The sequence below is a fragment of the Isoalcanivorax indicus genome, assembly GCF_003259185.1.
GTDB lineage: Bacteria > Pseudomonadota > Gammaproteobacteria > Pseudomonadales > Alcanivoracaceae > Isoalcanivorax > Isoalcanivorax indicus.
In genome coordinates this window covers 109,217-162,822 of sequence record NZ_QGMP01000004.1, presented here as the reverse complement: position 1 = coordinate 162,822, position 53,606 = coordinate 109,217, and the positions used below count along the sequence as shown (strand labels likewise).

The window sequence follows — 53,606 nt, the reverse complement described above, 5'->3', positions numbered from 1 at the left end:
TTAAATTAAAGCGCCCTGTCAGGGAATCCTGGCAGGGCGTTTTGCTGTGGTGCGCTCTCGCATGGGGAGCCCCCTCTCTTTACCTGTGGGGCCCGCTACGCGGGTCCGGCCACCGGGCACAGCCCGGCGGCGCTCCGCCACACTCGCCGCAGTGCGGCGAAAGCCGTGTGGCTACGCCCCCATGCGAGACGCTTCTCTCCCACTACCTCGCGGCGCAAGCGCCGCCATGCGACACCGGCTACCGCCGGTGGACGCCGCAGGCGCCCCGAAGGGGTCAACGCACCGCGTTGATCAAGTAGGTCGACCCTCTGCCCGCTTACTCCCGCAACCGCCCAGGTACTCCGGAACGAATCACTCCAATACCCCACCAACCTGCACCCTCTCCCGCAAATACCCCGCGACCGTCATCCCGAACCGCAAACGAAACCATCGTGAAAACGCCTTGCCGTCGCTGAACGCCAGCATTCTGGCCAGTTGCTGGATATCCGCCGGGGTCTGCGACAACTGTTGCACAACGAGGGTCCCGCGGATCTCATCCAGTAGCGCCTGGTAAGTACTGCCGTGGACTTTCAGCAGCCGGTGAAGGTGTCGGCCGCTGACGCCTATGCGCTGGCAAACGTCCTCCCGCGATACGCGGCCGCTCGCCAGCAGTGCGTGGATTTCATGACGAACGCGGTCGAGCAGATGCTGTGGCGGGCCGTTGGCGGTGAGGGACATCTCCGCCTGCTGACACAGTGTGTCGAAGACAAGCGCATCGCCTGTTGTCGAGGGCGTGTTCAGGGTCTGGGGGTTAAGCAGCAATGCGGAGCAGGGTTGGTTGAAACGAACCGGTGCCGGGAAGACCTGTTGGTAGAGGGGATGCGGGGCGCCGTCGAGCGTGCGTGGCGGGTGGGCCAGATGGACTTCGCGCAGTGCCTGGCTGTTCATGCGCTGGATCATCAGGGCAAGGCTGGCGAGTAGCCATTCTTCATTGTCGCTGATCAATTGCGGGTCTTCGTAGGCCATCTGCACGCACCACAGGGTCGCCCCGGGCCGGTGTCTGAGGTGCAGCTCGAAGAGGTTCGTGGCCAGCTGGCCGAATCGGACAAGCGCGTCAAAAAAATGCCGGATGCTGGGGCTGCTGAGGCAAAGAAAGCCGAGCATGCCGACGTTGGCCCTGGACGGGTCAAATTGCGCAACGAGCTGCAGGCCCGGGATGGGGGCGGGCTGTAACGCAAGGCGATGTCTGAAGAGCCGCTCGACGATGGCCTGGCGTACCCAGCCATCTGTCGGGGCAATGTCCTGTTCGGACAGGCCGGTTTCCCTGAGCACCCGCTGCCGGGGGAGGCCATAGGCCGCACAGGCGCGGAGATAGAGTTGCACGACAGACGTATGCAGCCAGCCCCCGGCGGGAGGCGCGGGTCTGCCAGGTGAGGCATGGCCAGCAAGCGCAGCGGTGTTTCGTTTCATGAGCAAACCCTGCTCTCTCTTTTTCTGGACCAGTTCACAAATCGGGATGAGAGCGGCATCAATGTCCGAATTTGCGAGCGGTCGTGTCCTTTTAAGTGGTTCTCGTGTCAGCACGCCAGGTTCAGGCTACGGAGTCGCTTGAATGCTGACAAGGCTTATATACCAAGAAGAATCAGGGAGAGACATGTATGAAACGCAGCAGGATGTGGGCGCAATATGGCTTGATGACGCGTAGCGCCATGATGATCGTACTCAGCGCTGCCCTGACGGGCATCGCTCATGCGCAAACCACCACACTGGGCACGCGCGGTACGCAGAGCGAGGTCAATCCGGTCATCACGGAAGGCGCCGGTGCGCAATGGTCTTCCTATTCGCGCAACCGGGAGTATCCCCGCACGGCCACATTGCCCTTGCAGTTCATTGATACGCCGGAAGGCGGAAAACTGGCCGTGCTGGTGACGGTGCCGGCTGATGCGCAGGGGAACCCGGTGCCGGGTCCTTTCCCGGTGATCCTGACACAAACCGCCTACCGTATTGACCTCGGTGCGTTGCTGGGTTCGATCCTGCCGTCGCAAACCACGTTGCTGATTGGCGGCGAGGATCAGTACATGATTCGACGCGGCTATATATCCGTAGCCGTGGACGTGCGTGGCACCGGGATGTCCTCCGGTGTCACCGCATTGCTGGGCGAAGAGGAGCAGGCGGGTTACCGTGCTGCGGTGGAGTGGGTCAATCAGCAACCCTGGTTTGATGGCAATCTTGGACTCGCCGGTACCTCGTATCTGGGCATCGCGGCGTTGCAGACGGCTGCCCAGGGCCACCCGTCCGTGAAGGCCGTGTTCGCGCAGGTGCCGATGGGCGATCCATACCGCGACACGGTGGTCACCGGCGGATTGCTGAATGCCGAATTCGTCAATCTGTGGCTGTCGCTGACATACAGTCTGAGTGTCAGCAACGACCTGGCGGAACGCGCCTATCCGCAGCATGCTGAATACATTCGAGGGGTGACGGAGGAGCATGTCGCGGCACTGGATGCCTGGTATCTGCCCACCGTGAACAATGCACTGGATAACGTTCCCGGCTATGCCACCGATGACGGTGCTTTCTGGGCGGTGCGTTCGCCGTTGGAAAGCGCGCGACACATTGAGGTGCCCACCTTCCTGGTGGGCGCCAGCAACGATATCTTCCAGCGCGGTGTGCCGCTGTTGTACGAGCAGATCAAGCAGCAGGGCAACACGAAACTGCTGGTGCTCAAGGGCTCTCATGTATCGTCGATTCTTGATTCGGCCGTTGGCAATCAGTTGAACGGTGGCGCCCCGGGCTCCCAGCAGTTGCTGTTGCGCTGGTTCGATCACTATCTTAAGGGCATGGATACCGGCGTCGATGACATGCCCACTGTGACGCAGTATGTGGAGGGGTACGGGTTGCTCGGTACCCAGCGTTTCGCCACCGCGACCGACTGGCCTCATCCGGCAATCAGCCCGCAGCGCTATTATTTGCGCGCCAACAAACGCCTCACCCGCAACACGCCCTATTCATTCGAATGGCCACACCGGCTGTATGAGCCGGCAGCGCCGGACGTCTCCGTGGTCCGCAGCGCCGATGGGCGGCAGCTGGAAGGTTCGGTGACGGTCCGGGATCACAGTGCCTGCTCAAGCAGCGGGGTGCAGTGGTCGCTGGGCCTGAACGGATTGCTGCCGCTGCCGTGCCATGCCGACAACCGCTATGTGGAGGCACGCCAGGACGCACTGGTATACGAAACGGCGCCGTTGCTGCGGAGCATGTACATCAATGGTCCGATCCAGGCCGATCTCTGGGTGTCGGCGACGCGTCCCCATGCGGCCCTGGCGGTGCGGGTGTCTGTGGTCGATCCGCTGGGTCGGGCCACGCCGATCTCCACGGGGTTGATGTCGGCGGCGCACCGCAAGGTCGATGAGCAGCGCGCCCGCTATATCGACGGTGTGATGATGCAGCCGTGGCATTCGTTTGCCGAGCAGGACATGCAGCCGCTGCAGCCGAATGAGCCGGTCTTGGTGCCGGTCGAGATATTCCCGGCGGCGGCGCTGATCCGTCCGGGGCACCGGTTGCGTGTCTCCATCAGTGCCAGTAACCAGATTCAGGGTGTCTGGCCTCTGCCGTTGCAGGCGCTGGCTGAAGGTAACGCCATCACTCTCTATAACGACGCGCAGCGTCCTTCCAGTGTGGTGCTGCCGGTCGTGCCGGTCAGCGAACTCTAGGCTCAGGGTCGGCGCCCGCCTGTCCCCGTGCAATGTGGAATCGGATGGGCGAGGCGCCGCGCCTTCACGGTGCAACCCGATGGTGCAACCAGTGTGGTGCATCTGCACCACGGTGATGCGCCAATCCCCGGGAAAGCGATGCCGTCCGTCCTGTTCACGCCACACCCTCCCCGAAATTAATCAATAAAAATCATCACGTTAAATCTTTCTGTCACGACGCCTTCACGCGCTGGCACACCCCTTGCTTTTCAAGAACACAAACTTGTGTACAAGAAGGTGCTCAAAAGCATGTACGGGTGGATGATCAACGATTGGCTGGCCGCATACCGGGACGGACCCGCCACACCGCAGGTGCTGGTGGGGGAGCTGGTCGAGCAGTTGCGGCAGGGGGATCCGGCAATCTGGATAGCGGTCGCCACCGACAGCCAGCTGGCGCGCCAACTGGCGCAGCTTGCCGAACGCCTGGCGGCGGCGGGGGGCGCACAGGAGGCGTTGCCGCTTTACGGTGTTCCCTTCGCCATCAAGGACAACATTGATGTGGCCGGTTGGCAGACCACCGCCGCCTGCCCGGGGTTTGCGCGCGAGGCCGAGCAGACGGCTGCGGGCGTACAACGGCTGATGGAAGCCGGCGCCATTCTGGTGGGCAAGACCAATCTGGATCAGTTTGCTACCGGCCTGGTGGGCACGCGTTCGCCATATGGGGCAGTGCGCAATCCTTTCAATCCCGAGTTCATATCCGGCGGCTCCAGTTCCGGTTCGGCGGTGGCGGTGGCGCTGGGGCAGGTGCCCTTTGCGCTGGGTACGGACACGGCGGGTTCCGGGCGGGTGCCAGCGGGCTTCAATAATCTGGTGGGTCTCAAGCCGACACGCGGTGCCGCCAGTGTGCGGGGTGTTGTTCCCGCGTGCCGCTCCCTGGATTGCCTGTCGGTGTTCGCCCTGGATGTGGGCGATGCCGAGACGGTGGCCGGGCAACTTTATGGTTTTGATCCCGAGGACGAGTATGCGCGGCCCCGGCCGGATACTGCGCCGCGTGCGTTTGGCGCGGCGTTGCGTCTGGGCGTGCCGCAGTCGCCGGCATGGTTTGGTGATACAGAAGCCGCCGCCTGCTTCGAACAGGCCTGCGATGGGTGGCGTGCACTGGGCGCGACGCTGGTGCCGCTGGATTTCTCGGCGTTTCATGACGCAGCGGCGCTGCTCTACCACGGCCCCTGGCTGGCCGAACGCCATGTCGCGGTCGGTGATCTGGTGGCCGAGGGCGGGCTGGAGGGTGTTGATCCCATTGTCGCCAGCATTATCGCCTCGGGCGGTCAGTCGTCAGCCACGGATTATTTTCGCGCCGAGTATGCGCTGGCGGGGCTCAAGCGCAAAGCCGATGCGTTGATGGCGCAGGTGGATGCCTTGCTGGTGCCGACGACGCCCAGCCATTACCGGCTGCGGGACATCGAGGCTGAGCCGGTCGAGCTGAATACCCGCCTGGGCACCTACACCAACTTCGTCAACCTCCTGGATATGGCCGCGCTGGCCTTGCCCGGCCCCTTCCGCGCCAGTGGCCTGCCCACCGGCATTACCTTGATCGCCCCGGCCTGGTCGGATGCGGCGCTGCTTGAGTTGGGGCGTCGCTGGCAAACCGCACAACCCTGGCCGCGCGGTGCGACCGGGCAGGCGCTGCCGCCCCTGGTGTCCTCTGTTCCCGCTACGGTGCCGCAGGGGTGCGTGCGCCTGGCGGTGGTCGGTGCCCATCTCTCTGGCATGCCGCTCAACGGCCAACTGATTGAGCGCGGCGCCGCGTTCGTCGAGCGCACGACCACCGCACCGGAATACCGCTTCTATGCCCTGGCGGGCACGGTGCCGCCGAAGCCGGGGCTGCTTCGTGATGCGGAGGGTGCCGCTATCGAAGTGGAGCTGTGGGATGTGCCGGTGGGCGCGTTCGGCTCCTTTGTCGCCCTGATCCCGGCCCCGCTGGGCATCGGCACGCTGCGGCTGGCCGACGGGCGCGAAGTAAAAGGATTCATCTGTGAGGGCTGGGCGCGGGACGACGCCCTGGACATCACCTCATTCGGAGGCTGGCGCCGCTACATGGCGAGCGTCGCCAGCGCCACCGGACAGACAGCGGAGTAAGCAGCATGTTCAGCAAAGTATTGATCGCGAACCGGGGTGAGATTGCTGTACGCAGTATGCGTACCCTGCGCCGGTTGGGTATCGCCAGTGTGGCGGTGTATTCCGAGGCAGACCGCAACGCCATGCATGTGGAGCAGGCGGACGAAGCGGTGCACATCGGCAATGCGCCCGCTGCCGAAAGCTATCTGTGCGGGGATCGTATTATTCAGGCGGCACGGAATACCGGTGCTCAAGCCATCATTCCCGGCTACGGTTTCCTGTCCGAAAATGCCGGTTTCGCTGAAGCCTGTGCGGAAGCGGGGCTGGTCTTTCTCGGGCCAACGCCCACGCAAATGCGCCAGTTCGGGCTCAAGCATGAAGCGCGCGCCCTGGCCGAGGCGGCCGGTGTGCCGCTGGCGCCGGGCACCGGGCTGCTGCGCGATCTGGAGGAAGCGCTGGCTGCCGCCGGGCAGATAGGTTACCCGGTGATGCTCAAGAGTACCGCCGGTGGTGGCGGTATCGGCCTGTCCCGGTGTGACGACGACGCGGCGCTGCGCGATGCCTTCGAATCCGTACAGCGCATGGGCCAGAACTTCTTCAGCGACGGCGGTGTGTTTCTGGAGCGCTTTGTGGATCGCGCCCGGCATATCGAAGTGCAGATATTTGGCGACGGCGAGGGCCGGGTGCTGGCCCTGGGCGAACGGGACTGCTCCATCCAGCGCCGTAACCAGAAAGTGATTGAGGAAACCCCCGCGCCCGGGCTGCCCGCCGCCACGCGAGAAAAACTGATGGCGGCTGCTGTGCGCCTCGGTGAGTCGGTGAACTACCTGTCTGCGGGCACGGTGGAATTTATCTACGACGCGGGCCGCGATGAATTCTATTTTCTGGAGGTCAATACACGCCTTCAGGTTGAGCATGGCATCACCGAGACCGTCACCGGCATTGATCTGGTGGAATGGATGCTCTGCGTCGGCGCGGGCGAGTTGCCCGCGCTGGACACGGTCACCGTAGCGCCACAGGGCGCCGCCATCGAAGTGCGACTGTATGCGGAAGATCCGGTGCGGCAGTTTCAGCCGTCCCCGGGTGTGCTGACCGAGGTCGTGTTTCCGGACAATGTGCGCCTGGACGGTTGGGTCGCCACCGGTACGGAAGTGTCGCCCTACTATGACCCGATGATCGCCAAGCTGATTGTGCGGGGTGATAACCGTGAGGCCGCGATTGCCGCATTGCGCGCTGCGCTGGACGCGACCCGTTTGTGCGGCATCACCACCAATCTGGATTATCTGCGCGCCATCAGCGCCAGTGATGCGTTCATTGAGGGTGTGTTTTCCACCCGCTATCTCGACAGCTTTGTGTATGCGCCGCAGGCGCTGGAAGTCGTGGCGCCAGGCACCTATACCACGGTGCAGGATTATCCGGGGCGCACCGGCTACTGGCATATCGGCGTGCCGCCCTCCGGGCCGATGGATGATTACGCCTTCCGGTTGGCCAACCGTATCGTCGGCAATGAGGAGAGCGCCGCCGGGCTGGAAAGCACCTTGATAGGGCCGACCTTGCGCTGCCACAGCGATACGGTGATTGCGCTGACAGGCGCGCCCACGGACGCCACCCTGGATGACGCACCCGTACCCTTCTGGACGCCGGTGACGGTACGCGCCGGGCAGGTACTCCGCATGGGCCGGGCCAGCGCCGGGTGCCGCACCTATCTGGCCGTGCGCAACGGTATTGATGTGCCGGATTATCTGGGCAGCAAGGCCACCTTCGCGCTGGGTCAGTTCGGTGGTCACGGCGGTCGGCCGCTGCGTGGGGGCGATCTGCTGGACATTTGCGCGCCGAGCCGCCCGGGCTGCCCGACGCCAGCACCGGTTGCGGCACCCGAGCCGGCAGGTCAGGCGCTGGTACCCGTTTACGGCGATACCTGGGATATCGCGGTGCTGTATGGCCCGCATGGCGCACCGGATTTTTTCCAGCCGGAATCCATCGAGACGTTTCTCGCGTCCGAATGGACGGTGCACTACAACTCGAACCGGCTCGGCATTCGCCTGAGCGGCCCCAAGCCCACCTGGACGCGCAGTGACGGCGGCGAAGCCGGGCTGCATCCGTCGAACATTCACGATTGTGAATACGCCATCGGCAGCATCAACTTTACCGGCGACATGCCGGTGATCCTGACACGCGACGGCCCCAGCCTCGGCGGCTTTGTTTGCCCGGTCACGATCTGCAAAGCGGAACTGTGGAAAGTCGGCCAGGTGAAGCCCGGCGATCGCATTCGTTTTCGGCGCATCGACTTTGATGAAGCGCGGGCGCTGGAGCTGGCCCAGGATGCCGCGATCGCGGCCTTGCAAGAAACAGCGCCGACCGTGGCACCTGGCCTGGCCATGGTGCCCGCCGATACCGTCTCGGAAACCGTGCTGGCAGAGCTGCCCGCGCAGCCGGGTCGCCCTGTGGTCGCCTATCGCCAGGCCGGGGACCGCTACATCCTCATTGAATATGGCCCCAACGTGCTCGACCTGACGCTGCGCTTTCGCGTGCACGCGTTGATGCAGGCGCTTGAGGCGCAGCCGATCAAGGGCGTGCTGGAGCTGTCGCCGGGCGTGCGCTCCTTGCAGGTCAATTACGACAGCCGCGTGATCAGCCAGCGGGATCTGATGACCGCATTGCTGGCTATCGAACATGAACTGCCGCCGGTGGGTGACATGAAGGTGCGCACCCGGGTGATCCGGTTGCCGCTGGCGTTCGAGGATTCTGCCACGCTGGACGCGGTGGCCCGTTACCGCCAGTCGGTGCGCGACACGGCGCCGTGGTTGCCCAGCAACGCCGAGTTTATTCGTCGCATCAACGGCCTCGACAGTGTCGAGCAGGTGCGCGACATCATCCATCAGGCCAGCTATATGGTGCTGGGCCTGGGCGATGTCTACCTGGGCGCGCCCTGCGCCGTGCCGGTGGACCCACGCCATCGTCTGCTGACCTCGAAATACAATCCGGCCCGCACCTACACCGCCGAAGGCACCGTCGGCATCGGCGGCGTTTACATGTGCATTTACGGTATGGATTCCCCGGGTGGCTACCAGCTGGTGGGCCGCACGCTGCCGATCTGGAACAAGTTTCTCAAGAACAGCGCCTTCGCCGATGACAAGCCCTGGCTACTGCGCTTTTTCGATCAGGTGCGCTTCTACCCGGTGACGGAAGAAGAGCTCACCGCACAACGGGAGGCTTTCCGCGAAGGGCGTCTGACGCTGGATATTCACGAAGAAGATTTCGATCTTGGCGAGCATCACCGCTTCCTCGACAGCATCGCACCGGAACTGGCCGCGTTTCAGGCACGCCAGAAACAGGCCTTCGATGCGGAGGTGGCGCTGTGGCAGGAAGAGGAAGCACTGGACGCTATGCATCGCGACCAGGATGCACGTCAGGTCGATATCGATACGCCTGTGGGGGGCGAGCTGGTGTCCGCGGACATCAGCGGCAACATCTGGAAGTTGATGGTGGAAATCGGCAAACCGGTGAAAACGGGTGATCCGCTGCTGATCATCGAAGCCATGAAAATGGAGTTTGCCGTTCATGCGCCTGCGGATGGCGTGGTGCACGCGGTGCATTGCGCGGAAGGGCGCGTTATCCAGGCGGGCGATCCGCTGGTGGTCATCATGGAGCAGGCATCATGATCGAATTGTCGCGTATCGACTCGGGCAATGCATCACGCAGCGCCACCCGCGCCGCCAATCTGGCGGAGCGCATCTACGGCCAGCTCAAGCGGGACATCTTTGATTTCCGGCTGTTGCCCGGCGACCGCTTTACCGAAACGGAAGTGGCCGAACGTATGGGGGTCAGTCGCACGCCGGTGCGCGAGGCGCTGTTCCGCTTGCAGCGGGAGAGCTATGTCGAGGTGCTGTACCGCAATGGCTGGCGCGTTCGCCCCTTCAATTTTGAATACTTCGAAGATCTGTACGACGTGCGCACCATTCTGGAGTGCGCGGCGGTGCGGCGGCTGTGCGATCGCGAAACGATGCCACAGCAACTCGAGGATCTGAAACGCATCTGGCTGGTGCCGGAAAGCGCGCGCCTGGAAGACATGAACACGCTCTCGGCCCTGGACGAGCGCTTCCATGAAATGCTGGTGGAGGCTGCGGGCAACAGCGAGATGGCGCTGATCCACCACGATATCACCGAGAAGATCCGCATTATCCGGCGGCTGGATTTCACCAAGCCACCGCGGGTGGATGCCACCTATGTGGAACACGGCATGGTGCTCAAGGCGATTCTCGAACGCCGCCCCGAGCCTGCCCAGATGATGCTCAAGGCGCATATCGAAGAAAGTCGCCGCGAAGTACGCAAGATCACATTGCACATGCTGCACAGCGCCCGGCAGGACGCGCAGGGCAGGGAATAACAACAGTGTTCAGGACCAGGGAAAACACGACAGTCCATCCAACCACGGAATCGGGGGTTCAACCATGAAAACGTCTTACTCTGCATCACGTCAGACCTGTCGCTCCCTGCGGCGGGGGCTGGCTTCGGCACTGGCACTGGCGGTGGGCAGCTACGGCACCGCCCACGCGCTGGAACTGCCGGGCGTCACGGTCGGCGCGGGCATGCGTACCAGCTTTGTCAGCGAGGAATCGGCAGCGCCGGACGGTGGCTCATCCAATGACTTCAGCCTCGACAGCATCCGGCTGTATGTGAACGGCCAGGTCAACGAGAACATCGGTTTCACGTTCAATACCGAGTACTACACCGACGTCAATGATGAAGAAACCATCAGCGTGCTCGATGCCATCGCACGGTTTGAGTATTCCGATGTGTTCAATATCTGGGCGGGGCGCTTCTTGCCGCCGAGTGATCGCTCGAATCTGAGTGGTCCTTACTATCTCACCACCTGGAATTTCCCGCCGGTGCAAGCCTACCCCGCCATCTTTGCCGGGCGTGATGACGGTCTCGCTTACTGGGGGCAAGTCGGCGGTGGTCAGTTCAAGTGGCAACTGGGGGTCTTCGAGGGACCGGAAACCCCGGGGGATGATCTGCTGTATGCCGCGCGCCTGACAGCCAATTTCTGGGACCCCGAGCCTGGCTATTACAACAGCAGCACCTATTACGGCGACAAGGACATTCTGGCAGTCGGTCTGGTGGCGCAGAGTCAGGACGGCGAGAACAGCTACAGCGTGGATGTGCTGATGGAAAAAAACCTGGGTGACGCCGGCACGGTGACCCTGGAAGGCGCCTATTACGACTACGACATTCTGGGCGGCCTGGATGCGCTCGGCGCTGAACCCAGCAACGGCTATTTTCTGCTGGCGGGTTACCTGTTCCCGCAGGAAGTCGGCATCGGCCGCATCCAGCCTGTAGTGCGCTACAGCTACGGCGAAATTGATAACGGCGCCGACGGCAAGGTCACCGATTACAACATCAACTACATCATCAGCGGCCATGGCGCGCGCATCAGCCTCGCCTATCAGGACAAGAAAGACACGCTGTTTGGTGACGACAACGTCTTTGTGCTCGGCCTGCAATTGCAGATGTAACCCGCACGCGCAGACAAACCGGAATTCAAGGAGTCAGACAATGAAAACGACATCACTACTGAGCAAGATCGCTGGGGTCTGCATGGCCGCCAGCGCCGCCCTGGGCATGACCGCCGCCCAGGCCGACACCATCAAGGTGGGTGTGCTGCACTCACTCTCCGGCACCATGGCCATCAGTGAAACGACACTCAAGGACACCATCCTGATGCTGATCGAAGAGCAGAACCGCAAGGGCGGCCTGCTTGGCAAGCAGCTGGAAGCGGTGGTGGTGGACCCGGCGTCCAACTGGCCGCTGTTTGCCGAGCGTTCCCGCGAGCTGCTGCAACGTCACAATGTGGACGTGGTCTTCGGTTGCTGGACCTCGGTATCGCGCAAGGCCGTGTTGCCGGTGTTCGAAGAGCTGAACGGATTGCTGTTCTACCCGGTGCAGTACGAAGGCGAGGAGTCCTCCCGCAACGTGATCTATACCGGCGCGGCGCCGAACCAGCAGGCGATTCCGGCGGTGGATTACCTGATGAACGACATGGGGATCGAGCGCTGGGTGCTGGCGGGGACCGACTATGTCTACCCGCGTACCACCAATCGCATCCTGGAAGCCTATCTGAAGAGCAAGGGCGTCAAGGACGAAGACATCATGATCAACTACACGCCGTTCGGCCATTCCGACTGGCAGAGCATTGTGTCTGACATCAAACGCTTCGGCTCGGCGGGCAAGCCTACTGCGGTGGTGTCCACCATCAACGGTGATGCCAACGTACCCTTCTACAACGAGCTGTCCAACCAGCAGGTGTCTGCCGAGGACATTCCCGTCGTGGCCTTCTCGGTGGGTGAAGAAGAGTTGTCCGGGATCGACGCCCGCAATCTGGTCGGCCACCTGTCCGCCTGGAACTACTTCATGAGCATCGAGAGTGACCAGAACGCCGAGTTCATCAAGAACTGGCATGCGTTTATCGGCGATACCAATCGTGTCACCAATGACCCGATGGAGGCGCATTACATCGGCTTCAATCTGTGGGCCCAGGCGGTGGAAAAAGCCGGCACGACGGATGTCGACAAGGTGCGCAGCGCGCTCTACGGCCTGGAAGTGCCCAACCTGACGGGCGGCACTGCCACGCTGTTGCCGAACCACCACATCACCAAGCCGGTGTTTATCGGCGAGATCCGTGCCGATGGCCAGTACGACGTGGTCTGGCAAACCGACGGTGAAGTACCGGGTGATGCCTGGTCCAGCTACCTGCCGGGCAGCAAGGACATCAAGGCGGACTGGGTCGAGCTCGAGTGCGGCAACTACAACACCAAAACCAGAAAGTGCGCAGGTCAGAACTATTAATACCTGAACAGTTGAAGCCAGACCTGCCGGGCGGGCAGCCGCCCGCCCGGCGTTTCGCAGCAGTACAGGAGTAGCCGGGTGAACAGCATCGTGGCAAGGCTGCCGCAGACAGGCAGCATCATCGCATTACTCTGTTATCTGATGTGGCCCATGTCGGTTCACGCAGAGAGTGGGGCGCACGCGGATAACGGTGGCGTGGCCGAATCATTCGCCCAGGAAGAACGGGTTCAGGAAGCGAACCATGACGATTTTCCCGCCTTGCTGGCGGAGCTTGCCACGGCAAGCTTCCCACGCAAGGTGGCGCTGGTGAACGAGCTGCAGTTGCGCGGCTGGCCGGGCGTGCGCGATGCGTTGGCAGGCTTGCTGGAAGGCGATCTGTATTATCAGCAGGATGACGCCGATACGGTGCGTGTCTATGTGGTGAGCGCTCAGGGCGACGCAGTGACCCTGTTCGATCCGGTCACACAGCAGACCCTGGAGCGGGACGCTATGACAGGGCTGCGACGCATTACCACCAACAATCCGCTGCGCCGCAACCTGCGGGGTGCCGTGGCGCGCTTTGATCTGCAGGATGCATCACCGGCGGTACGCCGGGATGCGGTGGCTGAACTGCGACGGGGGCTGGATGACGCCACCATCGCATTGCTGCGCGCACAGCAGGCCCATGAAACCCATCGTGGTGTGGCGCGCGATATCGATGTCGCGCTGGCCTTGCATGATCTGGAGGACACTGACGTCGCGGTGCGACTGGCGGCGCTGGAAGTGCTCAGCGGCGAGCTGGGCAATGATGTCTATAACCGCGTCCAGCGATTGCTGGCGACGGACGCCAGCGGCGAGCCGCTGGAACCCGATGCCGCCGTGCGGCAGATGGCTGAACGGGCCATCGCACGTATCGAGCAGCGGCGCAGCTTTTTCGGCTTTCTGGAAACGCTTTTCTTCGGCCTGAGCTTTGGCTCCGTGCTGGTGCTGGCGGCTATCGGGCTGGCCATCACCTTCGGTGTCATGGGCGTGATTAACATGGCCCACGGCGAGCTGATCATGATCGGCGCTTACACGTCCTATGTCGTGCAGCTGCTGATGCCGAACCAGATCGGTGTCGCGATACTCGTGGCGGTGCCGGCGGCCTTCATGGTGTCCGGTCTGGTGGGGGTGCTGATCGAGCGCGGCGTTGTCCGGTTTCTGTATGGTCGCCCGCTGGAAACGCTGCTGGCCACCTTCGGTATCAGCCTGATCCTGCAACAACTGGTGCGCACGATTTTCTCGCCCCTCAATCGTCAGGTGCAGACCCCGGACTGGATGAGTGGCCTGCTGCGCTTCAATGATGTCTTCGCCATCACCTACAACCGGCTGTATGTCCTGATCTTCATGTTTATCGTGTTTGCCCTGTTATGGCTGGTGATGCACCGCACCTCCCTGGGGCTGAAGGTGCGCGCGGTATCGCAGAATCGTGCCATGGCCCGCGCCATGGGCGTGCGCTCTGATCGCATTGATGCCCTGACCTTCGGGCTCGGTTCCGGCATCGCCGGGGTGGCGGGGGTGGCCCTGAGTCTGCTGACCAATGTCGGCCCCAATATGGGCCAGGCCTACATCATCGATTCCTTCATGGTGGTGGTGTTCGGCGGCGTGGGAAATCTCTGGGGCACGCTGATCGGTGGCCTGAGCCTGGGGCTGGGCACCAAGCTGGTGGAGCCGCATGTCGGCGCGGTGATGGCCAAGATATTGATGCTGGTGTTCATCATTCTGTTTATTCAGAAACGTAAACAGGGGCTCTTTCCGCAGAAAGGCCGTTCGGCGGAGGGGCACTGATGAGTGATCGCAGTGTATTGTCCCGTTTGATGCAGCACGATCTCGGCAGCCGCATCTTCCTTGGCCTGCTGTTGCTGGTGGGCGCCGGTATGCCCCTGGCGCACCTGCTGTTGCCGGAATCGTCTTTCCTGCACCCCTCCACCTATACGCTGGGGCTGGTAGGCAAATACATGACCTATGCCTTGCTGGCGATCTCGATTGATCTGATCTGGGGTTACTGCGGCATTCTCAGCCTGGGCCACACCGCGTTCTTTGCGCTGGGTGGTTACGCCATGGGTATGTATTTGATGCGCCAGATCGGCACCCGTGGCGTCTATGGCGATCCGGTGCTGCCGGATTTCATGGTGTTCCTGAGCTGGGACAGCTTGCCCTGGTACTGGCTGGGCATGGACATGTTCTGGTTTGCCATGTTGATGGTGCTGCTGATCCCCGGCCTGCTGGCGCTGGTATTCGGGTGGCTGGCCTTCCGCTCCCGCGTTGCCGGGGTCTACTTCTCGATCATCACCCAGGCACTGACCTTTGCGCTGATGCTGGCCTTTTTTCGCAACGAAATGGGCTTTGGTGGCAACAACGGGCTGACCGATTTCAAGGACATTCTGGGGTATGACCTGCAGGCCACCAGTACCCGCATCGGTTTGTTCGTTGTCACCGCCGTGGCATTGGGGCTGGGGTATATCGCCTGCCACTGGATTGTCCGTTCACGCTTCGGGCGCGTCATCACGGCGATCCGTGACGGCGAAGGCCGCGCCCGTTTCATGGGCTACCGCGTGGAGCATTACAAGCTCTGGTTGTTTGTGTTTTCCGGCATGCTGGCGGGCGTGGCGGGTGCCCTCTATGTGCCCCAGGTGGGCATCATCAATCCCGGCGAGTTCGCCCCGCTCAACGCCATTGAAGCCGTGGTCTGGGTCGCCGTCGGCGGTCGCGGCACCTTGTATGGCGCCGTGATGGGGGCGGTGCTGGTCAACTATATGAAGACCTACTTCACCGTCGCCTGGCCGGAGGCCTGGCTGTATGCCCTCGGCACCTTGTTCGTGGTGGTGACGCTGTTCCTGCCGCGCGGCGTGGTCGGGTTGCTGGAGAAGCTGAGGAGGCAGAAAACATGAAGTTGCCAAGATCCCTGGAATCTTTCGCCGATCGAAGTCAGGTGTTTGATATCGTCAATCCGGCGGTGCGCTCGCCGAAGCTGGATGTCAGCCACGGTACGATTCTTTATCTGGAGGACATCACTGTCAGCTTTGACGGCTTTCGGGCCCTCAACGAGCTGACCCTCTATGTCGAGCCGGGCGAGCTGCGTTGCATCATCGGCGCCAATGGTGCGGGCAAGACCACCATGATGGACGTGATTACCGGCAAGACCCGGCCGGACAGCGGCACGGCGTTTTTTGGCCAGAGCATCGACCTGTTGCGTTTGAGTGAGCCGGAGATCGCCCAGGCCGGCATTGGCCGCAAGTTCCAGAAGCCCACGGTATTCCCCGAGCACACGGTGTTCGAGAATCTGGAGCTGGCCATGGCCGGTGACCGCCGGGCCTGGCACATGCTGTTCGCGCGCCTGACCTCAGAGCAGTGTGACCGCATTGACGAAACGCTGGCCCTGATCGGCCTGACCGCGCAACGGCAGGCCCGCGCGGGCAGCCTGTCCCATGGCCAGAAGCAATGGCTGGAGATCGGCATGCTACTGATGCAGCGCCCGGCGTTACTGCTGGTGGATGAGCCCGTGGCGGGCATGACGCCGCAGGAAACCGAACGCACTGCTGAACTGTTGGTGTCGCTGGCAGGCAAGCACACCGTCGTGGTGGTGGAGCACGACATGGATTTCGTCCGTTCCATTGCGCGCACCGTCACGGTGCTGCACGAAGGCAGCGTGCTGGCGGAAGGCAACATGGCTGACGTGCAGGCTGACCCGCGGGTTGTCGAAGTCTATCTGGGGGAGCCGGCATGAGTGGTGAGGGCGTGGAGAGAGAAGGTGTAGTGAGTGCCGAAAGTGTGGAGAGCGCCGCGCCGCTGCTGAGCGTGGAGGGCGTGAACCAGCTCTATGGCGGCAGCCACACCCTCTGGGATGTGGCCATGACGGTACCGCAAGGCGGCTGCACCTGCCTGATGGGCCGCAATGGCATGGGCAAGACCACCTTGCTGAAATGCATTATGGGGCTGCTGCCGATAGCGTCCGGCACGATGCGGTATGCGGGTCAGGACCTGGCGCCGCTGCGGGCGGAAGCTCGGGCCGCCCTGAAAATCGGTTACGTACCTCAGGGGCGGGAAATCTTTCCGCAACTGACCGTGGAGGAGAACCTGCGCCTGGCGGTCTATGCGCGCCCGGACAAGTCGTTCGCGATTCTGGATCAGATCCACACGCTGTTCCCGGTGCTGAAATCGATGGCCCGCCGCCGGGGCGGTGATCTGTCCGGCGGCCAGCAGCAACAACTGGCCATCGGCCGGGCGCTGGTCATCGAGCCGCAACTGCTGATCCTGGACGAGCCCACGGAGGGCATCCAGCCGAATATCGTCCAGGAAATCGGGGACATCATCTTGCGCTTGAATCGGGAGCAGGGCCTGACCGTTCTTCTGGTGGAGCAGAAGTTGCCGTTTGCCCGCCGCGTGGCCACCGATTTCCGCATTATCGACAAGGGGCGTCTGGTGGCCGACGGCCCCATGGCTTCTCTGGATGACGGGCTTATCCGGCGCCACCTTACAGTTTAAATCGTGGGCTGGTTTCTCGCAGCGTACCGCCGGCGCGTGCCGGGCCGGACTGCCGAGATGCCCGGCTTGTCGGATACAAGCCCTCCCCTGTTGCGAGGTATGTTTGGGGCCATCGAGAAACGGTGGTAAGAACTTGTTCTGACATGGATCGGAGCTCAATGCAGGGGCGTTGTTCTATGTGGGTAAGTGCTGGTGGAATTGGCGTTGTTAGATCGGGAAGGTTTAGTGAAAATATTCGGGGTTCTCTGCGTGGTGTTTATGGCTTGGAGGGGCGCTTGTTGACGAATGTTCGGTTGTAGTCACTGCAGCTCTAACTCCTAGCTGGCAGTGACTATCTGCTTTCATTTAGGGTTGCAATAGCTATCCAAGTTGATGATTTAAGTGGCGGGGCACTGGCTCTGTCTTGAGATTCTGGCTATGCCAGGGCGGGCAATTCCCATTACAGTATCAAAGCCTCCAACAATAATTATTTCTCCGCTTGTTTGCTGGGCGACGCTTTGAATTCCGAAATAGGTTTGTGATGCTCCGTATACGCTGGTAGTCACTCCCCCCTGCATGTTGAAATCCGGGTCAAGCGAGCCATCAGAGTTGAATTTCATAAGGGTGGATCCCCCTGCTCCCGGAAGGTTTGATATCGGTATGATCAGGGATGCATCGTCCTGGATAAGAATTACCGAGTGTCGGTTAGGCACATATTGACCTGCAGGCACAGCAATGTTGAAGTTTGAGGCAATGCTATTGTCGAAATTAAGTTTCCCTAGAGGGTGGAGGGTGTCGCCAGAGCTTATTCGAGGGATGAGCGCGCTGCCAGAAATAAATCCTGAGGGTGCATGTCCTGCGGATACATGACTGGTGAGGTCATTGCTAATGCTGATGCTTCTTAGTGCGTCGCCATTCGGCAGAAATTCCGCTATTCCCTTAACAGGAATATTGCCCTCACTGTCTTTGATCCAATGGGCAGAATGGGTGACGAGAATCCGACCATCTATTCGGGGGAGAATGCTGGTTGCCCATGGAGAGGTCCCATTTCTATAAAGTCTTAGTTCAAAGTCAGGATCACGCAAATCTGCGTTTGTCCATCGTTCAATGCCGCGAGGCCTGCTTACCAAAAGGCGGCCTTCATAATCTTGTGCAATGGCGCGTGCATTCTGATCGGATAGGTGTGCGCTGTATTGATTCGAGTCGTAAAGAAACTCAGTGTTACCGTTCTCGTCGAGTCTGACAATTCCATAGGCATCGTCCCCTCTGAAATTGTTAAATTCTCCGTATAGTATGATTTTGTCATTTCCAAGAATGAAAGGTTTCTCAACTCTCGCTCTGAACAGGGAAATATCTACTTCGTTGAAAGTTGTGTCGATAGAGCTGTCTTCGTTTAGTCGCATGACTTTGAAATGGTTGGACGCAAGTCGAGTTACCAAGATGGCCTTGTTGTTGCTTTGCATTGAAACGCTGAGAGGCATTCCGTGCGTGGTTGTGTCGAAGGTGGCGCCGTAGTCGTCCACTTGAAGAGCCATTGCGCTACTGGAAAAAAGCATAATCAAGGCAAGTCGTGTTATTGCTGCTCTCATTTTCGCTCCTTGCTAGTTGTTATAATTGTTCAGGTCTTTCTGGGCTTTTTAGCCAAGATACTATCCCATGGATATATTCTTGGGTACATCCCTGTTGGTAATTATGGCAGGGAAGGGCTTTGCTCGCAGTGCGTATCCTGCTCTATGCAGAGTTCCGCCCGGCGATCTGTGATCCAGCTCTTGAGACAGGTGAGAAGGGGACTCCAGCCTACTGTGTCAGTGAGTGATGCGTCTGTGAACCAGCCACATGATAAGGGCCGCGCCGATGCCCCAGGCGCCGTTGACGATCAGGCCGCCGATCACGGTCTGCGTGGAGACGGGCAGTGACTTGAGGGGGAAGACCACCAGCATGGCCACTGCCGTCGGCGCTGCGGCCCCGAACAGCAGTGCCCGCAACCAGTAGCGTTTGCCGTGGCAGGCGCGGATCAGCGCCCAGAGCGGCAGACCCCAGAGGCCACCCCAGAAGGCCAGCGACAGGACCTGGGGGACGCCCAGCGGCGGCACCGGTGTCATGTTGAACGGCGGGGCAGGGATCGCGCCCAGGGTATAGAACAGACCGATCACCGATTGGTGAAACAGCAAGGTGGCAAGAAAGCCCGCAACAAAGGCCTTGATCCAGAGCATAGATACCTCCCGGAGGCCCGAGGCTGGGCCGTGCCGCACCATTATGGCGCGTCGGGGAGGGTGGTGCATCCTGACGGGCCGCCGCAGTTTTTGCTCACCTCGCCAGTCTAAAATGGTATCGTTACAGGCTGCGTGCCGGACGACCGTTTGTGGTGCCCATGCACCCGGGGTCAGCCGGTGTCTGGACAAGCGCTGAATACATTTTTTGACGGTCTCGCTTGGGACCGCACCCCTGACATCAGAGAACAAACGGGAGAACGCAGCATGAATGCTACAGCCAATACTGATCTCAAGATGCCGCTGGAGGCCCTGCAGGAGCGGGTGCGTCAGCAGAAAGACACGGTTGCCATGGTGCAGCCCCTGGGCGGCGGCACGCTGCGCGAGTACACCTGGGGCGAGCTGGATGACGAGACCCGCCGTATGGCGGCCTATCTGAAAAGCCTGAATCTGCCCGCAGGCTCCAATATTGCGCTGATGTCCAAGAACTGTGCTGAGTGGATGATGGCGGATTGGGCGATCTGGATGGCCGGGCATGTGAGTGTGCCGCTGTACCCGACGCTGACCGCCGAGAGCGTGCGCCAGATTCTGGAGCACAGTGAATCGAAGCTGCTGTTCGTGGGCAAGCTGGACGTCTGGGACGAGGCCAAGGCAGGTGTGCCGGACGGCATGCCGATGCTGTCCTTCTCGCTGTCGCCGGACGATGCGAAACAGGCCTTCCCCTGTTGGCCGGATGTCATTCGCGAGCAGCAGCCGCTGGCGGAGATCAGCACGCCGCGTAGCGATGACCTGGCTACCATCATTTACACCTCCGGCACCACCGGGATGCCCAAGGGGGTGATGCATAATTTCGGCAACCTGGCGATGATGGGCAGCAAGATGCCGAGCATCTATTCGCTCTCGTCGAACGACCGGATGATTTCCTACCTGCCATTGTCGCACGTGGCGGAGCGTGCAGCGGTGGAGCTGGCCATGCTGTATGTGGGCATGAAGGTGTTCTTTGCCGAGTCGCTGGATACCTTTGCCGAGGATATCAAGCGCGCCCGTCCGACACTGTTCTTTGCCGTGCCGCGCATCTGGACCAAGTTCTACCAGAAGGCGAGCGATGCGGTGCCCCCGGCCAAACTGGCCAAACTGCTGAAAATTCCTCTGCTTAACCGGGTGATCAAGAAGAAAGTCCTCAGTGCCATGGGTTTGCAGGACTGCCGTCTGGCATTGTCCGGCGCCTCGGCGCTGTCCGAGGAAGTGATCGTCTGGTTCAAGGCGCTGGGCCTGGAGATCCTGGAAGTGTATGGCATGACCGAAAATATGGCCTGGTCGCACACCACGCGTCAGGGGGACCAGAAAATCGGTTGGGTCGGCAAGCCGAACGACGGCGTTGAGTGCCGTATCGCGGAGAATGGCGAAATTCTGGTGCGTAGCCCGGGTAACATGACCGGCTATTTCAAGCAGCCGGACAAGACGCGCGAAGACCTCACGGAAGACGGCTGGCTGCACACCGGCGATGTGGGGGAGATCGATTCGGAAGGCCGCCTGCGCATCACGGGCCGGGTGAAGGAGATTTTCAAGACCGAGAAGGGCAAGTATGTGGCGCCAGCACCGATCGAGGGTCGTCTGGTGTCGCATCCGGGCCTGGATCAGGCCTGTGTGATGGGGGTGGATCTGCCGCAGCCGGTGGCGCTGCTGTGCCTGTCGCCGGAGGAAGAGGCGCATCTGGGCAGTGACGCGGCCCGTGATGCCTATATCGACGGCCTGAAGGCGCTGCTGACGCGCGTCAACAGCGAAATTGATGCCCACGAGCGGCTCGATGCCCTGGTGGTGGTGCCGGAAACCTGGGGCGTGGAGAACAACCTGCTGACCCCGACCCTCAAGCTCAAGCGCAACGAACTGGAAAAACTGTACAAGGATCGTGTGCCGGGCTGGGCCAGACAGCGGGGTGTCATCTGGGCGCGATGAGCCGCGCTGCGGAGGGGCCAGATGGCGACCTGGTGCGCTGTCTGGCCGATGGCCGCTACCATTCTGGCGAGACGCTGGGCGCCTTGCTGGGCGTTTCCCGGGCGGCTGTCTGGAAGCGCTTGCAGAAGCTGGCTGTGTTCGGGCTGGATGTGGAGTCCGTGCGCGGCAAGGGGTACCGCCTGCCGGGTGGGCTGAACCTGCTGGACGCGGAGGGGCTGCGTGCCGCCATGGCGGCGGCGGGCGGCAACCCGCAGGCGCTCTCGTTACACCTGCTGGATGCCACGGATTCCACCAATGCTGACGCTCTGGCGCTGTCCCGGGAGGGGTTGCGTCAGCCATTGGCCGTGTTGGCGGAATACCAGCGAGCTGGCCGTGGCCGCCGTGGTCGTGCCTGGCAGTCTCCCTATGGCCGTAACCTTTATCTGTCCTATGCGGAGAGTTTTTCCGGTGGGGCGGCGGCGCTGGATGGCCTGAGTCTGGTGGTGGGTGTGGTGGTGGCCGATGTGCTGGCAGGGGCGGGTCTGGCTGAACGGGTTCAGCTCAAATGGCCCAACGACATCTGGGTGGGCGGGCGCAAGCTTGGCGGCATTCTGGTGGAGCTGGCCGGTGACATGGACGGTGTCTGTGTGCCGGTCATCGGCATCGGCATCAACGGCCACCTGTCCGCTGCAGCGGCCGGGGCCATTGACCAGCCCTGGACGGACCTTGCCCGGGAGCTGGGTGGGGCACCCGATCGCAGCGGGCTGGCCGGCGCCCTGCTGGCGGGCCTGCAGCGTGCCCTGGCCACCTTCCGGCAGCAGGGGTTTGCCCCTTTCCGCGCTGCCTGGCAGCAGTACGATTGCTGTGCCGGGGAGTATGTCACGGTGCAGCTGGGCGAGCGGCGCATCACCGGGCGCGCCTGCGGGGTGACGGCGCAAGGGGCGCTGCTGGTGGACGTGGAAGGCACATTGCAGCAGTTTCATGGCGGAGAGGTGAGCGTGCGCCCACTTCCGTCAGAGTGAACCGGCGAGGGGAATCGGCAGCCCATGAAGCTGTTCCTGGATATTGGTAACACCGCCATGAAATGGCGAGCGTACCTCGACAGTGATGCTGGCGCAGTGCGCCGGGAAGGCGGTCGAGCCCACCAGCGGGACTGGGAGAGGCTGGCGCGTGAGCTGGCCATCCAGTGCCAGCAACCGGTGACGGTGCTCGAGGTGGCCTCGGTGGCAGGTCGCGAGAGTGATGCGGTGCTGGCGCGAGCGCTGAGTGCAGAGCTGGGTTGTACGCCGCGCTTCTATTATTCCCCGGCCAGGGATTGCGGTGTAAGCAATGCCTATGCCGAGCCAGCGCGTCTGGGCGTGGATCGCTGGCTGGCGGTGGTGGAGGCCTGGCATCGGGATGGTGCCTCGATCATCATCGATTGCGGCAGTGCGCTGACGGTGGATGCGGTAACAGCCCGGGGAGAGCATCTGGGCGGCTACATTGTGCCGGGTCTGGGCATGCTGCGTGACAGCCTCTCCCGGGGTACGGCGCAGGTGCGGGTCACTGACAGCGTCGGCGTCAGCCTGGCGCCCGGGCGCAGCACCAGTGAAGGGGTGGAGAACGGCGTGCTGCGCATGTCGGTCGCTTTCATTGCGGATGTGGTGGTTGAACTGCGTCAGGTGCTTCATGATACTTGCAGTGTTTACCTGACGGGTGGCGACGCGCGGGTGTTGCAGCCGCTGCTGCCGTTCCCGGTGCCCTGCGATCCTGACCTGGTGCTCGACGGCCTTGAGCGGGTGACTGGCAATCTGTGATCCCGGACGCGCTGCCGGGCCAGCAAAGACGCTACAGTAGACTGCGCCGGCGTCTGATCCGGTGACAGCAACAAGAAATCCGGCCGGATGGCCAGCGGGGAGTAGGGGCGTTCATGCGCTGGGTCTTCTACAGTCTTCTGATTCTCAACGTCATTTATCTGGGCTGGCAACTGCTGGGCTATACCGCAGCGCCCGCGCCGCCGGTGGTCAGCCGTGCGGCGGCCCCCGCAAGCCTGCAATTGCTGGAGGAGGCCGGGCATCGTGCTGGCGCTGTCCGGCGGGCTGACAGTCCGGCGCGTGGGGCCATGTGCGTGGTAGCCGGCCCCTGGGGCCAGCGGGCCGACGCCGAGGCCCTGCGGGCACAGGCGGCGGAGATTTCCCCTCGCGGCAGGGTGCAGCCGGTGACGGTGCGCCGTGACCGCCTGAACTGGGTCTATTTGCCGCCTCAGGCGCGTCGCGAAGATGCGCTGGGTGCCCTGCGAGAGCTGCAATCCCGGGGGGTGGACAGCTTTATCGTCAGCGAAGGTGAGGACGCCAACGCCGTCTCGCTGGGTTATTTCAGCAGCGAGGAGTCGGCGCGCGGGCTGCAGGTGCGTATGCGGGATGCGGGCTATCCTGCGGAGGTCCGTGAAACCTGGCGCGAAACGGTCGAGTACTGGGTCTACTACCCCCTCCTGCCAGACGAGGCGGAAGCCCGTCTGGCAGCCCTCGTGGCCAGCGGCAGCGGCGATGCCGGTGTCGAGCGGGCCGCCTGCCGCTAGAGGTTCCCCGGAAAATCTGCCGGATTCAATTGCTTGCCGGGGCACCTTTCATTACAATGCGCCACCTTTGCAGGCTGGCGTAGCTCAGTAGGTAGAGCAGCTGATTTGTAATCAGCCGGTCGGGGGTTCGATTCCTCTCGCCAGCTCCAGATCATCACGGCGGGTCGCAGGAACCTGTTGACAAGCCGTTATTGCAAAAAGAGAATGTACGCCCTTTTTGGAGGGGTTCCCGAGTGGCCAAAGGGATCAGACTGTAAATCTGACGCGCAAGCTTCGCTGGTTCGAATCCAGCCCCCTCCACCACATTGTAAGGAGGCACTGAGCAGAAATGGCGCTCGGTGCAGTAAAAAGCCTCCGGTGCTCGGGCCGGGGGCTGGATTTGAACCAGACGGTTCGACGAGCCGCCAAAGGCGCGGCAAGTAAAGGTTTTCAAGGCACAGCACCAGGCTGGCGAATCCGGCCAGGATTGAAGGCAAGGTTCGCGGGTGTAGTTCAATGGTAGAACCTCAGCCTTCCAAGCTGATGACGCGGGTTCGATTCCCGCCACCCGCTCCATCAGTCGCTGTGCTGCAAAGTGTTCATCGCCGCAAGGTGATATGAAGTTAATGCTCATATAGCTCAGTAGGTAGAGCACTTCCTTGGTAAGGAAGAGGTCACCGGTTCAAATCCGGTTATGAGCTCCAATTTCCGACCCCGGAGCGTGCTCCGGGGTCGGCTTCATGTCTCGCGGGTGGCGCTGAAGGTGGTCACGATGTCCGGGTGGGCGCGTGTCCTTTTTGTGTTTTCCGGGCAATGCTTCGCTGTTCACAGGCAGGAACGCACAACCGAACTGAGAGGTAGAGAGTCGTGGCAAAGGCAAAGTTTGAACGTAGCAAACCGCATTTGAACGTAGGCACCATTGGTCACGTTGACCATGGCAAGACCACGCTGACGGCAGCCCTGACGAAGGTCTGTCACGAAGCGTTCGGTACTGGCGAAGCGCGTGCGTTCGACCAGATCGACAACGCTCCGGAAGAGCGTGCCCGCGGTATTACCATCGCTACCTCTCACGTTGAGTACGACTCCCCGACGCGCCACTACGCGCACGTTGACTGCCCGGGTCACGCTGATTACGTGAAGAACATGATCACCGGTGCGGCGCAGATGGACGGCGCGATTCTGGTGGTATCGGCTGCCGATGGCCCGATGCCGCAGACCCGCGAGCACATCCTGCTGTCCCGTCAGGTTGGCGTTCCCTACATTGTCGTGTTCCTGAACAAGGCCGACATGGTAGACGACGAAGAGCTGCTGGAACTGGTTGAGATGGAAGTGCGTGAGCTGCTGAGCGCCTACGACTTCCCGGGCGACGACACCCCGATCATCAAGGGTTCTGCCCTGAAGGCGCTGGAAGGTGACCAGTCCGAGATTGGCGCTCCGGCGGTCCAGAAGCTGGTAGAGACCCTGGACGAGTACATTCCTGAGCCGGAGCGTGCCATCGACGGCGCCTTCCTGATGCCGATCGAAGACGTGTTCTCGATCTCTGGTCGCGGTACCGTGGTGACCGGTCGTGTAGAGCGCGGCGTGGTGAAAGTGGGCGAGGAAGTGGAAATCGTCGGCATCAAGGACACCGTCAAGACGACCTGTACTGGCGTTGAGATGTTCCGCAAGCTGCTGGACGAAGGCCGTGCGGGCGAGAACGTGGGCGTGCTGCTGCGTGGCACCAAGCGTGACGACGTTGAGCGTGGCCAGGTGCTGTCCAAGCCGGGCACGATCAAGCCGCACACCGGTTTTGAAGCCGAAGTATACGTGCTGAGCAAGGAAGAAGGCGGTCGTCATACCCCGTTCTTCAACGGCTATCGCCCGCAGTTCTACTTCCGTACGACGGACGTGACGGGTGCGTGTGACCTGCCGGAAGGCGTAGAGATGGTCATGCCGGGCGACAACGTGAAGATGACGGTGAAGCTGATCGCGCCGATCGCCATGGAAGAAGGTCTGCGCTTCGCGATTCGCGAAGGTGGCCGTACCGTGGGTGCTGGCGTGGTGGCCAAGATCCTCGAGTAAGTCATACAGTATGGCGATTGGCTGATATTTCGGCTGATCGTGAGGCCGGGGCTGCGTGAGTGCGCACCTCGGCCTGCTGCGTTAAGCGGCAAAGTGTTGAAAGGTTACAGGCCAGTAGTTCAATTGGTAGAGCACCGGTCTCCAAAACCGGGGGTTGGGGGTTCGAGTCCCTCCTGGCCTGCCAAGTTTTCCCGACGCCATGATTTGATGGCAGGGTGTATCGGTCATGAGTGAAAAGACAGAAGCGCAGTCAGGCTCTTCCCCGGCACAGGTCATCAAGTGGGCTGTGGTGGCGGTGTTGCTTGGGCTGGGTATATGGGGCAATACCTACTACGGCGAAGATGTGTCGCCGCTGTATCGTGCCCTGGGCGTGGTGGTGCTTGCGCTGATGGCGGCGTTTGTCGCTTTGCAGACAGAGCAGGGTCGCGCCTTCAACCAGCTCCGCAAGGATGCCATGGTGGAAATGCGCAAGGTAGTCTGGCCGACGCGCCAGGAAACCGTGCAGACCACCCTTATTGTGCTGGCCTTTGTTGTGCTGGTGGCGATCATCCTTTTCTTTTTCGACTGGATTCTTAACGGGGTTATTTCCCGGGTCATCGGCTAAGAGGTAGACATGGCGAAGCGCTGGTATGTGGTTCATGCCTATTCCGGCTTTGAGAAGCATGTGAAGCGGGCACTTGAAGAACGCATCAAGCTGCGCGGGATGGAAGATGATTTCGGCGACATTCTGGTGCCGACGGAAGAAGTGGTCGAGATCAAGGGCGGCCAGAAGCGCAAGTCCGAGCGCAAGTTCTTTCCGGGCTATGTGCTGGTGCAGATGGAAATGAATGACGGCACCTGGCACTTGATCAAGGAAACGCCGAAGGTGCTGGGTTTCATTGGCGGCACCCCGGACAAGCCCTCACCGATCACGGATCGGGAGGCAGATGCCATCCTGCGTCGCATGGATGACAGCACGGACAAGCCGAAGCCGAAGACGTTGTTCGAGCCGGGTGAGGTGGTGCGTGTTACCGACGGCCCGTTTGCCGATTTCAACGGTGTGGTCGAAGAAGTGAATTATGAGAAGAGTCGCCTGCAGGTTGCAGTGCTGATCTTCGGCCGCTCTACCCCGGTAGAGCTGGAATTTGGTCAGGTCGAAAAGAGCTGATCACAGTAGCGGTCGTATACCTGGTAATGCAGGGGCGACTTAAGACAAACCTCAGGGGAGCCGCAGCCGGTACGTTCGGCAAGGCGTTTGAACCCAAGGGAGTTGAACATGGCTAAGAAAATCCAGGCCTACATCAAGCTGCAGGTTGCAGCGGGTGCGGCCAACCCCAGCCCGCCGGTCGGCCCAGCACTGGGTCAGCACGGTGTGAACATCATGGAGTTCTGCAAGGCGTTCAACGCCCAGACTCAGGAGATGGAAAAGGGCTCCCCTGTGCCGGTGATCATCACGGTGTACAGCGACCGTTCCTTTACCTTCGTCATGAAGACGCCGCCGGCCTCTTTCCTGCTCAAGAAAGCAGCAGGTATCAAGAGCGGCTCTGGCGTGCCGAACAAGAACAAGGTGGGCAAGGTGACCCGTGCCCAGCTTGAAGATATTGCGAAAGCCAAGGAACCGGACCTGACTGCGGCAGATCTTGACGCAGCGGTGCGGACAATTGCCGGCAGTGCCCGGTCCATGGGTCTGGACGTGGAGGAATAAGCGATGGCCAAGCTGTCCAAACGCGCCCGTGCGATCCGTGAAAAGATTGAACCGGGCAAGCAATACGCTATTGAAGATGCCGTGAACCTGCTTTCCGAACTGTCGAAAGTGAAGTTCAAGGAATCCATCGACGTGGCGGTCAACCTGGGTGTTGATCCGCGCAAATCCGATCAGAACGTGCGTGGCGCTTCCGTGCTGCCGCACGGCACCGGCAAGACCGTGCGTGTAGCGGTATTTGCTCAGGGCGCCAATGCTGAAGCGGCGAAAGAGGCTGGTGCCGATATCGTCGGTTTCGATGATCTGGCCGAGCAGGTGCAGGGCGGCGAAATCAACTTCGACGTGGTCATCGCTACCCCTGACGCCATGCGCGTCGTGGGCAAGCTGGGCACCATCCTGGGCCCGCGTGGTCTGATGCCGAACCCGAAAGTGGGCACCGTGACGGCGGATGTGGCCACGGCGGTCAAGAATGCCAAGGGCGGCCAGGTGCGTTACCGCACGGACAAGGGCGGTATCATTCACTGCATCGTTGGTCAGGTCGGTTTCGACGCCAACGCCGTGAAAGAAAACGTCGAGGCGCTGCTGGCTGATCTGAAAAAGATCAAGCCGTCTTCCGCCAAGGGTGTGTATGTCCGGAAGATCACCCTGTCGACCACCATGGGTCCGGGTCTGGCCATCGATCAGGCCACCCTGGCGCAGTAAGCAAGTTTTTACTTCTTTGATCTCGGCAGCGCCGCAAGGCAACGCCGGGGCGTCAAAGACCGCAGGTCGGGCAGCCTGGCTGCCCGGTAATGGTGCAAGCCGCCTGCGCAGGCGCGGTAGTTCAACCTGATCTGATCAGGGGCAGGCTTCCGCGATAACGACCGGGTAACCGGTCATGGCAATCCCTCCGGCATGCAGTCGGTGTCGAGGGGAGAGTTTGTGAATCCAGGAGGTTGTATGCCTTTGAATCTGGAGGACAAACGCGCGATTGTTGCTTCGGTCAACGCTGTTGCCGCTGAAGCACTTTCTGCAGTGATTGCCGACTATCGTGGTCTGACGGTTTCGGAAATGACCGAACTCCGTCAGAAAGCACGCGAAACCGGTGTGTACGTGCGTGTTGTGCGTAACACATTGGCCAAGCGTGCCGTCGAAGGCACTGAGTATGAGTGCCTGAACGACGCACTGGTCGGCCCGACGATCCTGGCCTTTTCCCAGGAAGATCCCGGTGCTGCGGCCCGGCTCTTCAAGGATTTCGCCAAGGATCACAAGCTGCTGGAAGTGAAGGCGCTGGCAGTGGGTGGTGTAGCTTACGGTGCACAGGATCTCGACATCCTTGCCAAGCTGCCGACCCGCGACCAGGCACTGTCTACGCTGCTGTCCGTCATGCAGGCGCCGATCGCCAAGTTCGTCCGCACCGCCAACGAGGTGCCGAGCAAGGCTGTTCGTGTGATTGCTGCAGTGAAGGATCAAAAACAGGAAGCAGCCTGAGACGACTCAGGACGCTGAACTACTTGAAACCCGGTTTCATCCTCACCGCAAGGTGAATGAGGAGATTGAAAATGGCTCTGTCCAAAGAAGATATTCTGAATGCAATTGCTGAAATGAGCGTCATGGATCTGGTCGAACTGATCAGCGCCATGGAAGAGAAATTCGGTGTTAGCGCTGCAGCCGCTGTTGCTGTTGCTGCGCCGGCTGCTGGTGGCGAAGCTGCTGCTGCAGCTGAAGAGAAGACCGAATTCGACGTGGTACTGACCGGCTTCGGCGACAAGAAAGTCGGCGTGATCAAGGCCGTTCGTGAAGCTACCGGCCTGGGCCTGAAAGAAGCCAAGGACCTGGTAGAAGGTGCTCCGGCTGCCGTCAAGGAAGGCGTGAACAAGGACGAAGCCGAATCGATCAAGAAGAAGATCGAAGAAGCGGGCGGTACTGCTGAGCTGAAGTAAGGGCGCATGCGCCAGTCTTTCCGGCAATCTGGGAAAGACACCGGCTGGCAGCCATGGGCTGCCAGCCTTTTGTCGTTTCTAAACGACACGTGAGACAGAAAGTCGCGTAATGACGTCGCCGGCGGGTGATGGGTCAACAGCCGAGGAACGCAGATGGCATACTCATTTACTGAGAAAAAGCGGATCCGCAAGAATTTCGGCAAGCTTCCCCAGGTGATGGAGGTTCCGTACCTCCTCGCCATTCAGCTTGATTCGTATCGGACCTTCCTGCAGCAGGACAAGGTTACCGATTCGCGTGAAGCTACGGGTCTGGAAGCTGCCTTCAAGTCCGTATTTCCGATTTCCAGCTACTCGGGCAATGCGGCGCTGGAGTATGCCGGTTACGAGCTTGGCAAGCCGGTGTTTGATGTCAAGGAGTGTATGCTTCGCGGCGCGACCTATGCCGCCCCGTTGCGGGTGCGCATCCGTCTGGTGATTTACGACAAGGAATCATCCGGCGCCATCAAGGATATTCGCGAGCAGCAGGTCTACATGGGCGAGATTCCGCTCATGACCGAGAACGGTACCTTCATCATCAATGGTACCGAGCGGGTGATCGTGTCCCAGCTGCATCGTTCGCCTGGCGTGTTCTTCGATCACGACAAAGGCAAGACCCACAGCTCGGGCAAGCTGCTCTATTCTGCCCGTGTGATTCCTTACCGTGGCTCCTGGCTGGACTTCGAGTTCGACCCGAAGGACATGGTATTCGTGCGTATCGACCGTCGCCGCAAGTTGCCGGCGACCGTGTTGCTGCGTGCGCTGGGGTATACCTCGGATGAGATTCTCGAGATGTTCTTCGAGACCAACGAGATCACCCTGAAAGACGGCGTGCTGAGCATGCGCCTGATCGCCGAGCGTCTGCGTGGCGAAACGGCCACCTTCGATATCATGGCTGACGGCAAGGTAGTGGTCGAGGCTGGCCGCCGCGTCACCGCGCGCCATATTCGCGAGCTGGAAAAAGCCAATATCGAATTCCTGGAAATTCCGGGTGACTATCTCTACGGCAAGGTGCTGGCCCGCTCCATCATTGATGAGAGCACCGGGGAAATCCTGGTCGAGTGTAACAGCGAGATCACGGCAGACGTGCTGGCCAAGCTGGAAGCGGCGGGTGTGTCTGCGTTCGAGACGCTGTACACCAATGATCTGGATCACGGCGCTTTCATTTCCGACACGCTGCGCAGCGATGCAACACGCAGTCAGCTCGAAGCGCTGGTGGAAATCTATCGCATGATGCGTCCCGGCGAGCCGCCGACCAAGGACGCTGCAGAAAACCTGTTCAAGAACCTGTTCTTCACTGAAGAGCGTTATGACCTGTCTGGCGTAGGCCGGATGAAGTTCAACCGCCGTCTGGGCCGCGATGAAATCGAAGGTCCGGGCATTCTCTATGACGGTCGCTACTTCAGCCTGCGTAATGACGAGGAAGGCAAGCGCTACTACGAGCAGTTGGGTGATGGTGTCTCCGATATCGTCGATGTCATTCGCACCCTGGTGGATATCCGTAACGGCAACGGCATCGTCGATGACATCGATAACCTCGGCAACCGCCGCGTGCGGTCCGTGGGTGAGATGGCAGAGAACCAGTTCCGCGTTGGTCTGGTGCGTGTCGAGCGTGCGGTGAAAGAGCGTCTGAGCCTGGCGGAATCCGAAGGCCTGATGCCGCAGGACCTGATCAATGCCAAGCCGGTGGCGGCGGCGGTGAAGGAATTCTTCGGTTCCTCGCAGTTGTCCCAGTTCATGGATCAGAACAACCCGCTGTCTGAAGTGACGCACAAGCGTCGTGTGTCGGCACTGGGCCCGGGCGGTCTGACCCGTGAGCGTGCTGGCTTCGAGGTGCGTGACGTGCATCCGACCCACTACGGTCGGGTGTGTCCGATTGAAACGCCGGAAGGCCCGAACATCGGTCTGATCAACTCGCTGGCCGCCTATGCGCGTACCAATGCCTACGGGTTCCTGGAGAGCCCGTACCGCAAGGTGGTCAACGGCCAGGTCACCGACGATATCGAGTTTCTGTCAGCGATCGAGGAAGCGGAATGCGTGATCGCGCAGGCCGATTCGAAGACCGAGAACGGCCGTTTCGTGGAAGAATTCGTGGCAGTACGTCACCGCAACGAATTCACCGTGATGCAGCCGGATCAGATTACCCATATGGACGTGTCGCCGCGTCAGGTGGTGTCGGTGGCGGCTGCCCTGATTCCGTTCCTGGAGCACGATGACGCCAACCGCGCCCTGATGGGCTCGAACATGCAGCGTCAGGCTGTGCCGACCCTGCGTGCCGACAAGCCGCTGGTGGGGACCGGTATCGAGCGTCACGTGGCCCGGGATTCCGGCGTCTGTGTGGTGGCGCGTCGTGGCGGGGTGATCGACAAGGTGGATGCCAGCCGGATCATCGTCAAGGTCAACGACGACGAGATTGCGGAAGGCGAAGCCGGTGTCGATATCTACAACCTGACCAAGTACACCCGCTCCAACCAGAACACCTGTATCAACCAGCGTCCGCTGGTGAAGGTCGGTGATGTGGTGTCGCCGAAGGACATCCTCGCGGATGGCCCCTCCACCGACATGGGTGAGCTGGCGCTGGGTCAGAACATGCGCGTCGCCTTCATGCCGTGGAATGGCTACAACTTCGAGGATTCGATCCTGATCTCGGAGAAGGTGGTGCGCGAAGATCGCTTTACCACCATCCATATCCAGGAACTGACCTGTGTGGCCCGTGACACCAAGCTGGGGCCGGAGGAAATCACCTCTGATATTCCCAACGTGGGCGAGGCAGCGCTGTCCAAGCTGGACGAGTCCGGCATCGTGTATATCGGTGCGGAAGTCGGTGCAGGCGACATTCTGGTGGGCAAGGTGACGCCGAAAGGTGAAACCCAGCTGACGCCGGAAGAAAAACTGCTGCGTGCCATCTTTGGTGAGAAAGCCTCTGACGTGAAAGACACCTCCCTGCGTGTGTCCTCGGGCATCAAGGGTACGGTGATTGACGTTCAGGTCTTCACCCGCGATGGCGTCGACAAGGACGAGCGCGCCAAGCAGATCGAGCAGATGCAGCTGGATCAGTTCCGCAAGGACCTGAAGGACGAGTACCGCATCCTCGAACAGGACATGCTGGAGCGTCTGCGTCGTGAGCTGCTGGGCAAGAAAGTTAACGGCGGTGCCGGCTTCAAGCGTGGCACTGAGCTGACGGAAGAGCTGCTGGACGGCCTCAAGGCCGAGCACTGGTTCGAACTGCGCCCGGCAGACGACGATGTGGCCGAGCAACTGGAGCGTGCCCAGCAGTACCTTGAAGCGCACAAGAAAGAGCAGGAAGAGCGTTACAAGGACAAGCAGGGCAAGATCTCTGGCGGCGACGACCTGGCACACGGCGTGCTGAAGATCGTCAAGGTCTATCTGGCTATCAAGCGTCGCATCCAGCCGGGCGACAAGATGGCTGGCCGTCACGGTAACAAGGGTGTGATCTCCGTGATCATGCCGGAAGAAGACATGCCGCATGATGAGCATGGCGTTCCGGTGGACGTGGTGCTCAACCCGCTGGGTGTACCGTCGCGGATGAACATCGGTCAGATCCTCGAAACCCACCTGGGCTGGGCAGCCAAGGGCCTGGGCGAGAAGATCGGCCGCATGCTCGATGAGCAGAAGAAGATCGCGGAAGTGCGCGGTTTCCTGGAAAAGCTGTACAACGAAACCGGTGATGTTCGTAACCGGGAAGACATTGCCAGCTTCTCCGACGCCGAGATCATCGAACTGGCGCAGAACCTGCGTGCCGGTGTACCGATGGCGACGCCGGTATTCGACGGTGCCAAAGAGCCGGAGCTCAAGGCGCTGCTGGAACTGGCGGATGTCGATCCGTCTGGTCAGTCGATCCTGTGGGATGGCCGGACCGGTGAGAAGTTCGACCGCCCGGTAACGGTGGGCTACATGTACATGCTGAAGCTGAACCACCTGGTAGACGACAAGATGCATGCGCGTTCTACCGGTTCCTACAGCCTGGTTACCCAGCAACCGCTGGGCGGCAAGGCGCAGTTCGGTGGTCAGCGTTTCGGTGAGATGGAGGTGTGGGCGCTCGAGGCATATGGTGCGGCCTACACCTTGCAGGAAATGCTCACGGTGAAATCCGACGACGTAAATGGCCGTACCCGCATTTACAAGAACATTGTCGATGGCGATCACCGTATGGATCCGGGTATGCCGGAGTCCTTCAACGTACTGTTGAAGGAAATCCGTTCCCTCGGTATCAACATCGAGCTGGAAAACGATTGATCCGGTTTTCCTGAATAAGGGAAACCGGATCATCCAGCACCCGGATTAACGCGTAGCGAGCAAATGCTCCTATTGGAGGACTGGCCTTGAAAGACTTGCTGAATCTTCTGAAAAGTCAGGGACAAGTCACTGAGTTTGACAAACTCAAGATTGGTCTGGCGCCGCCCGACCTGATTCGTTCCTGGTCCTTTGGCGAGGTCAAGAAGCCCGAGACCATCAACTACCGGACGTTCAAGCCGGAGCGTGATGGGCTGTTCTGTGCCCGCATCTTTGGTCCGATCAAGGACTATGAGTGCCTGTGCGGCAAATACAAGCGCCTCAAGCATCGTGGCGTGATCTGTGAGAAGTGTGGCGTGGAAGTCACTCTCTCCAAGGTGCGCCGTGAGCGCATGGGTCACATCGAGCTGGCGAGCCCGGTGGCACACATCTGGTTCCTGAAGTCGCTGCCGTCCCGTATCGGTCTGATGCTGGACATGACCCTGCGTGATATCGAGCGGGTCCTGTACTTCGAATCCTTCGTCGTGGTCGAGCCTGGCATGACCAGCCTGGAAAAAGGTCAGCTGCTGACCGACGAAGAATACTTCGAGGCGCTGGAGCAGTTCGGTGACGAGTTCGACGCCCGCATGGGTGCTGAAGCCGTACAGCAGCTGCTGGCCGATCTGGATCTGGAACAGGACATTGCCGATCTGCGCCAGGAAGTGGAATCCACCGGTTCTGACACCAAGCTGAAGAAGCTGTCCAAGCGTCTGAAGCTGATGGAAGCCTTCCAGGCCTCCGGTAACCGTCCCGAGTGGATGATCATGACGGTGCTGCCCGTGCTGCCGCCGGACCTGCGTCCGCTGGTGCCGCTGGACGGTGGCCGCTTCGCGACCTCGGATCTGAACGATCTGTATCGCCGCGTGATCAACCGCAACAACCGCCTCAAGCGTCTGCTGGACCTGTCTGCGCCGGATATCATCGTGCGCAACGAAAAGCGCATGCTGCAGGAATCCGTGGACGCACTGCTGGACAACGGCCGTCGTGGCCGCGCCATTACCGGCTCCAACAAGCGCCCGCTGAAGTCCCTGGCCGACATGATCAAGGGCAAGCAGGGTCGTTTCCGTCAGAACCTGCTCGGCAAGCGGGTCGATTACTCCGGTCGTTCCGTGATCGTGGTAGGTCCGACCCTGAAGCTGCACGAGTGCGGTCTGCCGAAGAAAATGGCGCTGGAGCTGTTCAAGCCGTTCATCTTCGCCAAGCTGGAAGGGCGTGGCCTGGCCACCACCATCAAGGCGGCCAAGAAGATGGTCGAGCGCGAAACCGCTGAGGTGTGGGATATCCTCGCCGAGGTGATTCGCGAGCACCCGGTACTGCTGAACCGCGCCCCGACCCTGCACCGTCTGGGTATCCAGGCGTTCGAGCCGGTACTGATCGAAGGCAAGGCGATCCAGCTGCACCCGCTGGTGTGTGCGGCCTTCAACGCCGACTTTGACGGTGACCAGATGGCGGTACACGTACCGCTGACCCTGGAAGCCCAGCTCGAAGCCCGTGCGCTGATGATGTCCACCAACAACATCCTGTCGCCCGCCAGCGGTGAACCGATCATCGTGCCGACGCAGGACGTGGTGCTGGGCCTGTACTACATCAGCCGCGAGCGCGTGAACGCGCAGGGCGAGGGCATGTTCTTCACTGATACCCGTGAAGTCAGCCGCGCACTGGGCAACAAGGCTGTGCACCTGCACGCGCGCATCAAGGTGCGTGTCAGCGAGAAGGTCCGCGACCAGTACGGCAACGAGACCGCGCGCACCTACGTGGCGGAAACCACACCGGGTCGTTGCAAGCTGTGGGATATCGTGCCGGAAGGGCTGTCCTTCGAGTCCGTCAACCAGGCGATGACCAAGAAAGCGATCTCGCGTCTGCTGAACCAGTGCTACCGTATCCTGGGCACCAAGCAGACCTGTATTTTCGCTGACCAGCTGATGTATCTCGGCTTCCGTGAGGCGACCTATTCGGGTTCCTCTGTCGGTATCGAGGATATGGTCATCCCGGACGAGAAGGTCACCATCCTGGCCGCAGCCGAGGAAGAGGTGCACGAGATCGAGGAGCAGTTCGCTTCCGGTCTGGTGACGCGCGGCGAGCGTTACAACAAGGTGGTGGATATCTGGTCGCGTACCAATGACCAGATCGCCAAGGCGATGATGGACAACCTCAAGAGCGAGACCGTCATCAACCGCGATGGTGAGGAAGAGCAGCAGAGCTCCTTCAACTCGATCTGGATGATGGCTGACTCCGGTGCCCGGGGCTCCCCGGCACAGATTCGCCAGCTGGCGGGTATGCGTGGCCTGATGGCCAAGCCGGACGGCTCCATCATCGAAACGCCGATCACGTCCAACTTCCGTGAAGGTCTGAACGTACTCCAGTACTTCATCTCGACCCACGGGGCGCGGAAAGGTCTGGCGGATACCGCACTGAAGACTGCGAACTCCGGTTACCTGACCCGTCGTCTGGTAGACGTGGCTCAGGATCTGGTGGTGACCGAGGAAGATTGCGGTACCGAGAATGGTGTACTGATGACGCCGCTGATCGAAGGCGGTGACGTGGTCGAGCCGTTGCGCGAGCGGGTGCTGGGCCGTGTTGTTGCCCGTGATGTCATCAAGCCCGGCACCGATGAGGTGCTGGCGCCGGCGGGTACCCTGCTGGATGAAAACTGGGTGGATATCCTGGAAAACAACGCCGTCGACGAAGTGCTGGTGCGCTCGCCGATCAGTTGTGACACCCGCTTCGGCGTCTGTGCCAAGTGCTATGGCCGTGACCTGGCGCGTGGCCACCAGATCAATATTGGTGAGGCCGTGGGCGTTATTGCTGCCCAGTCCATCGGTGAGCCGGGTACCCAGCTGACCATGCGGACGTTCCACATTGGTGGTGCGGCGAGCCGGGCCTCTGCGGTGTCCAGCATCCAGATCAAGCACGGCGGCACCATCCGTCTGCACAACATCAAGACTGTTGCGCACAAGGATGGCCTGGTGGCGGTGTCTCGCTCCGGTGAGCTGGCCGTGGCCGATGAGCTGGGCCGTGAGCGCGAGCGCTACAAGGTGCCCTACGGCGCCCTGATTACCGCGAAGGAAGGTGACAAGGTGGATGGTGGTCAGGTCGCAGCGACCTGGGATCCGCACACCCACCCGATCATTGCCGAGGTAGAGGGCAAGATCCAGTTCGGCGATATGGAAGAGGGCATTACTGTCAACTACCAGACCGACGAACTGACCGGCCTGACCACCATCGAGATGATCGATGCCAAGGACCGCCCGTCTGCCGGCAAGGATCTGCGCCCGGTCATCCGCGTGCTGGATGCCAAGGGCAAGCCGGTGAACATGCCGAACACCGATACCCCGGCGCAGTACTTCCTGCCCGCAGGTTCGCTGACCGGCCTGAAAGACGGCGCCATGATCCAGATCGGTGACGTGATCGCGCGGATTCCGCAGGAATCCTCCAAGACCCGCGATATCACCGGTGGTCTGCCGCGCGTGGCCGACCTGTTCGAAGCGCGCCAGCCGAAGGAAGCCGCCATTCTGGCGGAGAAGACCGGCATGGTGTCCTTCGGCAAGGAGACCAAAGGCAAGGTGCGCCTGGTGATCACGCCGGACGACGGCGGCGATGCCCACGAGGAACTGATTCCGAAGTGGCGCCAGCTGAACGTGTTCGAGGGTGAGCATGTGGAGAAGGGTGAGGTCGTTTCCGATGGCCCGCTCAATCCGCACGACATCCTGCGTTTGCTGGGCCAGACCGAGTTGGCGCGCTATATCGTCAACGAGGTGCAGGAGGTTTACCGTCTGCAGGGCGTGAAGATCAACGACAAGCACATCGAGGTGATCATCCGCCAGATGCTGCGCAAGGTGGAAATCACCGAGCAGGGCGAGTCCGGCTTCATCAAGGGCGAGCAGGTGGAGCTGTCACGGGTGCTCAACGAGATGGACCGCCTCAAGGCCAGCGACAAGATGCTGCCGCGCTTTGACCGGTTGCTGCTGGGCATCACCAAGGCCTCGCTGGCCACCGAGTCGTTTATCTCTGCGGCCTCCTTCCAGGAGACCACCCGGGTGCTGACGGAAGCGGCAGTAACCGGCAAGGAAGACGACCTGCGTGGCCTGAAAGAGAACGTGGTGGTGGGCCGTCTGATCCCTGCCGGCACGGGCTACGCCTACCACATGGAGCGCCGCCGCCAGCGTGACCTCGGTCGTGCGCCGGAAGCGCCCACCATGGACGAGGTGGAGCAGGCCCTGTCTGAAGCGCTGAGCTCTTCGGACGAGTAATGACCGTCTCTCCGGCCGGGAATACCCGGCCGGAGGGCGGAATCAGCCCGGCTCCGGTCGGAAAATGCCCGGCTTCAGCCGGAAAAATGAGAGACCCGATCCCCCGCCGCTTGACTTGCGGCGGGGTCGTTCCTAGAATTCGCTCCCCTTTGGATGGCGGATTCCCCTGGGGCTTGTCCGGTCATCGTCACAGTATTGTAAGCGTGGAGCGTTAGTTTTCATGGCAACCGTTAACCAGCTGGTGCGCAAACCGCGCAAGAGCAAGGTCGAAAAAAGTGATTCGGTGGCCCTTCAGGGCAACCCCCAGCGTCGCGGCGTATGCACCCGGGTGTATACCACGACCCCGAAGAAGCCGAACTCGGCCCTGCGCAAGGTCTGCCGTGTGCGCCTGACCAATGGCTATGAAGTCACCTCCTACATTGGTGGTGAAGGTCATAACCTGCAGGAGCACTCCGTGGTACTGATCCGCGGCGGTCGTGTAAAGGATCTGCCCGGTGTGCGTTATCACACCGTGCGCGGCACCCTGGACACCGCCGGCGTGAATGGTCGCCAGCAGCGCCGCTCCAAGTACGGCGCCAAGCGTCCGAAGAAGTAAGGTCGCTGGCAACGCTTTGCTGCGGCGTCATCGTGAGGCGTCCGTAGCACGGGTGAGAGCCCGAATTTGCTGCCGCAGTGCGCTCAGGCGCCCTGCGGCGCATTGGTAAGAAGCGCCGGTAAATCCGGCGTGGGGCAGGTGCCCCGTTCAGACTACCGTGAGCCAGAGGCTTGCGGCGGGATGAGTAAGGTCGGGCGGTGGTCTCCCAGAGCACACGGTCCCGGTTAACCCTGAAGCCTTCCCCGCCCTGCGGGGGTGTATGAGGAACACATCCGATGCCAAGAAGACGCGTCGCAGCAAAACGTGAAATCCTGCCTGATCCGAAGTTCGGAAGTCAGCTGCTGGCCAAGTTCATCAACCACGTTATGGAATCCGGCAAGAAGTCGGTGGCCGAGCGCATCGTATACGGTGCCCTGGACGTGGTGGAAGAGCGCAAGAAAGCCGAGCCGCTGGAATTCTTCGAGAAGGCCCTCGACGCCATTCGCCCGATGGTGGAAGTGAAGTCCCGCCGTGTGGGCGGTGCTACCTACCAGGTGCCGGTAGAAGTGCGGCCGAGCCGCCGTACCGCGCTGGCCATGCGCTGGCTGGTGGATTCCGCCCGCAAGCGTGGCGAGAAGAGCATGGCGGCTCGCCTGGCAGGCGAGATCCTGGATGCCGCTGACGGCAAGGGCTCCGCCATCAAGAAGCGTGAAGACGTGCACCGTATGGCGGAAGCCAACAAGGCGTTCTCGCACTACCGTTTCTGATCGGCTCCATCTTTGTAACCGGCCTGATGTCAGGCCGGTTTTTGAATTCGCAGCATGACGCGAGGATAGCAACGTGGCACGCAAGACTCCTCTGAATCGCTACAGAAATATCGGTATCAGCGCTCACATTGACGCTGGCAAGACCACCACCACCGAGCGGATCCTGTTCTACACAGGCGTATCCCACAAGATCGGTGAAGTGCATGATGGCGCGGCCACCATGGACTGGATGGAACAGGAACAGGAGCGGGGTATCACCATTACCTCTGCGGCCACGACCTGCTTCTGGAGTGGCATGGCCAAGCAGTTTGACGAGCACCGCATCAATATCATCGACACCCCCGGGCACGTGGATTTCACCATTGAGGTGGAGCGCTCCATGCGTGTACTGGACGGTGCGGTGATGGTGTACTGCGCTGTGGGCGGTGTACAGCCGCAGTCCGAGACCGTATGGCGTCAGGCCAACAAGTACCAGGTGCCGCGTCTGGCGTTCGTCAACAAGATGGACCGCACTGGCGCCAACTTCCTGCGTGTTGTTGAGCAGATGAAGACTCGCCTGGCGGCCAATCCGGTGGTCATGCAGCTGCCGATCGGTCAGGAAGAGAACTTCAAGGGCATCGTCGACCTGGTCACCATGGAAGCGGTGTACTGGAACGAAGAAGACATGGGTGTGACCTTCGATCTGAAGGAGCCGCCGGCAGAGATGGCTGACCAGGTTGCGGAGTACCGCGAGAAGCTGGTCGAGAGCGCTGCCGAGTCTGACGAAGAGATGATGGAAAAGTACCTCGGCGGCGAAGAGCTGACCCCGGAAGAGATCTACAAGGCGTTGCGCGGTCGCGTGCTGGCGGGTGAGATCATTCCGGCGTTCTGTGGTACGGCTTTCAAGAACAAGGGTGTGCAGGCGCTGCTGGATGCGGTCGTGCGCTACATGCCGGCCCCGGATGATGTTGAATCCATCCGTGGTGAGCTGCTCAACGGTGAGCCGGCCGAGCGTCATTCCTCGGACAACGAGCCGTTCTCTGCTCTGGCGTTCAAGATTGCCACCGACCCGTTTGTGGGCTCGCTGACGTTCATTCGCTGCTACTCCGGTGTTCTGTCCTCGGGTGATACGGTGCTTAATGCCACCAAGGACAAGAAGGAGCGCGTGGGTCGTCTGCTGCAGATGCACGCCAACAGCCGTGAAGAGATCAAGGAAGTCCGTGCGGGCGATATCTGCGCCTGCGTGGGCATGAAAGACGTCACCACCGGTGAAACCCTGTGTGCGCTCGACAAGCCGATCATTCTCGAGCGTATGGAGTTCCCGGAGCCGGTGATTTCTGTGGCCGTGGAGCCGAAGTCCAAGGCAGACCAGGAAAAGATGGGTCTGGCACTGAGCCGTCTGGCTCAGGAAGATCCGTCCTTCCGCGTGCGCACCGACGAAGAATCCGGGCAGACCATCATTTCCGGTATGGGTGAGCTGCACCTGGAGATCATCGTTGACCGCATGAAGCGCGAGTTCAACGTAGAAGCCAATATTGGTGCGCCGCAGGTGGCTTATCGCGAAACCATCACCAAGTCTGTCGAGGCGGAAGGCAAGTTCGTCAAGCAGTCGGGTGGTCGTGGTCAGTACGGTCATGTGCGGGTGCGCTTCGAGCCGCTGGGTGCGGACTCTGAAGACGCCTTCATCTTCGCCGAAGAAATTCACGGTGGTGTGGTGCCGAAGGAATACTTCGGTGCTATCGAGAAGGGTATTCGCGAGCAGCTGCAGTCTGGTGTGCTGGCAGGCTTCCCGGTGCTGGGCGTGAAAGCGGTCCTCTACGATGGTTCCTACCACGAGGTGGATTCCAACGAGAACGCCTTCCGTATGGCCGGTGCACTGGCGGTGCGTGAAGGTGCGCGCGGTGCTGGCATCGTGCTGCTCGAGCCGATGATGAAGGTCGAGGTAGAGACACCGGAAGACTACATGGGCGACATCATGGGTGACCTGAACCGTCGCCGTGGCATCGTTCAGGGCATGGAAGATCTGCATGGCGGCATCAAGCAGGTGCGTGCAGAAGTGCCTCTGGCGGAGATGTTCGGCTACTCCACATCGCTGCGTTCGGCTTCCCAGGGCCGTGCGACCTACAGCATGGAGTTCATCCGCTATGCGGAAGCACCGAACAACGTGGCAGAGCAGGTGATCAAGGCCCGGGGTTGATCCCCGGGCTTCACCCTCACTGAATTTGGACAAGACTTGAGTCGAAGAGGATACAGATCGTGGCAAAGGCAAAGTTTGAACGTAGCAAACCGCATTTGAACGTAGGCACCATTGGTCACGTTGACCATGGCAAGACCACGCTGACGGCAGCCCTGACGAAGGTCTGTCACGAAGCGTTCGGTACTGGCGAAGCGCGTGCGTTCGACCAGATCGACAACGCTCCGGAAGAGCGTGCCCGCGGTATTACCATCGCTACCTCTCACGTTGAGTACGACTCCCCGACGCGCCACTACGCGCACGTTGACTGCCCGGGTCACGCTGATTACGTGAAGAACATGATCACCGGTGCGGCGCAGATGGACGGCGCGATTCTGGTGGTATCGGCTGCCGATGGCCCGATGCCGCAGACCCGCGAGCACATCCTGCTGTCCCGTCAGGTTGGCGTTCCCTACATTGTCGTGTTCCTGAACAAGGCCGACATGGTAGACGACGAAGAGCTGCTGGAACTGGTTGAGATGGAAGTGCGTGAGCTGCTGAGCGCCTACGACTTCCCGGGCGACGACACCCCGATCATCAAGGGTTCTGCCCTGAAGGCGCTGGAAGGTGACCAGTCCGAGATTGGCGCCCCGGCGGTCCAGAAGCTGGTAGAGACCCTGGACGAGTACATTCCTGAGCCGGAGCGTGCCATCGACGGCGCCTTCCTGATGCCGATCGAAGACGTGTTCTCGATCTCTGGTCGCGGTACCGTGGTGACCGGTCGTGTAGAGCGCGGCGTGGTGAAAGTGGGCGAGGAAGTGGAAATCGTCGGCATCAAGGACACCGTCAAGACGACCTGTACTGGCGTTGAGATGTTCCGCAAGCTGCTGGACGAAGGTCGTGCGGGCGAGAACGTGGGCGTGCTGCTGCGTGGCACCAAGCGTGACGACGTTGAGCGTGGCCAGGTGCTGTCGAAGCCGGGCACGATCAAGCCGCACACCGGTTTCGAAGCCGAAGTATACGTGCTGAGCAAGGAAGAAGGCGGTCGTCATACCCCGTTCTTCAACGGCTATCGCCCGCAGTTCTACTTCCGTACGACGGACGTGACGGGTGCGTGTGACCTGCCGGAAGGCGTAGAGATGGTCATGCCGGGCGACAACGTGAAGATGACGGTGAAGCTGATCGCGCCGATCGCCATGGAAGAAGGTCTGCGCTTCGCGATTCGCGAAGGTGGCCGTACCGTGGGTGCTGGCGTGGTGGCCAAGATCCTCGAGTAAGCGAATCTGGACGAAAGTTTGGCCGGGGCATTGCCCCGGCCTTTCTTTCTCTATATAATTCGCGCCCTCTCGTCGGGACTTCTGCCTAGTAAGCGGGTTCCGCGCCGGTAACGGCACCTTCCAGGTTGGAAGGGCGAGAACAACCGGGGCATCGTTCCCGGGACTGATTTGCCACCCACCGCCTCCAGAAAGGAAGGGCGGGCGGGTTTTTTGCCATCTGAAGCATGGTTTGAACAGTCTGGAGCTAGTTAGCTATGGCTAACCAACGAATCCGAATCCGTCTCAAGGCGTTTGATCATCGTCTGATCGATCAATCTGCCCAGGAGATCGTGGATACGGCAAAGCGGACCGGCGCGCAGGTCCAGGGGCCTATTCCCCTGCCGACGCGCAAGGAAAAGTTTACGGTGCTGGTCTCTCCGCATGTGAACAAGGATGCGCGGGATCAGTACGAGATTCGCACCCACAAGCGCCTGGTGGACATCGTCGAGCCTACGGACAAGACCGTAGACGCGCTGATGAAGCTGGATCTGGCTGCTGGCGTGGACGTGCAGATCAGCCTGGGATAACGGCACGCTGCGCGCAGGCGTGGCAGGTTGTGAAGAGGTAGACAATGGCTATTGGTGTAGTCGGTCGGAAATGCGGAATGACCCGGGTGTTCAGCGAAGATGGCACCAGCATTCCGGTTACCGTTATCGAGGTGACTCCTAACCGGATCACCCAGATCAGAACCGAAGAGACAGACGGTTATCAGGGGGTGCAGGTCACCACTGGCGAGCGTCGTGCAAGTCGGGTTACCCGTCCGGCGGCCGGGCATTTCGCGAAAGCGGGTGTCGAGGCTGGTCGTGGCATCTGGGAATTCCGTGCTGAGCCGGGTGAGCTGGCTGCTGGTGGCGAGATCTCTGTTGAGATCTTCGAGCCGGGTCAGATTATTGATGTGACAGGCATTTCCAAGGGTAAGGGCTTCCAGGGCGTGGTCAAGCGCTGGAACTTCCGCACCCAGGATGCCACGCACGGTAACTCCTTGTCCCACCGTGCTCCGGGCTCCATCGGCCAGAACCAGACCCCGGGTCGCGTGTTCAAGGGCAAGAAGATGGCTGGTCACATGGGTGCTGAGCGCGTCACCGTCCAGAATCTGGAAGTGGTGCGCGTTGATGCCGAAAAGAATCTGCTGCTGGTCAAGGGCGCTGTGCCCGGCGCCACCGGTGCCGACGTGATCGTGCGCCCGGCAGTGAAGGCGAAGGCCTGAGAGAGGATATAGAGGATGAATCTCAATACTGCCTCTGGAGGAACAGTTTCTGTGTCTGAAGTCGCCTTCGGCAAAGACTTCAACGAGCCGCTGGTGCACCAGGTGGTTGTCGCCTTTATGGCTGGCGGCCGTCAGGGTAGCAAGGCACAGAAAACCCGTTCAGAAGTTAGCGGCGGCGGCAAGAAGCCGTGGCGTCAGAAGGGTACCGGTCGCGCTCGCGCCGGCACCATCCGCAGCCCGATCTGGCGCAGCGGTGGTGTGACCTTTGCGGCCAAGCCGCGGGATTACGAGCAGAAGGTGAACCGCAAGATGTACCGCGGCGCCCTGCAGTGCATCCTGTCCGAGCTGGTGCGTCAGGAGCGTCTCGTTGTGGTTGACGAGTTTGCCCTGGATGCCCCGAAGACCAAGGCCCTGCAGGAAAAACTGAAGGCGCTGGGTCTGGACAACGTGCTGATTGTTGCTGATCAGGTGGACGAGAACCTGTTCCTGTCTGCCCGCAACCTGCCGCACGTCGACGTGCGTGATGTGCAGGGTGTGGATCCGGTCAGCCTGATCGCTTTCGAGAAGGTGCTCGTGACCGTGCCGGCTCTGAAGAAGCTTGAGGAGGCGTTGGCATGAACCAGGAGCGTATCTTCCAGGTCCTGCTTGCTCCCCACGTGTCCGAAAAGGCCAGCGTGGTGGCAGACAAGAACGGCCAGTATGTGTTCAAGGTGGCGCGCGACGCCTCCAAGCGTGAGATCAAGAAAGCTGTAGAGCAGCTGTTTGATGTCAAGGTCGAAGCGATTCAGACGCTGAACGTAAAGGGCAAGCGCAAGGTGTTTGGCCGGGTTCAGGGCAAGCGCAGCGACTGGAAAAAGGCTTACGTCTCATTGCAGGCGGGCCAGGACATTGATTTTCTGGCTGCTGAGTAGGGGTAACGAGTCATGGCTATCGTGAAGTGTAAACCTACTTCCCCGGGTCGCCGCTTTGTGGTCAAGGTGGTCAGTGAGGAGCTGCACAAAGGTGCGCCTTACGGTCCGCTGACCGAAAGCAAGACCCGGAATGGCGGCCGTAATAACAATGGCCGGATCACGACCCGTCACAAGGGTGGTGGTCACAAGCAGAAGTATCGGGTGATCGATTTCCGTCGCAACAAGGACGGAGTGGGCGCAGAAGTCGAGCGTCTGGAGTATGATCCGAACCGTTCTGCGCACATTGCACTGCTGAAGTACGCCGATGGCGAGCGCCGCTACATTCTGGCGCCCAAAGGCCTGAAGGCGGGTGACAAGGTGCGCTCCGGTCAGGATGCTCCGATCAAGCCGGGCAACGCGCTGCCGCTGCGCAACATCCCGCTGGGTTCCACAGTGCATAACGTGGAAATGCGCCCGGGCAAGGGTGGCCAGCTGGCGCGCTCTGCCGGTACCTCAGTGCAGGTGCTGGCGAAGGACGGCGAGTTCGTTACCTTGCGTCTGCGCTCCGGCGAGATGCGCAAGGTGCATGCTGAGTGTCGTGCGACCCTGGGCGAAGTCTCGAACAGCGAGCACAGCCTGCGGTCTCTGGGTAAGGCCGGTGCATCCCGCTGGCGTGGTGTGCGTCCGACGGTGCGTGGTGTGGCCATGAACCCGGTGGATCACCCGCATGGTGGTGGTGAAGGTCGTACCTCCGGTGGTCGTCACCCTGTGACGCCCTGGGGTGTGCCGACCAAAGGTCACAAAACCCGTACCAATAAGCGTACCCGCAAGATGATCGTTCGCGATCGTCGGGCGAAGTAACAGAGAGGACTAGGCTGTGCCACGTTCACTGAAAAAAGGTCCTTTTGTGGATCACCACCTTCTGAAGAAGGTGGAGGAAGCGGTAGAGAGCAACTCGCGTAAGCCGGTCAAGACCTGGTCGCGCCGCTCCATGATCATTCCGGAGATGGTCGGCATGACCATCGCGGTACACAACGGCAAGCAGCACGTTCCTGTGCTGGTGTCAGAACATATGGTTGGCCACAAGCTGGGCGAGTTCGCCCTGACCCGCAACTTCCGCGGGCACATTGTGGACAAGAAGTCCAAGCGGTAAGGGTGGGTGACGAGCATGGCGACAGAAGTTGCAGCCCGCCTTCGCGGGGCAAGAATCTCGGCGCAGAAGGCCCGTCTGGTTGCTGACCAGGTGCGCGGTCTGAAGGTTGAGCAGGCACTTAATGTGCTGGCGTTCAGCCCGAAGAAGGCGGCCAAGATTGTCAAGAAAGTGCTGGAGTCCGCAATCGCCAACGCGGAGAACAACGATGGCGCTGATGTGGATGAGCTGAAGGTGTCCACGATCTTTGTGGATGAGGGTATGTCGCTGAAGCGCATCAAGCCGCGTGCCAAGGGCCGCGCTGATCGCATCACCAAGCGCACCTGCCACATCACCGTCAAAGTGTCGGAAGGCGAGGAGTAATCAGATGGGTCAGAAAGTTCATCCGGTCGGCATTCGCCTGGGTATCGTCAAGGAGCACAATTCGCTCTGGTACGCGAACCCGAAGCACTACGCCGACTATCTGGTTACTGACCTCAAGGTCCGTGACTACCTGCACAAGCGCCTGAAGAACGCGTCGGTCAGCAAGATCAAGATCGAGCGTCCGAGCGAGAATGTACGTATCACGATCAGCACGGCACGCCCGGGCATCGTGATCGGCAAGAAAGGTGAAGATGTCGAGCGTCTGCGCAAGGACGTTGCCGAGCAGATGGGTGTGCCTGTGCACATCAACATCGAGGAAGTGCGCAAGCCCGACCTGGATGCCCGTCTGGTAGGTGACAACATTGCCGGTCAGCTTGAGCGCCGGGTGATGTTCCGCCGCGCCATGAAGCGCGCTGTGCAGAACGCCATGAAGGCGGGTGCTGAAGGTATCAAGGTGCAGGTGTCCGGTCGTCTGGGCGGTGCAGAGATCGCGCGTACCGAGTGGTACCGTGAGGGCCGTGTGCCGCTGCATACGCTGCGTGCGGATATCGACTACGCCAGCGTTCGTGCTGAAACCACCTACGGTACCATTGGTATCAAGGTGTGGATCTTCCGCGGGGAGATCCTGGGTGGCATGGAACAGGCGCAGGAAGAGAAGCAGGTCAAGGCGCCCAAAAAGCGTGGCCGTGGCTAAAGGGTAGCGAACGATGTTGCAGCCAAAGCGTACGAAATTCCGGAAAGTCATGAAGGGCCGTAACCGCGGCCTGGCACAACGGGGCTCCAAGGTGTCATTCGGCACCATCGGTCTCCAGGCTACTGGCCGGGGTCGACTGACCGCGCGTCAGATCGAAGCCGCTCGTCGTGCCATGACTCGTCACGTCAAGCGTGGTGGCAAGATCTGGATCCGGGTGTTCCCGGACAAACCGATCACCAAGAAGCCGCTTGAAGTGCGTATGGGTAAAGGTAAGGGTAGCGTCGAGTACTGGGTGGCTCAGATCCAGCCGGGCAAGATGCTGTATGAAATGGAAGGTGTGGCAGACGAAGTGGCCCGCGAGGCATTCCGTCTGGCCGCGGCGAAGCTGCCGGTCAGCACCCGTGTCGTGACTCGGACGGTGATGTAAGCCATGAAAGCAAGCGAGCTGAGAGACAAAAGTGTTGAGGAGCTGCAGGGCGAGCTCAATGGTCTGCTGGAGCAACAGTTCAAGCAGCGCATGAAGCAGGCATCCGGGCAGTTGTCGCAGACGCACCAGATCGGTGAAGTACGCCGTGATATCGCGCGTGTGAAGACCGTCCTCAAAGAGAAGCAGGGTAAATAGTCATGGCCGAAGCGAATCAGAAACTGAAGCGTACGGTGACCGGCAAGGTTGTCTCTAACAAGGGCGACAAGACCATCACTGTGCTGGTAGAGCGCCAGGTAAAGCATCCGCTTTACGGCAAGTTCATTCGTCGCTCCACCAAGCTTATGGCGCATGACGAGGACAACCAGTGCCGCGAGGGTGACCTGGTCACCATCGAGGAGTGTCGTCCGCTGTCCCGGCGTAAAACCTGGATGCTGGTCAGTGTGGTAGAGCAGGCTCAACAAGCCTGATCCGGCGTTGCTTTGGAGAGATAGACGATGATTCAGACCGAAAGCATGCTCGAAGTGGCCGACAACAGCGGCGCGCGCCGGGTCCAGTGCATCAAGGTGCTGGGTGGGTCACACCGCCGCTACGCCGGCATTGGTGACATCATCAAGGTCACTGTGAAGGAAGCGATTCCGCGTGGTCGCGTCAAGAAAGGTGACGTGATGAGCGCTGTAGTGGTGCGGACTCGCAAGGGCGTACGTCGCCCGGATGGTTCAGTAATTCGTTTCGACGAAAATGCCGCGGTCCTGTTGAACAACAACAAGGCGCCGATCGGTACCCGGATCTTCGGCCCGGTGACCCGGGAACTGCGTACCGAGCAGTTCATGAAGATCATCTCCCTGGCACCTGAAGTTCTGTAAAGGCGGGTGAGGTAATGCTCAAGATCAAGCGTGATGACGAAGTCATCGTAATCGCCGGTAAAGACAAAGGTAAGCGCGGCAAGGTCACGAAAGTCCTGACCAATGGTCGCCTGCTCGTCTCTGGCGTAAATATTGTCAAGAAGCACACGCGTGCCAATCCGCAGCGTGGGATTCAGGGCGGCATCATCGAGAAGGAAGCCAGCATCGAAGCGTCCAACGTTGCGATCTGGAATCCGGCAACCGAGAAAGCTGACCGCGTGGGCTTCCGGGTAGAGGACGGCAACAAGGTCCGGTACTTCAAATCCAATGGCGAAGTAGTCGGCGCCTGAGAGGTTGGGTGAAGCATGAGCACTCTGAAAGAAGTTTACGAGAAAGAGATCGTGCCGAAGCTCCTCAAGGAGTTTGGGTACAAGAACGTGATGGAAGTGCCGAAAATCACCAAGATCACCCTGAACATGGGTGTGGGTGAGGCTGCCCAGGACCGCAAGGCGATGGAGGGCGCACTGTCCGACATGACCGCGATCTCCGGCCAGAAGCCGATCGTGAACAACGCACGCAAATCCGTGGCGGGCTTCAAGATCCGTGAAGGCTGGCCGATCGGTTGCAAGGTGACTCTGCGTCGCCAGCGTATGTATGAATTTCTTGGCCGCCTGGTCGACGTGGCGATCCCGCGAGTGCGGGACTTCCGTGGTCTGAACGCCAAGTCATTCGATGGTCGTGGCAACTACTCCATGGGGCTGCGCGAGCAGATCGTGTTCCCGGAGGTTGAGTACGACAAGGTCGACAAGCTGCGTGGTATGGACATTACCATTACCACCACGGCGAAGACCGATGAAGAAGCCCGCGCGCTGCTGCGCGCCTTCAACTTCCCGATGAAAGGTTGAGAGAGAAGCATGGCTAAGGTCTCTATGAAAAACCGGGAGCAGAAGCGCGCCAAGCTGGTTGCCAAGTATGCTGCCAAGCGTGCCGAGCTCAAGGCGATTATCCGTGACCCGAATGCGGAAGCGGAAGCCAAGTGGGATGCCCAGGTGCAGCTGCAGAAGCTGCCCCGTGACTCCGCCCGTACCCGTCAGCGGAACCGCTGCCGGATCACCGGGCGTCCGCACGGTGTATACCGCAAGTTCGGCCTGGGTCGTAACAAGTTGCGGGAAGCCGCCATGCGCGGTGACGTACCGGGCCTGGTGAAGTCCAGCTGGTAAGACGCCCGCAAGGGCATGAGTAGCGGAGCGACAGCAGCATGAGCATGCAAGATACCCTGGCGGATATGTTTACCCGTATTCGCAATGCGCAGATGGCAAACAAGGTCTCGGTAGACATTCCGTCTTCCACTAGCAAGGTGGCCATTGCCAAGGTGCTGCAGGATGAGGGTTATATCGGTGACTATCAGGTAGGCGGCGACGACAAGAAGCCGACCCTGACCATCGAGCTGAAATATTTTGAAGGCCGCCCGGTGATCGAGAAGATCAAGCGGGTGAGCTCCCCTGGTCTGCGCATCTACAAGGGCGCCGGTGAGATTCCGAAGGTGAAAGGCGGTCTGGGCGTGATGATCGTTTCCACCAACCAGGGCTTTATGACCGATCGCGCAGCACGCAAGGCCAATGTTGGCGGCGAGCTGATTTGCGAAGTGTCCTGACGATAGCGGCATAAACGGGTTAGGTGCAGCAATGTCACGAGTAGCGAAAGATCCTGTAAAACTGCCGCAGGGCGTCGATGTCAAGATCGACGGCCAGAACGTCACCGTCAAGGGTAGCAAAGGCTCCCTGGAACACACGGTGCACGAACTGGTGACTGTGGCTGTAGAAGACGGCGTGATCACGTTCCGTCCGGCGAAAGAAGCACAGCAAGCCTGGGCTCTGGCCGGTACGACACGCGCGCTGCTTCAGAATATGGTGACTGGCGTGTCCGCTGGCTTCGAGCGCAAGCTTGAGCTGGTAGGCGTTGGTTATCGTGCCCAGGCGCAAGGCAAGGTTCTGAACCTGTCTCTTGGTTTCTCCCACCCCGTGGCTTACGAGCTGCCGGAAGGTGTGACCGCAGAAACCCCGACGCAGACAGAAATTGTCCTCAAGGGTGTCGACAAGCAGCTGGTTGGCCAGGTGGCCGCCAATGTACGTGGCTTCCGCCCGCCTGAGCCGTACAAGGGTAAGGGCGTCCGTTATGCCGGCGAACAAGTTCGCCGCAAGGAAGCCAAGAAGAAATAACCGTCGAGACTGAAGTCATGAAAGACAAAAGAGAAGCACGTCAGCGCAGAGCGAAACGCACCCGGATGAAGATTCGCGAGTTGGGTGAGTTCCGTCTGTGTGTAAATCGCACGCCGCGCCACATGTATGCTCAGGTGACTACGGCGGCAGGCGACAAGGTGTTGGCTACGGCTTCCACCGTCGAAAAGGATCTGCGTGGCAGCGCGACCGGCAACGCCGACGCCGCTGCGGCGGTGGGCAAGCTGATCGCCGAGCGGGCCAAGGCAGCTGGCGTTGAGCGCGTCGCCTTTGATCGTTCCGGCTTCAAATACCATGGCCGGGTGAAGGCGCTGGCCGATGCGGCGCGTGAAAACGGGCTTGAATTCTAAGGGTACTGGTTATGGCGAAGGTTGATCCCAACGAAGGTCTGCAGGAAAAGCTGGTTCAGGTGAACCGGGTTGCCAAGGTGGTCAAGGGTGGCCGTATCTTCGGCTTTACCGCGCTGACCGTGGTGGGCGATGGCAAAGGCAAGGTCGGCTTCGGCCGCGGCAAGGCACGTGAAGTGCCGGCTGCCATCCAGAAAGCGCTGGAAGCTGCCCGCCGCAACATGATTCATGTTGACCTGGACGGCAGCACCATCCAGCACCCGATCAAGGCTCGCCATGGCGCCTCCAAGGTGTACATGCAGCCGGCCTCTGACGGTACCGGTGTGATTGCCGGTGGTGCGATGCGTGCGGTGCTGGAAGTGGCCGGCGTGCAGAACGTTCTGGCCAAGTGCTACGGTTCCACCAATCCGGTGAACGTGGTGCGGGCAACCTTCGAGGGTCTGCGTGCGATGTCCTCCGTTGAAGCGGTGGCGGCGAAGCGCGGCAAGACCGTGGAAGAGATTCTGAACTAAGCGAATTAACCGGAAGCAGAGCGATGGCGGCTAACAAGATCAAGGTAACCCAGACGAAGAGCACCGCGGGCCGGCTGGAAAAGCACAAGGCCTGCGTGCGTGGTCTCGGCCTGCGCCGGATCGGCCACACGGTTGAGGTTGAAGATACTCCTGCGGTACGCGGCATGATCAACAAGGTCTCGTACATGGTTCAGGTTGAAGGAGAGTAATGATGCGCCTGAATGAACTGAGCCCCGGCGCCGGTGCGCGCCCGTCCGGCAAGCGAGTAGGTCGTGGTATCGGCAGCGGTCTGGGCAAGACCGGTGGTCGTGGTCACAAAGGTCAGACGTCCCGGTCTGGCGGCACTGTGAAGCCCGGTTTCGAGGGTGGTCAGATGCCGCTGCAGCGTCGTCTGCCGAAATTCGGCTTTACGTCGCGCAAGGCCATGACCACTGCTGAAGTGCGTCTGTCCGAGCTGGCAGCGGTAGACGGTGACGTGGTGGATCTGGACAGCCTGAAGAAGGCCAACATCATCCGTCGCGACATGACCCGCGCCAAGATCGTACTCAGCGGTGAGCTGGATCGTGCTGTGACTGTGCGCGGCGTCATGGTGACGCGTGGTGCACGGGCGGCGATCGAGCAGGCCGGCGGTAAAATCGAGGAATAATACAGGCAGCCCATCATGGCCAGGAATCGTGCACAGACACTGAACCAGAATGCCCCGGACAGCACCGCAATGCGGACGCTGTGGCGGCGTATCGGGTTCCTGCTGGGTGCTCTGGTGGTGTTCCGGATTGGCGCGCACATACCGGTGCCGGGGATCAACCCGGACGCCATGGCGCGCCTGTTTGACCAGAACCGTGACACTGTCTTGGCGATGTTCAACATGTTTTCCGGTGGTGCACTGGAGCGCATGAGCATCTTTGCCCTGGGCGTGATGCCGTATATCACGGCCGCCATCGTGATTCAGTTGCTGACGGCGGTGAACCCCACCCTGGAGCAGCTGAAGAAGGAAGGCGAGCAGGGGCGCCGCAAGATTACCCAGTACACCCGTTATCTGACGGTGGTGCTGGCGCTGGTGCAGTCCTTCGGTGTTGCCGCCGGTCTGTATAGCCAGAATGTGACCCTGGTGGCTGAAAACGCCGCCACGATGGAAATCGCGTCTTTCTATTTTGTCGCGGTAACCTCGCTGGTCACGGGTACAGTGTTTCTGATGTGGCTGGGTGAACAGATCACCGAGCGCGGTATCGGTAACGGTATTTCGATGCTGATTTTCGCCGGTATCGTAGCGGGGCTTCCGGGCGCCATCGCGCAGACGTTTGAAGCGTCGCGCCAGGGCGAGCTGAACCTGCTGATCATGCTGCTGGTCATGATTGTGGCGGTGGCTGTGGTCTACGCGGTGGTGTTCTTCGAGCGCGGCCAGCGACGGATCACGGTGAACTACGCCCGTCGGCAGCAGGGTCGCCGCATGTACGCCGCCCAGCAGAGCCATCTGCCGCTGAAGGTCAACATGGCGGGTGTGATCCCGGCGATCTTCGCCAGCTCGATCCTGCTGTTCCCGGCGTCTATCGCCCAGTGGACAGGCGGTACCGGTGATGGCTGGTGGGCGAACGCAATGCGTGCGACCACCGATGCACTGATGCCCGGGTCGCCGCTGTATATCCTGCTGTTTACGCTGGGTATTGTGTTCTTCTGCTACTTCTATGCGGCGTTGATGTTCAACCCGAAAGATGTGGCGGATAACCTGAAGAAGTCGGGTGCGTATATCCCGGGGATTCGTCCGGGTGAGCAGTCCGCGCGTTACATTGATACGGTCATGGGTCGTCTGACCCTGGTAGGTGCCACCTACATGACCCTGGTGTGCCTGCTGCCCCTGTTCCTGCAGGGCATCTGGAACGTGCCCTTCTACCTGGGTGGTACGTCCCTGCTGATCGTGGTTGTGGTGGTTATGGACTTCTGGGCTCAGGTCAACGCCCAGCTGATGTCCACCCAGTACGAGAAGCTGATGAAGAAGGCGAACATGAAAGGCTATGGCGGCACCGGTCTGGTGCGCTAACGAGTAGAGGCGAGAGCAATGAAGGTTCAGGCGTCAGTCAAGAAGGTGTGCCGTAACT

53 protein-coding genes and 5 tRNA genes (1 of these 58 cut by a window edge) are annotated in these 53,606 nt (G+C 60.7%); 55 read left to right on the top strand and 3 right to left on the bottom strand.

Annotated elements, in window-relative coordinates; translation table 11 throughout:
• Positions 1 to 351 precede the first annotated feature (351 nt).
• Complete coding sequence (locus DKW65_RS15275) at positions 352 to 1,563, bottom strand: AraC family transcriptional regulator (protein WP_162925906.1); 1,212 nt, start codon at positions 1,561 to 1,563, stop codon at positions 352 to 354.
• Positions 1,564 to 1,637: 74 nt separating this feature from the next.
• Between DKW65_RS15275 and DKW65_RS15270 the strand changes: the two genes are divergently transcribed.
• From DKW65_RS15270 to urtE, 10 genes are all read left to right on the top strand, one after another.
• Positions 1,638 to 3,686: a CocE/NonD family hydrolase gene (locus tag DKW65_RS15270; RefSeq protein WP_111658288.1), complete on the top strand. Its 2,049-nt coding sequence runs from the start codon at positions 1,638 to 1,640 to the stop codon at positions 3,684 to 3,686.
• A gap of 288 nt (positions 3,687 to 3,974) precedes the next feature.
• Positions 3,975 to 5,804, top strand: coding sequence for an allophanate hydrolase (atzF, locus tag DKW65_RS15265; protein WP_111658300.1), 1,830 nt, complete (start codon positions 3,975 to 3,977; stop codon positions 5,802 to 5,804).
• 5 nt (positions 5,805 to 5,809) lie between these two features.
• The gene (gene uca, locus DKW65_RS15260) at positions 5,810 to 9,445 is read left to right on the top strand and encodes an urea carboxylase (protein ID WP_111658287.1); all 3,636 of its coding nucleotides are present in this window, start codon (positions 5,810 to 5,812) and stop codon (positions 9,443 to 9,445) included.
• The gene (locus tag DKW65_RS15255) at positions 9,442 to 10,170 is read left to right on the top strand and encodes a GntR family transcriptional regulator (protein ID WP_111658286.1); all 729 of its coding nucleotides are present in this window, start codon (positions 9,442 to 9,444) and stop codon (positions 10,168 to 10,170) included. The genes uca and DKW65_RS15255 overlap by 4 nt, the downstream gene beginning before the upstream one ends.
• A gap of 64 nt (positions 10,171 to 10,234) precedes the next feature.
• The gene (locus DKW65_RS15250; RefSeq protein ID WP_111658285.1) at positions 10,235 to 11,299 is read left to right on the top strand and encodes a porin family protein; all 1,065 of its coding nucleotides are present in this window, start codon (positions 10,235 to 10,237) and stop codon (positions 11,297 to 11,299) included.
• Between the two features lie 40 nt (positions 11,300 to 11,339).
• Complete coding sequence (gene urtA / locus DKW65_RS15245; RefSeq protein WP_111658284.1) at positions 11,340 to 12,629, top strand: urea ABC transporter substrate-binding protein; 1,290 nt, start codon at positions 11,340 to 11,342, stop codon at positions 12,627 to 12,629.
• Between the two features lie 141 nt (positions 12,630 to 12,770).
• A complete protein-coding gene (gene urtB, locus DKW65_RS15240) occupies positions 12,771 to 14,435 on the top strand; it encodes an urea ABC transporter permease subunit UrtB (RefSeq protein ID WP_245932536.1) in 1,665 nt (554 codons plus the stop codon).
• On the top strand, positions 14,435 to 15,538 hold the full coding sequence (gene urtC, locus DKW65_RS15235; protein WP_111658283.1) for an urea ABC transporter permease subunit UrtC: 1,104 nt from the start codon (positions 14,435 to 14,437) through the stop codon (positions 15,536 to 15,538). Before urtB ends, urtC begins: the two co-directional genes overlap by 1 nt.
• Entirely contained in the window at positions 15,535 to 16,374 is an 840-nt protein-coding gene (gene urtD / locus DKW65_RS15230) for an urea ABC transporter ATP-binding protein UrtD (RefSeq protein WP_111658282.1), read from the top strand. The genes urtC and urtD overlap by 4 nt, the downstream gene beginning before the upstream one ends.
• A gap of 62 nt (positions 16,375 to 16,436) precedes the next feature.
• Positions 16,437 to 17,132 carry an urea ABC transporter ATP-binding subunit UrtE gene (gene urtE / locus DKW65_RS15225; protein WP_111658298.1) on the top strand — a complete coding sequence of 232 codons (696 nt, stop codon included), beginning with the start codon at positions 16,437 to 16,439 and terminating at the stop codon, positions 17,130 to 17,132.
• A 377-nt stretch (positions 17,133 to 17,509) separates the two neighbouring features.
• Here urtE and DKW65_RS15220 read toward each other — a convergent pair whose 3' ends face one another.
• Complete coding sequence (locus tag DKW65_RS15220) at positions 17,510 to 18,700, bottom strand: hypothetical protein (protein WP_111658281.1); 1,191 nt, start codon at positions 18,698 to 18,700, stop codon at positions 17,510 to 17,512.
• 216 nt (positions 18,701 to 18,916) lie between these two features.
• Positions 18,917 to 19,324 (bottom strand): hypothetical protein, encoded by a 408-nt coding sequence (locus tag DKW65_RS15215; RefSeq protein ID WP_111658280.1) that lies wholly within the window; start codon positions 19,322 to 19,324, stop codon positions 18,917 to 18,919.
• 264 nt (positions 19,325 to 19,588) lie between these two features.
• On the opposite strand from DKW65_RS15215, the gene DKW65_RS15210 reads away from it, so the two are divergent.
• The 45 genes from DKW65_RS15210 to rpmJ form a co-directional block, all read left to right on the top strand.
• Entirely contained in the window at positions 19,589 to 21,277 is a 1,689-nt protein-coding gene (locus tag DKW65_RS15210; RefSeq protein ID WP_111658279.1) for an AMP-binding protein, read from the top strand.
• Positions 21,274 to 22,278 carry a bifunctional biotin--[acetyl-CoA-carboxylase] ligase/biotin operon repressor BirA gene (gene birA, locus DKW65_RS15205; protein WP_111658278.1) on the top strand — a complete coding sequence of 335 codons (1,005 nt, stop codon included), beginning with the start codon at positions 21,274 to 21,276 and terminating at the stop codon, positions 22,276 to 22,278. The genes DKW65_RS15210 and birA overlap by 4 nt, the downstream gene beginning before the upstream one ends.
• 24 nt (positions 22,279 to 22,302) lie before the next feature.
• Positions 22,303 to 23,052, top strand: a complete 750-nt coding sequence (locus tag DKW65_RS15200; protein WP_111658277.1) for a type III pantothenate kinase — start codon at positions 22,303 to 22,305, stop codon at positions 23,050 to 23,052.
• Between the two features lie 113 nt (positions 23,053 to 23,165).
• Positions 23,166 to 23,813 carry an SPOR domain-containing protein gene (locus DKW65_RS15195; RefSeq protein WP_111658276.1) on the top strand — a complete coding sequence of 216 codons (648 nt, stop codon included), beginning with the start codon at positions 23,166 to 23,168 and terminating at the stop codon, positions 23,811 to 23,813.
• Positions 23,814 to 23,886: 73 nt separating this feature from the next.
• Positions 23,887 to 23,962 (top strand) — tRNA-Thr (locus tag DKW65_RS15190).
• 70 nt (positions 23,963 to 24,032) lie between these two features.
• Positions 24,033 to 24,116 (top strand) — tRNA-Tyr (locus DKW65_RS15185).
• Between the two features lie 178 nt (positions 24,117 to 24,294).
• A tRNA-Gly gene (locus DKW65_RS15180) sits at positions 24,295 to 24,368 on the top strand.
• A gap of 52 nt (positions 24,369 to 24,420) precedes the next feature.
• Positions 24,421 to 24,496 (top strand) — tRNA-Thr (locus DKW65_RS15175).
• 163 nt (positions 24,497 to 24,659) lie between these two features.
• Complete coding sequence (tuf, locus tag DKW65_RS15170) at positions 24,660 to 25,853, top strand: elongation factor Tu (protein WP_111658264.1); 1,194 nt, start codon at positions 24,660 to 24,662, stop codon at positions 25,851 to 25,853.
• A 108-nt stretch (positions 25,854 to 25,961) separates the two neighbouring features.
• Positions 25,962 to 26,037: transfer RNA gene (locus DKW65_RS15165), tRNA-Trp, on the top strand.
• A gap of 42 nt (positions 26,038 to 26,079) precedes the next feature.
• Positions 26,080 to 26,457 carry a preprotein translocase subunit SecE gene (secE, locus tag DKW65_RS15160; RefSeq protein ID WP_111658275.1) on the top strand — a complete coding sequence of 126 codons (378 nt, stop codon included), beginning with the start codon at positions 26,080 to 26,082 and terminating at the stop codon, positions 26,455 to 26,457.
• Positions 26,458 to 26,466: 9 nt separating this feature from the next.
• Positions 26,467 to 27,000, top strand: coding sequence for a transcription termination/antitermination protein NusG (gene nusG / locus DKW65_RS15155; protein ID WP_111658274.1), 534 nt, complete (start codon positions 26,467 to 26,469; stop codon positions 26,998 to 27,000).
• 108 nt (positions 27,001 to 27,108) lie between these two features.
• Positions 27,109 to 27,537 (top strand): 50S ribosomal protein L11, encoded by a 429-nt coding sequence (rplK, locus tag DKW65_RS15150; protein WP_111658273.1) that lies wholly within the window; start codon positions 27,109 to 27,111, stop codon positions 27,535 to 27,537.
• A gap of 3 nt (positions 27,538 to 27,540) precedes the next feature.
• Entirely contained in the window at positions 27,541 to 28,236 is a 696-nt protein-coding gene (gene rplA, locus DKW65_RS15145) for a 50S ribosomal protein L1 (protein WP_111658272.1), read from the top strand.
• A gap of 237 nt (positions 28,237 to 28,473) precedes the next feature.
• Positions 28,474 to 29,004 (top strand): 50S ribosomal protein L10, encoded by a 531-nt coding sequence (gene rplJ, locus DKW65_RS15140; protein ID WP_111658271.1) that lies wholly within the window; start codon positions 28,474 to 28,476, stop codon positions 29,002 to 29,004.
• 71 nt (positions 29,005 to 29,075) lie between these two features.
• A complete protein-coding gene (rplL, locus tag DKW65_RS15135) occupies positions 29,076 to 29,456 on the top strand; it encodes a 50S ribosomal protein L7/L12 (protein ID WP_111658270.1) in 381 nt (126 codons plus the stop codon).
• 153 nt (positions 29,457 to 29,609) lie between these two features.
• Positions 29,610 to 33,749, top strand: a complete 4,140-nt coding sequence (gene rpoB, locus DKW65_RS15130; RefSeq protein WP_111658269.1) for a DNA-directed RNA polymerase subunit beta — start codon at positions 29,610 to 29,612, stop codon at positions 33,747 to 33,749.
• A gap of 86 nt (positions 33,750 to 33,835) precedes the next feature.
• A complete protein-coding gene (gene rpoC, locus DKW65_RS15125) occupies positions 33,836 to 38,035 on the top strand; it encodes a DNA-directed RNA polymerase subunit beta' (RefSeq protein ID WP_111658268.1) in 4,200 nt (1,399 codons plus the stop codon).
• 220 nt (positions 38,036 to 38,255) lie between these two features.
• Positions 38,256 to 38,630 carry a 30S ribosomal protein S12 gene (gene rpsL, locus DKW65_RS15120; protein ID WP_111658267.1) on the top strand — a complete coding sequence of 125 codons (375 nt, stop codon included), beginning with the start codon at positions 38,256 to 38,258 and terminating at the stop codon, positions 38,628 to 38,630.
• Positions 38,631 to 38,905: 275 nt separating this feature from the next.
• Positions 38,906 to 39,376, top strand: coding sequence for a 30S ribosomal protein S7 (gene rpsG, locus DKW65_RS15115; protein WP_111658266.1), 471 nt, complete (start codon positions 38,906 to 38,908; stop codon positions 39,374 to 39,376).
• 73 nt (positions 39,377 to 39,449) lie between these two features.
• A complete protein-coding gene (fusA, locus tag DKW65_RS15110) occupies positions 39,450 to 41,552 on the top strand; it encodes an elongation factor G (protein WP_111658265.1) in 2,103 nt (700 codons plus the stop codon).
• 59 nt (positions 41,553 to 41,611) lie between these two features.
• Positions 41,612 to 42,805 (top strand): elongation factor Tu, encoded by a 1,194-nt coding sequence (gene tuf / locus DKW65_RS15105; RefSeq protein ID WP_111658264.1) that lies wholly within the window; start codon positions 41,612 to 41,614, stop codon positions 42,803 to 42,805.
• A 254-nt stretch (positions 42,806 to 43,059) separates the two neighbouring features.
• Positions 43,060 to 43,371, top strand: coding sequence for a 30S ribosomal protein S10 (rpsJ, locus tag DKW65_RS15100; RefSeq protein WP_008739947.1), 312 nt, complete (start codon positions 43,060 to 43,062; stop codon positions 43,369 to 43,371).
• A gap of 44 nt (positions 43,372 to 43,415) precedes the next feature.
• Entirely contained in the window at positions 43,416 to 44,051 is a 636-nt protein-coding gene (rplC, locus tag DKW65_RS15095) for a 50S ribosomal protein L3 (RefSeq protein ID WP_111658263.1), read from the top strand.
• A gap of 15 nt (positions 44,052 to 44,066) precedes the next feature.
• Positions 44,067 to 44,669 (top strand): 50S ribosomal protein L4, encoded by a 603-nt coding sequence (gene rplD, locus DKW65_RS15090; protein ID WP_111658262.1) that lies wholly within the window; start codon positions 44,067 to 44,069, stop codon positions 44,667 to 44,669.
• Positions 44,666 to 44,962, top strand: a complete 297-nt coding sequence (gene rplW / locus DKW65_RS15085; RefSeq protein WP_111658261.1) for a 50S ribosomal protein L23 — start codon at positions 44,666 to 44,668, stop codon at positions 44,960 to 44,962. The genes rplD and rplW overlap by 4 nt, the downstream gene beginning before the upstream one ends.
• A 12-nt stretch (positions 44,963 to 44,974) precedes the next feature.
• Positions 44,975 to 45,802: a 50S ribosomal protein L2 gene (gene rplB / locus DKW65_RS15080; protein ID WP_111658260.1), complete on the top strand. Its 828-nt coding sequence runs from the start codon at positions 44,975 to 44,977 to the stop codon at positions 45,800 to 45,802.
• 16 nt (positions 45,803 to 45,818) lie between these two features.
• Positions 45,819 to 46,094, top strand: a complete 276-nt coding sequence (rpsS, locus tag DKW65_RS15075; protein ID WP_111658259.1) for a 30S ribosomal protein S19 — start codon at positions 45,819 to 45,821, stop codon at positions 46,092 to 46,094.
• A 15-nt stretch (positions 46,095 to 46,109) separates the two neighbouring features.
• On the top strand, positions 46,110 to 46,454 hold the full coding sequence (gene rplV, locus DKW65_RS15070; protein ID WP_111658258.1) for a 50S ribosomal protein L22: 345 nt from the start codon (positions 46,110 to 46,112) through the stop codon (positions 46,452 to 46,454).
• Between the two features lie 4 nt (positions 46,455 to 46,458).
• A complete protein-coding gene (rpsC, locus tag DKW65_RS15065) occupies positions 46,459 to 47,148 on the top strand; it encodes a 30S ribosomal protein S3 (protein ID WP_111658257.1) in 690 nt (229 codons plus the stop codon).
• Positions 47,149 to 47,161: 13 nt separating this feature from the next.
• Positions 47,162 to 47,575, top strand: coding sequence for a 50S ribosomal protein L16 (gene rplP / locus DKW65_RS15060; RefSeq protein WP_111658256.1), 414 nt, complete (start codon positions 47,162 to 47,164; stop codon positions 47,573 to 47,575).
• Between the two features lie 3 nt (positions 47,576 to 47,578).
• Positions 47,579 to 47,770, top strand: a complete 192-nt coding sequence (rpmC, locus tag DKW65_RS15055; RefSeq protein WP_111658255.1) for a 50S ribosomal protein L29 — start codon at positions 47,579 to 47,581, stop codon at positions 47,768 to 47,770.
• Between the two features lie 2 nt (positions 47,771 to 47,772).
• Positions 47,773 to 48,042, top strand: a complete 270-nt coding sequence (gene rpsQ, locus DKW65_RS15050) for a 30S ribosomal protein S17 (RefSeq protein ID WP_111658254.1) — start codon at positions 47,773 to 47,775, stop codon at positions 48,040 to 48,042.
• 27 nt (positions 48,043 to 48,069) lie between these two features.
• Positions 48,070 to 48,438: a 50S ribosomal protein L14 gene (gene rplN / locus DKW65_RS15045; RefSeq protein ID WP_111658253.1), complete on the top strand. Its 369-nt coding sequence runs from the start codon at positions 48,070 to 48,072 to the stop codon at positions 48,436 to 48,438.
• A 14-nt stretch (positions 48,439 to 48,452) separates the two neighbouring features.
• Positions 48,453 to 48,767, top strand: coding sequence for a 50S ribosomal protein L24 (gene rplX / locus DKW65_RS15040; RefSeq protein WP_111658252.1), 315 nt, complete (start codon positions 48,453 to 48,455; stop codon positions 48,765 to 48,767).
• 15 nt (positions 48,768 to 48,782) lie between these two features.
• Positions 48,783 to 49,322: a 50S ribosomal protein L5 gene (gene rplE, locus DKW65_RS15035; RefSeq protein ID WP_111658251.1), complete on the top strand. Its 540-nt coding sequence runs from the start codon at positions 48,783 to 48,785 to the stop codon at positions 49,320 to 49,322.
• Positions 49,323 to 49,331: 9 nt separating this feature from the next.
• Positions 49,332 to 49,637, top strand: coding sequence for a 30S ribosomal protein S14 (gene rpsN / locus DKW65_RS15030; RefSeq protein ID WP_111658250.1), 306 nt, complete (start codon positions 49,332 to 49,334; stop codon positions 49,635 to 49,637).
• A gap of 38 nt (positions 49,638 to 49,675) precedes the next feature.
• On the top strand, positions 49,676 to 50,071 hold the full coding sequence (gene rpsH / locus DKW65_RS15025; RefSeq protein ID WP_111658249.1) for a 30S ribosomal protein S8: 396 nt from the start codon (positions 49,676 to 49,678) through the stop codon (positions 50,069 to 50,071).
• Between the two features lie 31 nt (positions 50,072 to 50,102).
• Positions 50,103 to 50,636 carry a 50S ribosomal protein L6 gene (gene rplF, locus DKW65_RS15020; RefSeq protein WP_111658248.1) on the top strand — a complete coding sequence of 178 codons (534 nt, stop codon included), beginning with the start codon at positions 50,103 to 50,105 and terminating at the stop codon, positions 50,634 to 50,636.
• 17 nt (positions 50,637 to 50,653) lie between these two features.
• The gene (rplR, locus tag DKW65_RS15015) at positions 50,654 to 51,004 is read left to right on the top strand and encodes a 50S ribosomal protein L18 (RefSeq protein ID WP_111658247.1); all 351 of its coding nucleotides are present in this window, start codon (positions 50,654 to 50,656) and stop codon (positions 51,002 to 51,004) included.
• A gap of 11 nt (positions 51,005 to 51,015) precedes the next feature.
• A complete protein-coding gene (rpsE, locus tag DKW65_RS15010; protein WP_111658246.1) occupies positions 51,016 to 51,513 on the top strand; it encodes a 30S ribosomal protein S5 in 498 nt (165 codons plus the stop codon).
• A gap of 23 nt (positions 51,514 to 51,536) precedes the next feature.
• Positions 51,537 to 51,722: a 50S ribosomal protein L30 gene (gene rpmD / locus DKW65_RS15005; RefSeq protein ID WP_111658245.1), complete on the top strand. Its 186-nt coding sequence runs from the start codon at positions 51,537 to 51,539 to the stop codon at positions 51,720 to 51,722.
• 2 nt (positions 51,723 to 51,724) lie between these two features.
• Entirely contained in the window at positions 51,725 to 52,159 is a 435-nt protein-coding gene (gene rplO / locus DKW65_RS15000) for a 50S ribosomal protein L15 (protein ID WP_111658244.1), read from the top strand.
• Between the two features lie 15 nt (positions 52,160 to 52,174).
• Positions 52,175 to 53,548: a preprotein translocase subunit SecY gene (secY, locus tag DKW65_RS14995; protein ID WP_111658243.1), complete on the top strand. Its 1,374-nt coding sequence runs from the start codon at positions 52,175 to 52,177 to the stop codon at positions 53,546 to 53,548.
• Between the two features lie 18 nt (positions 53,549 to 53,566).
• A protein-coding gene (rpmJ, locus tag DKW65_RS14990; RefSeq protein ID WP_008740001.1) for a 50S ribosomal protein L36 crosses the window boundary here: on the top strand, positions 53,567 to 53,606 show its 5' end (the start). It continues 77 nt past the right edge of the window; 40 of the gene's 117 nt are visible here — the first part of the coding sequence; it begins with the start codon at positions 53,567 to 53,569; its stop codon lies beyond the right edge, outside the window.

Coding starts and splice junctions, on each gene's coding strand:
- urtB (WP_245932536.1), top strand. CDS start 12,771: ATGTGGCCCATGTCGGTTCACGCAGAGAGTGGGGCGCACGCGGATAAC.
- nusG (WP_111658274.1), top strand. CDS start 26,467: ATGGCGAAGCGCTGGTATGTGGTTCATGCCTATTCCGGCTTTGAGAAG.
- DKW65_RS15220 (WP_111658281.1), bottom strand. CDS start 18,700: ATGAGAGCAGCAATAACACGACTTGCCTTGATTATGCTTTTTTCCAGT.
- rpsG (WP_111658266.1), top strand. CDS start 38,906: ATGCCAAGAAGACGCGTCGCAGCAAAACGTGAAATCCTGCCTGATCCG.
- rplX (WP_111658252.1), top strand. CDS start 48,453: ATGCTCAAGATCAAGCGTGATGACGAAGTCATCGTAATCGCCGGTAAA.
- DKW65_RS15255 (WP_111658286.1), top strand. CDS start 9,442: ATGATCGAATTGTCGCGTATCGACTCGGGCAATGCATCACGCAGCGCC.
- atzF (WP_111658300.1), top strand. CDS start 3,975: ATGTACGGGTGGATGATCAACGATTGGCTGGCCGCATACCGGGACGGA.
- rplJ (WP_111658271.1), top strand. CDS start 28,474: ATGCCTTTGAATCTGGAGGACAAACGCGCGATTGTTGCTTCGGTCAAC.
- rplA (WP_111658272.1), top strand. CDS start 27,541: ATGGCCAAGCTGTCCAAACGCGCCCGTGCGATCCGTGAAAAGATTGAA.
- urtD (WP_111658282.1), top strand. CDS start 15,535: ATGAAGTTGCCAAGATCCCTGGAATCTTTCGCCGATCGAAGTCAGGTG.
- secE (WP_111658275.1), top strand. CDS start 26,080: ATGAGTGAAAAGACAGAAGCGCAGTCAGGCTCTTCCCCGGCACAGGTC.
- rpoB (WP_111658269.1), top strand. CDS start 29,610: ATGGCATACTCATTTACTGAGAAAAAGCGGATCCGCAAGAATTTCGGC.
- urtA (WP_111658284.1), top strand. CDS start 11,340: ATGAAAACGACATCACTACTGAGCAAGATCGCTGGGGTCTGCATGGCC.
- rplV (WP_111658258.1), top strand. CDS start 46,110: ATGGCGACAGAAGTTGCAGCCCGCCTTCGCGGGGCAAGAATCTCGGCG.
- rplP (WP_111658256.1), top strand. CDS start 47,162: ATGTTGCAGCCAAAGCGTACGAAATTCCGGAAAGTCATGAAGGGCCGT.
- rplD (WP_111658262.1), top strand. CDS start 44,067: ATGAATCTCAATACTGCCTCTGGAGGAACAGTTTCTGTGTCTGAAGTC.
- rplC (WP_111658263.1), top strand. CDS start 43,416: ATGGCTATTGGTGTAGTCGGTCGGAAATGCGGAATGACCCGGGTGTTC.
- rplK (WP_111658273.1), top strand. CDS start 27,109: ATGGCTAAGAAAATCCAGGCCTACATCAAGCTGCAGGTTGCAGCGGGT.
- DKW65_RS15270 (WP_111658288.1), top strand. CDS start 1,638: ATGAAACGCAGCAGGATGTGGGCGCAATATGGCTTGATGACGCGTAGC.
- uca (WP_111658287.1), top strand. CDS start 5,810: ATGTTCAGCAAAGTATTGATCGCGAACCGGGGTGAGATTGCTGTACGC.
- rpsL (WP_111658267.1), top strand. CDS start 38,256: ATGGCAACCGTTAACCAGCTGGTGCGCAAACCGCGCAAGAGCAAGGTC.
- rplO (WP_111658244.1), top strand. CDS start 51,725: ATGCGCCTGAATGAACTGAGCCCCGGCGCCGGTGCGCGCCCGTCCGGC.
- DKW65_RS15210 (WP_111658279.1), top strand. CDS start 19,589: ATGAATGCTACAGCCAATACTGATCTCAAGATGCCGCTGGAGGCCCTG.
- DKW65_RS15195 (WP_111658276.1), top strand. CDS start 23,166: ATGCGCTGGGTCTTCTACAGTCTTCTGATTCTCAACGTCATTTATCTG.
- rpsJ (WP_008739947.1), top strand. CDS start 43,060: ATGGCTAACCAACGAATCCGAATCCGTCTCAAGGCGTTTGATCATCGT.
- DKW65_RS15200 (WP_111658277.1), top strand. CDS start 22,303: ATGAAGCTGTTCCTGGATATTGGTAACACCGCCATGAAATGGCGAGCG.
- rpsC (WP_111658257.1), top strand. CDS start 46,459: ATGGGTCAGAAAGTTCATCCGGTCGGCATTCGCCTGGGTATCGTCAAG.
- DKW65_RS15250 (WP_111658285.1), top strand. CDS start 10,235: ATGAAAACGTCTTACTCTGCATCACGTCAGACCTGTCGCTCCCTGCGG.
- rplW (WP_111658261.1), top strand. CDS start 44,666: ATGAACCAGGAGCGTATCTTCCAGGTCCTGCTTGCTCCCCACGTGTCC.
- rplE (WP_111658251.1), top strand. CDS start 48,783: ATGAGCACTCTGAAAGAAGTTTACGAGAAAGAGATCGTGCCGAAGCTC.
- rplN (WP_111658253.1), top strand. CDS start 48,070: ATGATTCAGACCGAAAGCATGCTCGAAGTGGCCGACAACAGCGGCGCG.
- rpsH (WP_111658249.1), top strand. CDS start 49,676: ATGAGCATGCAAGATACCCTGGCGGATATGTTTACCCGTATTCGCAAT.
- rpsN (WP_111658250.1), top strand. CDS start 49,332: ATGGCTAAGGTCTCTATGAAAAACCGGGAGCAGAAGCGCGCCAAGCTG.
- rplR (WP_111658247.1), top strand. CDS start 50,654: ATGAAAGACAAAAGAGAAGCACGTCAGCGCAGAGCGAAACGCACCCGG.
- rpsQ (WP_111658254.1), top strand. CDS start 47,773: ATGGCCGAAGCGAATCAGAAACTGAAGCGTACGGTGACCGGCAAGGTT.
- rplL (WP_111658270.1), top strand. CDS start 29,076: ATGGCTCTGTCCAAAGAAGATATTCTGAATGCAATTGCTGAAATGAGC.
- secY (WP_111658243.1), top strand. CDS start 52,175: ATGGCCAGGAATCGTGCACAGACACTGAACCAGAATGCCCCGGACAGC.
- DKW65_RS15215 (WP_111658280.1), bottom strand. CDS start 19,324: ATGCTCTGGATCAAGGCCTTTGTTGCGGGCTTTCTTGCCACCTTGCTG.
- birA (WP_111658278.1), top strand. CDS start 21,274: ATGAGCCGCGCTGCGGAGGGGCCAGATGGCGACCTGGTGCGCTGTCTG.
- rplB (WP_111658260.1), top strand. CDS start 44,975: ATGGCTATCGTGAAGTGTAAACCTACTTCCCCGGGTCGCCGCTTTGTG.
- rpmD (WP_111658245.1), top strand. CDS start 51,537: ATGGCGGCTAACAAGATCAAGGTAACCCAGACGAAGAGCACCGCGGGC.
- rpmC (WP_111658255.1), top strand. CDS start 47,579: ATGAAAGCAAGCGAGCTGAGAGACAAAAGTGTTGAGGAGCTGCAGGGC.
- rpsE (WP_111658246.1), top strand. CDS start 51,016: ATGGCGAAGGTTGATCCCAACGAAGGTCTGCAGGAAAAGCTGGTTCAG.
- rplF (WP_111658248.1), top strand. CDS start 50,103: ATGTCACGAGTAGCGAAAGATCCTGTAAAACTGCCGCAGGGCGTCGAT.
- urtC (WP_111658283.1), top strand. CDS start 14,435: ATGAGTGATCGCAGTGTATTGTCCCGTTTGATGCAGCACGATCTCGGC.